Raw genomic sequence first — 57671 nt, 5'->3', positions numbered from 1 at the left:
CGCGATCGAAAAACACGCAGCCGAGTCATTTCAGCTGAGCCCGGGCGATCGCGTCGATGTCTACAACGGCTCCGGTTGGCGCACCGCCGAGATCACCGGGGTGGCCCGCTCGCCCGAGTACTTGTGGCCGGCGCGTAGTCGTCAAGACATCCTGCCCGACCCACATTCCTTCGCCGTACTGTTCGCGCCACCGCGGCTCGCCGCACAGCTCACCGGGCAGCCAGGGCCCAATCAGACCCTGGTCCAGATGGCCGCCGGAGCGACCACGGCCGATCGGGACCGGGTGGCCGGGCTACTGCTGTCCCGCGGCGCCTTGGACGTGCAGACCCGCGACGAGCAACCTTCCAACGCAGCGCTGCACGAAGACCTCAATGGCTTCTCCGAACTCGCGGTGGGATTCCCGGTGCTCTTCCTGACCGCCGCCGCGATCGCCGAGTACGTCGTCGTCACCAGGGTCGTGCAGGCCGAGCCGCGGATCATGGGCGCGATGCTGGCCATGGGCACCCGGCCGGCCACGGTCATCCGGCACTACCTGGGATACGGCGTCGCGGTGGCCACCATGGGCGCGCTGCTCGGCGTCGTTCTCGGTGCGGGCGCCACCTCGCTGGTCACCGGCCTGTACACCGCGGCCATCGGGGTCCCCGACACGGTGGTCCGACACCACGTGTCCACCGCGGTCCTGGGCTTCGCCCTCGGCCTGGCAACCGGCCTGGTCGCCGTGCTGGTGCCGGCCATCACCGCGGCACGCACCGCGCCGGCTGACGCCATGCGCGGCCAACGAGTGCTCGCCACCGCGATGGGGCCACTTACCCGGCTGACCGCGCGGTGGCGGCTGCCCGCGGTGATCCAACTCGCCGTGCGGTCGTTGACCCGCAGCCGCGGGCGCACCGTCGCGACCATGGTGGGCGGGGCGCTGGCGTTGATCCTGGTGTTGGCCTCGGTCGGGATGATGACCAGCATGCGCGCCATGCTCGACGTCCAGTTCGGTGAGATGCAACGGCAGGACGCTTCGGCGCTCGTTGCGCCCAGCGCGGCGGGCCCCGGCGGCTTGGCGAGCCAATTGGCGGCCCTACCCGGGGTGTCGGCGGTCGAACCCAGCACCACCGTCGCGGTGACCGTACGCGCCGGCGGACGCACCTATGCGACGACGCTGACCGGTTTCGTGCCACACAGCTCCATGCACGGATTCCGGGGCACCGACGGGCGCACGCTGGCCCTGTCCGAAAACGGTGTGCTGGCCGGGGCAGCACTGGCCGACAAACTCGACGTGCGGGTCGGCTCCGATCTGATCGTCATCCCCGCGGGGGGATCGCCACAGCATGCCAAGTTGGCCGGCCTGGTCGACGAACCGCTGGGAACGGTGCTCTATGCCACCAACTCGACGGTTGCCGCGATCACCGGCAGCGTGGTCAACGGGTACCTGTTGCGCTTCGGCGCCGATGCCGACCGCGCCGGGTTGCGCGCGGACATCACCTCGCTGCCCGGTGTGCTCGCCTACACCGACACCCACGCACTCGAGAACACGGTCAACCGCTACCTCGGGTTGTTTTGGGCGTTCGTCGGGGTCATGCTGGCGCTGGGCGGGGCACTGGCCTTCGTGGTGATCTACGTAACGATGACGGTGAACATGGCCGAACGCACCACGGAGTTGGCCACCCTACGCGCGGCCGGCGTGTCAACACCGCGGCTCACCGCGACGCTGACCCTGGAGAACCTGCTTGCCACCGCGGCAGCACTTCCCTTCGGGCTGGCCGCGGGCGCGGGGGCGGCGTGGCTGTTCCTGCAGTCCTTCAACAGTGATCTGTTCAACATGCAGCTGGCCCTCGGGTGGTCGACGTTGGCGCTGGCGGCGGTCGCCGTGCTCGCCGCCGCCGCGATTTCGCAGCTACCCGCCATGCGGATGGTGCGCGATGTCGACATCGCGCGCGTGGTGCGCGAACGGGCCCAATAACATCCACCGGGGTCAGCGGGCACGCGCGCAGTGCTCAAGTTGGTGGCAGGTACAGGATTCGAACCTGTGTAGGCGTAAGCCGACGGATTTACAGTCCGCTCCCATTGGCCGCTCGGGCAACCTGCCGCATAGCAGGGTACAACGACCGGGTAGACAGAGCACAAACGGCTCTCCAAAGAAGGGACTTATCGCATGGCCGACTCATCGTTCGACATCGTCAGCAAGGTCGACCACCAGGAAGTCGACAACGCGCTCAACCAGGCCGCCAAGGAGCTGGCCACGCGATTCGACTTCCGCGGCACCGACACCAAGATCGCGTGGAAGGGCGACGAAGCAGTGGAACTGACCTCGTCCACCGAGGAGCGGGTCAAGGCCGCGGTGGACGTCTTCAAGGAAAAGCTCATCCGCCGCGACATCTCGATGAAGGCCTTTGACGCCGGCGAGCCCCAGGCGTCCGGCAAGACCTACAAGGTCACCGGCGACATCAAGCAGGGCATCAGCGGTGACGACGCCAAGAAGATCACCAAGCTCGTCCGCGACGAGGGCCCCAAGGGCGTCAAGACCCAGATCCAGGGCGAGGAGATTCGCGTCACCAGCAAGAAGCGCGACGACCTACAGACCGTCATCGCCATGCTCAAGCAGGCCGACCTGGACGTCGCGCTGCAGTTCGTCAACTACCGATAGAACTCCCTGCGGGCGCCCGAAGCGATCATGGTCGTCCGGGTCGTAGAAGTGCTGGACACGCTGGCCACGTAGGCTATGAAGGTCCGCATTAGGGGGCCCCTATGGCGACTGCCGACGATGAAATCCTCACCGGCCCGCGGCTGATCCTGCGCCCCCTGCGGCCCACCGACGCCGATGTCGTGTTCTTCGAGGTCACCTCGGATGACGAAGTGATGCGCTACCTTTCGTGCAACACGCATTCCGACGTCGAGCAGACCAGGCACTTCATCACCGAGCTGTGCATGGACGACAACAATCGCGGTTGGATCATCAACTGGCGCAGCACCGGCGATCCGGTCGGGTTCTGCACCTGGATCCGGCCGGAGGGCCCCGAGGTTCAACTGGGCATCTCCCTCGGCCGCCGTTGGTGGGGGCAACATGTCACGTCCGAGGCGCTGGACTTGCTCATCGAACAGGCACAGCGGGATCCGAGCGTGCATCGCGTGTGGGCCGCATGCCACGTTGACAACATCGGAGCCGCACGAGCGCTGGAGCGCAACGGTTTGTCCATGCAGGACCGGCTGGAGCGCTACTGCGTGTTCCCCAACCTCGGCGCGGAGCCGCAGGACGCCTTTCGGTTCGCAAGGACGCTCAGATAGCTTCATCGCCGCATCGCAAGCCTTGGCCACCGCGCGAAAGCGGCTTGCCCGCAACAGGTTGCGCGATTCGGCATTACCACGGGCAGCGAAGTCGTAGCTTGGGTACTGCGAATGCCGGGCGCGGGTCCGATGGTTGGACAGATGGGCGATGGGTGACGGTGTCGGGGATGAGTGGGTCGACGGCTCGGTAGCCGCGCGACATGATCGCCATGCGCTGCGCGAGTGGCTGGTTGTCCATGCCGCGACGATCGATGAACTGTTGTCTACCCGTTTCGAGGCGCTGCCCGGCCGGAAGGCCGACACCGATGCCGCCGCGCGCCGACTTGCCGCGTGGTGTCGTTCCAGCGCAAGCCGTGACTGGGCGCAGTTCGAGTCGCGATTGGCTCGCGACGGTTGGGACTTCGCAAGCGTGCTGGCGCGTTTCGCCAATGCCCGGCACACCCGGTCCTTGCCGCTGCCGGCGTGGGTGGCTGACGCGATGTGGTCCCGAGCGTCGTTGTGCGGCTCACCCGGCCGAGCCACCACCACCGGTTCGCCCGAGCCCGAGCCCACGCCCCCCAGCCAATTCGACGCCCTGCTGTTGCCACTGGTCGACGAGGCGCAGGCCCGACTCTGGTCAACCACGGACGCCGCCGCCACGGCGATACTGAGCGATTCGGCACGCGCAGGCATTCGGCGATCGTTGTTGCAACAACTGTCCGACCTGTGCGCGCCGGCGCTGTATGCGCTCTTTGACTCGGTGCGCGAGCTCGCGGCCCCAGACGATGCTCACGCGCAGCCCAGACCGGACTCGGGAGTCGCGCTCTATCAGCGGTTTGTCGCAGAGATGAAAGCGGCGGGCCTGTCCCGGCTGCTGGAAGCCAAACCGGTGCTGTGGCGGCTGATCGCCACGATCACCCGCCAATGGATTGACACCACGCGCGAGCTGATCGAACGTCTGGCCGCCGATCTGCCGTCCATCCGCGCTGGCCTGCTCGCGGGCGCCCCCGAAACGAAGGTGGCCGGAATCGATGGCGGGCTCTCCGATCCACACAATGGCGGCCGCTCGGTACGGATCGTCGTGTTCGAGAACGGCGCGCAGGTGGTCTACAAGCCGAAGGACTTGCGGGTGGATGCCGCCCTGCACGCCCTGGTCGGCAGGCTCAACCGGGCCGCTCCCCCGCTGGCGTTGCGTGCGGTCCGCACGATCGGACGCGAAGGCTACGGCTGGTGCGAGTTCATCGAGCATGCATCGTGCGCGGACGAAGAAGGCCTCGAGTTGTACTTCCGGCGCGCCGGCGCCTGGCTGGCACTGCTGCACTGCCTGGCCGCCACCGACATGCACCACGAAAACTTCATCGCACACGGCGACTACCCGATGCCGCTGGACATCGAGACGATCCTGCAGGCGAGCACGCAGGTCCCCGACGACCGTGATCGGGAAGGCCGTGCCCACCAAGCCGCATGCAACCTCATCGCCGATTCGGTGATGGCGGTGGGCTTGATCCCGTCCTATCGGAGCTCCGGCGTCAACGGGCGTTCCGCGGTCGGTGGGTTGATCGCGAATGACAACACCACGCCGACGATCCGTTGGGAGCACGTCAACACTGACGCGATGCGGCCGAAAAAAGCGGCGCGGCCCGCCACGAGCATGCCGAACCTACCCCACGTCAACGGGCACTACGCCAAGTTCAGCGACTACGTCGACGCCTTCATTGCCGGTTTCGTGGCCTACGCCAAGTTCCTGGTTCGACAAGGCGCCGATGCTGGGGCCGGCGGTTTGTTCCAGGAGTTTGCCGGCTTGCCGGTGCGCAGGGTGTGGCGCCCGACCACCTTCTACACCATGGTGCTGCAGCAGCTCACCGATCATCGCACCATGCATGATGGTGTTGCTTGGTCGACGCAAGCGGACTTCGTTGCCAGACTGGCTGATTGGAACCAAGACAGCGATCCGCATTGGCCGCTCCTACAGGCGGAGAGATCGGCCCTGTTGTCGTTGAACGTCCCCTACTTTTTTATGGCCAGCGACGGTGTCGAAGCCCATGATTTCGCTGGAGTCTCGTTCCGGTGCGCGGGCATGTCAGGCCTGGAACGCGCGTCTGCGCGCGTTCAAGACCTCGATGATCGACAGATCGACTGGCAAGTCACGGTCATCCGGCACAATACGGAAACCTATGCGGGACAAGCGCGGTCACCGGGCACAGCGGGTCCAGCACCGCAGCCGCCCCAGCCCGACGGTGGCGCCTGGCGACCGGCCGAAGCGGACTTTTCCGCCGAGGCCGACAGAATCGCCGGGGAACTGGCTCTTCACGCGATTCGCCGAGATGCGGGCGCCGCCTGGATCGGGTTGGACTGGTCAGGCGATTCGGATGCCGCCCAGCTCGTCTGCCTGGGCGCCGGCCTCTATAACGGCGTGTCCGGCATCGGCCTCTTCTTGGCCGCGCACGCGGCCGGCTCGGGCTGCCAGCGGTCGGCCGAGCTGGCCCGGGCCGGGGTCGCACACGTGTGCACCGAACTGACCGGCCGCAACGCGCCGCGCGTGGCCCGCTCGCTGGGAATCAGCGGCGGCTCCGGTTTGGGGTCGATCGCCTACGCATTGGCGGTCATGGCGAAGTGCCTCGAGGACGACGAATTGCTCGCCCACGCGCATAGGGCGGCGCTGCTGGTCACCGACGATCTGATCGAGACCGACCGGCAACTCGATGTCGTCGGGGGTAGCGCCGGCGCGATCCTTGGGCTGCTCCGGGTCTATCGAGACACCGGCTCCGGCGACGTGCTCGCGCGTGCGATTCGGTGTGGCGAGCACCTGTTGCGCCAACCCCGCGTCGGCCCGCACGGAAGGCGCACCTGGCGCCGACAGGTGCCCGGCTCTTGCGATCTGAACGGCATGGCGCACGGTGCAGCGGGCTATGCGTACGCCCTGGGGTCATTGGCCACAGCAACCGGTCACGAGGAGTTCGCACAATACGCGGCGGAGTGCCTGGCCTTTGAAAACGCCAGCTACGACCGGCAGCGCGGCGGCTGGCCCGCACTGGATGTGGACGGGGGGAAAGGCTGGCCCGCGCAGTGGTGCCACGGCGCACCCGGAATCGGTTTGGGGCGCATCGGCTTGGCACGACGCGGCTGGGCGCAGCCACTGTCGGCCGACATTGCCAACGCCGTGACTTCGGTCCGTCAAGGCTGGGCTGAGCAACAATTGGACACGCTTTGTTGTGGTGCTCTGGGCAGCATCGAATTGCTCAGCGAAGCCGCGACGACGTTGGACCAGCCTGATCTTCAGGGTCTTGCGGCACGCTGCCTGAGCGACATCGTGTCCGCGGCGACCCAACGCGGCGACTATCGATGGAACAGCGGCGATCAAGCATTCAACCCTGGATTGTTTCGCGGAATCGCCGGCATAGGCTATACCGCCCTGCGTCGCATCAACCGGCCCCTGCCCAATGTGCTGCTCTGGGAATAGACACCGGCAACCGGGATTGAGACGGGCCATTCATCAAGGCCCTCAACAAAATTCAGGCGATCGCTACCAGAGCGCCCGAACTCTCAGGAGAGGCGTGCAAAACCCAGGCAGGGAGCGGTCAAAGCTTGATCCACACAAGGCCCCAGGCCGTTCATTCCCGCGGCGGCCTCGATCATGTCGTCGGTGAGGCGGCAGTCGAGGATGCTGTCAACGGCCGGCAGTTCCATGGCAAGAGTGGTCATCATGGTTTCGCATTGTTTCCCGATCTAAACGTTTTTGTCAAGCTCGGTTGCGCAATGCGTCAAACCGCGGCGCCCTGGCCGGATGCCACGCTCGGCGCCGGTTCACCGTCCAACAACCGCCGCAGCACTAGTGCCGAACTGCCCTGGCTCGACCAACCGGTGGGTGTCTACTCTGATGACGCAACCCAGAAACAGGCGAGGTCCACGATGAGCGTGACCCCCCAAAGCCCAACGCACTCCGGTCGAGCGGAGCTTGCTCTACGTCGTCATCGTCGGCGCCGGCATCTCCGGCCTCGGAGCGGCCTACCGGCTGCTCGAGAGCGACCCCGAACTGACCTACACCATCCTGGAACGCCGTGAGCGAATCGGCGGCACCTGGGACCTGTTTCGCTATCCGGGCGTGCGCTCCGACAGCAGCATCTTCACGTTGAGCTTTCCGTTCGAACCATGGACCCGCAGGGAGGGCGTGGCCGACGGCGAGCACATCCGGGAGTACCTGGCCAACACCGCTCACAAGTACGGCATCGACGGCCATATCCAGTTCAACAGCTATGTCCGGGCGGCCGACTGGGATTCGGGCACCGACAGCTGGACGGTCACCTTCGAGCAGGACGGCGTGCAGAGGCAATGCCGCAGCAGGTTCGTGTTCTTCGCCAGCGGCTACTACAACTACGACCAGGGCTACACGCCCGATTTCCCCGGCATCGAGGGGTTCACCGGCACCGTGGTGCACCCACAGCACTAGCCGGCCGACCTGGATTACACCGGCAAGAAGGTCGTGGTGATCGGCAGCGGCGCTACCGCGGTCACGCTGATCCCGTCAATGGCGGAGCAGGCCGCCAAGGTGACCATGCTGCAGCGCTCGCCGACCTACCTCATCTCGTCTTCCAAGTACAGCAAATTCGCTGCCATCGCGCGTAAAGTATTACCCCGCAAAGCATCTCATTTGACGATCCGAACATACAACGCCCTGCTGGAAGCGGTGCTCTGGTTCTTGGCCCGCAAGCTGCCGGGCTTCATCAAATGGCTGCTGCGGCGCATTGCGATCAAGAACCTGCCCGCCGGCTATGACGTCGACACCCACTTCAAGCCGAACTACAACCCGTGGGATCAGCGCCTGTGCCTGATCCCCGATGCCGATCTGTACAACGCCGTGGCCGGCGGGCGCGCCGAAGTGGTCACCGACCACATCGACCATTTCGACGCCACCGGCATCGCACTCGAGTCCGGCCGACATCTTGATGCCGACATCATCGTCACCGCCACCGGCCTGCAGTTGCAGGCACTTGGCGGGGTGCAGATCAGTCTGGACGGCACCGAGATCAACCCCTGTGACCGGTTCGTCTACAAAGCGCACATGCTCGAAGGGGTGCCCAACCTGTTCTGGTGTGTGGGCTACACCAATGCATCGTGGACGCTGCGCGCCGACATGACCGCGCGGGCCACGGCGAAGTTGCTGGCGCACATGGCCGCCAACGGCGATACGCACGCCTACCCGGACCGGGGCAACGAGGCGATGCCGGAAAAACCGTCCTGGGACATTCGGGCCGGCTATGTGTTGCGGTCGCTGCACGCACTGCCCAAATCGGGGACCAAGCGGCCCTGGAACGTGCGGCAAAACTATTTCGCCGACGCCATCGACTACCGGTTCGACCGCATCGACGAGGCCATGGTGTTCGGCCGCGCCGCCGACCGCGCGCCCCTGGCGGGCTGAACACCGGTAGCCGATAGTCGCGGCGGCGTCAGGGCTTCTCGTGCTTTCCGTGCGCGGACGCGTCAATGACGATCGGCTCACCGCAGTTGGGGCAGAACTTTTCGGTGTGATGATGCTGCGCCCCGCAGTTCGCACAGAAGTGGGGTTCACCGGCCGTCAGATGCTCCGCGTCCGCGGGAGCCGCGGCATCGGCCGCGTGCTCACCGGCACCTTCGGCGCCGCCGCCAACCGGTGCCCACCCATCCGGAATCGGCTGAAAGTCGGGCACCGGAGAGGCCGCCGAGCGCTGCCGGCGACTTCTCAACACCGTGAAGGTCACGCCACCGCCGACCGCCAGCACCACGACAAGGCCGATGTACCACATCAGATTCGAGCCACGTAGCACCGAAACGTCGCCGTACTGCTGACGTAGGTTGACAGCGCTGGTGCGCAGATCGACCAACCCGGGAAAATCCGGTGACATCGACAACGCCGTGTCGAATTCTTTGATCGCCGCGCTGTAGTGGCCCGAGTAGTACAGGTCGAGCCCCTTTCGATAGGACAGATCGGCCGGGCCCAGGGTGGGCACGACCCCCTTGGCGGCCAGCAATGCGGCCAGGCCGGCCACCGGCGCGACAAAGTTGAACGGCTGCGATTCGCTGGCCGGGCGGAAGCTGTTCAGCCCGATCACCTTGCCGTTGAGTTCGATGGTCGGCCCGCCGCTCATGCCGTCGGAGATCGGCGCATCGATCTCGTATTCGGGAATGGTCTGGCGAAGTGATTTCTTGCTGACCGTGCCGCTCTTGTAGGTGGGGTCAAGCGAGGGATCGGTGATGTCCTGGGTGCTCTTCGGATATCCCACCGCCAGAATCCGGGTGCCGATGCTGACGTCGGCGTCGGTGGTCAGCTCCGAGGAGGGCATGTTGCGCCGGTCCACCCGCAGCAGCGCGACGTCACCCTTGTCGATCGGCCGGAAGTCCACGACGTCGGCGTTCATCGTCGCGGCCACCTTTGCCCCGCTTCCGTACAACACCGTGATGCTGACTTCTGGCCCCCGCTCGGCGGTTTCACCCTCGACCCTGGCGTTCTTGCGAAGCCACTGCACCGCACCAACCGGATTCAGCGCCTCGGGCGAGTCCGGGAATTGCTTCACGTAGTCGCTCGCCGCATGCTCGAAAATCAGGTCCCTGGCGCTTTGCGGATCAACGCAGTGCCCGGCGGTCGCCAGCCAGCCGTCGGGGTTCACGGTGAACGCGGTGCAACCCCAGCCCGCGGTGAACGGCTTGGTCGGGTTGTCGCCGTAGTGGGAGAGCCGCTGGCCGGTGGGCAGCCGCACCCAGCCATAGGCTCCGATCACGATGTACATGACCGCCGGCCGGATCAGCGCCGCAGCCCTTTCCTCCGGGTTGGCCTGTGGCCGACCGTCATCGGCGTACGCGATGCCCGGCGAGCCGGCCATGAGCAGCGCGGCCACCGCCAGCAGTGCAAATATCCGGCCGCCAACAGGCCCGGACCCAAACCTTGCCGGGCGCGCGCGGCTGACCATGACTCCTCCTGGTAGGCATCCTTTGATCTCCACCATCGGGCCTCGACGGTGTCAGACGGTAGGGACCGAAGTCCCATGCTGGGTGGTCATTGGTTTCGACTTTGGCGACCTGACACTGGCTGCTTCTCAATGTCGAGCCTCGGCAATACGCTGGGTGCCATGGCACCTGCTACGCGCGAACCCAACGTCGTTGTCCTCGGTGGCGGTTCCTGGGGAACCACGGTTGCATCGATCTGCGCACGGCGGGGGCCGACGCTGCAATGGGTGCGTTCGGAAGCGACCGCAAAGGACATCAACGACAACCACCGCAACAGCCGCTACCTCGGAAACGACGTCGTGCTAAGCGAAACGCTGCGCGCGACCACCGACTTCTCCGAGGCCGCCAACTGTGCCGACGTCGTCGTCATGGGCGTGCCCTCGCACGGCTTCCGGGGTGTACTGACCGAGCTGAGCAAGGAATTGCGCCCGTGGGTGCCGGTGGTATCGCTGGTCAAAGGGCTCGAACAGGGCACCAACAAGCGGATGTCGCAGATTATCGAGGAGATCTTGCCCGGCCATCCGGCAGGCATCCTGGCCGGGCCGAACATCGCACGCGAGGTGGCCGAAGGGTACGCGGCCGCCGCGGTGCTGGCCATGCCCGACCAGCATCTGGCCACCCAACTGTCCGCGCTGTTTCGCACCCGACGGTTCCGCGTCTACACCACCGATGACGTCATCGGAGTCGAGATGGCGGGCGCGCTCAAGAACGTGTTCGCCATCGCCGTCGGCATGGGCTACTCGCTGGGCATCGGCGAGAACACCCGCGCCCTGGTCATCGCCCGCTCACTGCGCGAGATGACCAAGCTCGGTGTGGCGATGGGCGGTGACACCGAAACCTTCCCCGGACTGGCCGGCCTGGGTGACCTCATCGTCACCTGCACCAGCCAGCGCAGCCGCAACCGCCACGTTGGTGAACAATTGGGCGCCGGCAAACCCATCGATGAGATCATCGCCTCGATGAACCAGGTCGCCGAGGGGGTCAAGGCGGCCAGCGTCATCATGGAATTCGCCAATGAGTTCGGGCTGCCCATGCCGATCGCCCGCGAGGTCGACGCCGTGATCAATCACGGATCGACCGTCGAACAAGCCTACCACGGGCTGGCCGCCGAAGTACCCGGCCATGAGGTGTACGGGGCCGGGTTCTAGCCCGGTTGGGGTTTCTGCACAGCTGGCAAGCCGGTGCGCCGGGAGATCTGCGTTTGGTATGCGCGCCGCATGTGAGGTTGACCCCGGTTTGGCCGCTTGTATACTGTCGATACGACAGCAGTGCCAACTAACGACGCTCCCGTTTCGTCGGAGGCCCTACGGGTGGGTGACCCGGGTGATACGGAGCTGACTGTCCAACCGTCCCCCGCACTGACCGACGAGGGAATGATTGATGCCGTCCATCAAACGACTTGGCAAGCAAGCCCAAGACGACGGCGCGCCGGTGTCGCGAACTCAGCAACTGCGCTCGGTCCTCCGGTACGACGTGCCCGCGTCGATTGTGGTTTTTCTGATCGCGCTACCGCTATCGGTGGGAATCGCCATCGCTTCGGGCGCACCGGTGCTCTCCGGCCTGATCTCGGCGGTGATCGGGGGGATCGTGGTTGGACTCATCGGCGGAGCACCACTGGCGGTCAGCGGTCCCGCGAATGGGATGATGGTGGTCACGGTCGGCCTCGTCGCCCAATTTGGTTGGCGGGAAACGTGTTTCATCACGGTCGTCGCAGGTGTCCTGCAGCTCGCTTTCGGACTCATCCGCATTGCGCGAGCGGTACTGGCGATCTCGCCTGTCGTCGTACACGCGATGCTGGCCGGCATCGGAATCACGATCGCACTTCAGCAAACGCACGTGTTGCTGGGCGGGGAGTCCCACACCACATCCTGGGAAAACGTTGTTGAGCTACCCGAATAAATCGTCGAGGCGCATAAACCGGGAGTGTTCCTGGGCGTGTTGGTAATCGGCATCATGGTCGCCTGGCGCTGGGCCCCGGCCAAAGTGGCTGCCGTTCCGGGGCCGCTGGTGGCCATCGTGACCGCAACCGTCATCTCGTTGGTGTTCCCGTTCGACCTGACCCGGATCACGCTCACGGGATCGCCCCTGGATGCGTTGCAGCTGCCGGCCCTACCCGATGGCAAGTGGAGCGCTATCGCGATGAGCGTGGTCACCGTCGCTTTCATTGCCAGCGTCGAGAGCCTGCTGGCAGCCGTGTCGATCGACAGAATGCACCCCGGCACACCCACCAACTTCAACCGCGAACTGGCCGGACAAGGTGTGGCAAACATGACATCCGGTATGGTCGGTGGTCTCCCCATCGCCGCCGCAATCGTCCGTAGTTCGGCCAATGTCCAGGCGGGCGCCAAGAGCCGCGCCTCGACAATCATGCACAGTGTGTGGATCCTCGTCTTCACGCTGTTTTTCGCGGGGTTGATCCAACAGATCCCCACCGCCGCACTTGCCGGCATGCTGGTTTTCGTCGGCATCAGGCTGCTGCAGCCTGCCCATATCGAAACCGCCATGCGCAATGGTGATCTGGCCGTCTATGTGGTGACCATCGTCGGCGTCGTGTTCCTCAATCTCATGCAGGGCGTGCTGATCGGACTCGCCTTGGCCATCGCGCTGACCGCGTGGCGGGTGATGTGGTTCAGGATCCACGCCGAGCCCTCGGGCGACGAATGGCACGTGATCGTCGCTGGGACATGCACCTTCCTGTCCGTGCCCCGGCTGACCCACGTACTCGCGTCCATCCCCGCGGGCAAAGCGGTTACCGTGACGATGTCGGTCATCTACCTCGATCATGCCGCGCATCAAGCGATTGCCGACTGGCAGCAGCGACAACTTTCGACTGGCGGGTCGGTTCACATCCACGGTGGCGTCCATACCGGACACCGCGCTCGCCGGGCGATGGACGACCTGGTCGAGAATGCAGGCACTGAGACTCCCGCTTAGCGAAGGATTCGCCGGACCATCGCCGGCCGGCCTGGTTCGCATCACACTTGGACTTGCGCGCCTGGTCACGCCTAACATTTGCATTCGCTATGCAGCGGGCGAACCAGGTTGCCGTCGCTTGGCCCGCTCAATAGCCTCGGATGATCGGACGCATAGCAGACTGACACAATGAAGTTCGGCGGAGTTCGGCCATTCGTATTTGCTAGTGCGCGAACACGTTACGAGTCCGTTACAGCATGTGGGGCGGGATATCGCAACATCCCCCGCTAAGGCCCAACGAGGGGATCGGCCGATGCCACACATCGAACAGCTCGATAAACAAGGTCTTGATCACGCTCAGCACCCGGGCACCCCGGAACCCCCAACAACATCGCGGTTGTCGCGGGTATCGCAGATATCGCGACCCGACCGGGTGCGATCAGTCATCAGGCACGACTTGCCAGCCTCGCTGGTTGTTTTCCTGGTAGCACTGCCGTTGTCATTGGGCATCGCCATTGCCTCGGATGCTCCGGTGCTCGCCGGGTTGATCGCGGCCGTGGTGGGCGGGATCATCGGTGGCGCACTGGGGGGATCTCCGCTGCAGGTCAGCGGGCCCGCCGCCGGCCTGGCGGTCGTGGTCGCCGACCTCATCGCCGAATTCGGATGGGGAATCACTTGTTTCATCACGGCGGTCGCCGGGCTGATGCAGATCCTATTGGGGTTCAGCCGGGTCGCGCGAGCCGCCCTTGCGATCTCGCCAGTGGTGGTGCACGCCATGCTGGCCGGTATCGGGATCACCATCGCGCTGCAACAGACGCACGTGTTGCTCGGTGGCGAATCACATAGCACGGCCTGGGCCAACGTGGTCGAGCTGCCCGCACAGATTGTCGGCGCGCACCGGCCCGGAGTGATCCTGGGGCTGCTGGTCATCGCGATCATGGCCGCTTGGCGCTGGGCTCCGGCCAAGGTGGCTCCCGTTCCCGGCCCGCTGGTCGCCATCGTGGTGGTAACCGTTGTCTCGGTGGTGTTTCCGTTCCATGTGTCCCGCATCACTCTCGAGGGCTCGGTCGTGGATGCACTGCAGCTGCCCGCAATTCCGCTCGGAAACTGGGGCGCCATCGTGATCGGCATCATCACCGTCACGCTCATCACCAACGTCCAGAGCCTGTTGACAGCGGTGGCAACCGACAGAATGCACAGCGGCCCAACCACCGAACTCAACCGTGAATTGATCGGCCAGGGCGCATCCAACGTCGTGTCGGGGGCAATCGGCGGCCTCCCCATCGCCGGTGTCATCGTCCGCAGCGCGGCAAACATCAAGGCGGGTGCCAAAACTCGGGCGTCGACAATCCTGCACGGTTTCTGGGTCCTGCTGTTCGCACTCCCCTTTGCGGGTTTGATCGAACAAATCCCCAGCGCTGCGCTCGCGGGACTGCTGATCGTCATCGGTATTCAGCTACTGCAGCCCGCACACATCGAAACCGCGGTCAAGACCGGCGACTTCGCCATCTACCTGGTGACGATTGTCGCGGTGGTCTTCCTGAATCTGCTGCACGGCGTGATGATCAGGCTGGCCCTGGCCATCGCGATGACGGGGTGGCGAGTGCTGCGGGCCAAGGTCGAAGCACACCAAATCGACGGCGAATGGCGGGTGGTCGTCGAGGGCGCCTGCACCTTCCTGTCCCTACCCCGACTGACCCGGGTGCTGGCCTCGGTGCCTGACAGCGCGACGGTCACTCTTCATATCGCGGTCAACTACCTCGACCACGCCGCGCACCAGGCGATCACCGACTGGCAGCGACGCCATCACGCCACCGGCGGGAAGGTTCGCATCGATGGCGCCCTGCGCAGAGGTCATTTCGCCAACGACGGCACACAGTTGGTCCACGACGAAAAGTCCGAAGCCGCCGCCTGACGGCGGCCGGCCGAACCCCGCTATCCGCGGGCCATTTGCTCCAAACGCCGGATCCGGTCCTCGATCGGCGGATGCGTCGAGAACAGCGATCCGATCCGCTCACCGGCACGGAACGGATTGGCGATCATCAAGTGCGCCTGGCTGGCCAGCTGCGGCTCGGGCGGCAGTGGAGCCAGTTGCACGCCACCGGAGATCTTGCGCAGTGCCGACGCCAACGCCAACGGGTCACCGGTCAAGACCGCACCCGATTCGTCGGCCTGATATTCGCGCGAACGCGACACCGCCATCCGCACCACCGTCGCCGCGATCGGGCCCAGCAACGAAACCAGCAGCAGGGCGAACGGGTTCTGGCCGTCTCGGTTACCACCGAACATGCCGGCCCACATGGCCATGTTGGCCAGCGCGGTGATCACCGACGCCAGCGCTCCGGCGATACAGGAAATCAGGATGTCGCGGTTGTAGACGTGTGACAGCTCGTGGCCCAGCACGGCACGCAATTCCCGCTCGTTGAGCAGCGCCAGGATGCCCGTGGTGCAGCACACCGCGGCGTTGCGCGGGTTGCGCCCGGTGGCGAAGGCGTTGGGTGCGGCGGTGTCACTGATGTACAGCCGCGGCATCGGCTGGTGGGCGCTGGCGGCCAGCTCACGCACTATCCGGTACATGGCCGGAGCCTGCAGCTCCGAAACCGGCTGCGCATGCATGGCCCGCAGGGCCAGCTTGTCGCTGTTGAAGTAGACATAGACGTTCATCCCGACGGCGAACAGCACCGCCAGGATCAGGGCCGTCCTGCCGAACAGCGCACCAAAGAACACGATCATGGCGGACATGCCGACCAGCAGCAGGAAAGTCTTCAGCCTGTTGGCATGCGGATGCCAGGTCATCGGTGTGTGTCCTCCCACGAACACGGCAACTTGGTTATTACAGCTGATTTAACGCCCGAAACGGCCCTCGGGGTTCCGAAACGCCGCGCTCTACCCGTGCCGGTTGACCGTGTAGTCGACCAACGCGGCCAGCGCCTGGCGGCCCGGGACGTCGGACAGCAAATCCAACTCGTGACGTGCCCGAGCGGCATATTGCTCCAGGACCTCTTTGGCCTGGCCCATACCCGGCGACGCCCGCAACAGCGCGAGGGCCTCGAACACCTCGGCATCGTCGCGGATCGGACCCGCCAGCAATGTGCGCAGCCGGGCGCCGTCGGAGCCGGTCTGGCGCAGGGCGTAGAGCATGGGCAGCGTGCGCACCCCCTCACGCAGGTCGGTGCCCGGTAGCTTCCCCGACTGTTCGGTATCGCTGTCGATGTCGATGATGTCGTCGGCGATCTGGAACGCGGTGCCGACGATGCCGCCGAGACGGTTCAGTCGCTCCACTTGTTCGCCGTCGGCGCCAGAAAACATGCCACCGAACCGGCCGGCGGCCCCGATCAGGCAGCCGGTCTTTTCGTGAACCACCTTCAGGTATTGCTCGATCATGTCCACGCCCTCGGGCGCGCCCCGGGTCTCACGCATCTGACCGGTCACCAGCTGGGCGAACGTATCGGCGACGATCCGCACGGCATCCGGCCCCAGCCGCGACACCAACCGCGACGCCGTCGCCAGCAGATAGTCACCGGCCAGGATGGCGACGTTGTTGCCCCAGCGCGCATTGGCGCTGGGCGCTCCGCGACGTACTTGCGCCTCGTCCATCACATCGTCGTGGTAGAGCGTCGCGAGATGAATCATCTCGATGACGGCTCCGGCGATCACGACTTCGTCGGCACCCGGGTTCGGCCCGACCTGAGCCGACAAGACGGTAAACAGTGGACGGAACCGCTTACCACCGGCCAGGAACAGGTGTAGCAGCGAATCGGTCATCACCTCGTCGGCACCGCGCAACTCAGCGTCCATCAGCCGCTCGATGCTGGCGACACCATCTCGCACCGTCGTGGCGAATTCAGCATCGCCGACGTCAACGCCCGCCACCACCGTCGCCGAGGTTCTCATCCGACCAACATACTGGGGAGCGTGGAAACCAGAGTTCCCAGAGCCCTTGGCGCCGACCTGGTGGTCGTGGGCGCCGGACCGGCCGGGTCGGCGGCGGCCGCCTGGGCCGCCCGAGCGGGCCGGGATGTACTTGTCATCGACTCCGCCGGTTTCCCCCGCGACAAGGCCTGCGGCGACGGGCTGACCCCGCGCGCGATCGCCGAGCTGCAGCAGCTGGGCCTCGGCGAATGGCTGGCCGGCCGTATTCAGCACCGGGGTCTGCGCATGAGCGGATTCGGCGGCGAGGTGGAAATCGGCTGGCCCGGCCCGTCTTTTCCGGCGTACAGCAGCGCGGTGGCCCGGCTCGAACTCGACGATCGGATCCGCAAGGTCGCCGAGGAGTCCGGGGCCCGCATGCTGCTCGGCACAAAAGCCGTCGCGGCCCATCATGACTCGTCAAGGCGAGTGGTATCGCTGACGCTGGCCGATCGGACCGAGGTAGCCTGCCGACAATTGATCGTCGCCGACGGCGCACGGTCGTCCCTGGGGCGCAAGCTGGGCCGCCGCTGGCATCAGGAGACCGTCTACGGCGTCGCCGCACGAGGATACCTGACCACTGCCCGCAGCGAGGATCCGTGGCTGACCTCCCATCTGGAACTGCGCTCGCCAGACGGAGCGGTGCTGCCCGGCTACGGCTGGATCTTCCCGCTGGGCAACGGCGAGGTGAACATCGGGGTGGGAGCGCTGTCGACCACCAAACGGCCGGCGGACCTGGCGTTACGACCGCTGATGTCGTACTACACCGACCTGCGCCGGGACGAATGGGGCTTTACCGGCCAGCCCCGTGCGGTCGCCTCGGCGTTGCTGCCCATGGGCGGCGCGGTGTCGGGGGTGGCCGGGCCGAACTGGATGCTCATCGGTGACGCCGCAGCGTGCGTCAACCCACTCAACGGGGAGGGCATCGACTACGGCCTCGAGACCGGGCGGCTTGCCGCCGAACTCCTGGATTCCCCCGACCTGTCGCAGCTGTGGCCGTCGCTACTGCAGGCGCACTACGGTCGTGGGTTCTCGGTCGCACGCAGGCTGGCGCTGCTGCTGACCTACCAACGGTTCCTGCCCACCACCGGACCGGTGGCGATGCGCTCGACGGCACTGATGAAGGTCGCCGTGCGGGTGATGGCCAACCTGGTCACCGAGGAGGACAGCGATTGGGTGGCACGGCTGTGGCGCGGCGGCGGACGGGCATCACGGCTGATCGATCGTCGCCCGCCGTTCCACTGAGGCCCTATATCAATTTCATTGACATGTATCAGGCTCGTTGATATACAAGAGGCATGACTGAATCATTGGATTTGCAATTCGAAACCGCCTATCGCGGCGAATCCGCAGAGTTCGGCGCGGGCATCAGGCCCCCGTGGAGCCTGGGCGAACCCCAGCCCGAACTCGCCACCCTGATCGAGCAGGGCAAGGTCCATGGCGAGGTGCTCGACGCGGGTTGCGGGGAGGCCGCCCTCGCATTGGCGCTGGCAGGACGGGGCCACCCGGTGGTCGGCTTGGACATGTCCCCCACCGCCGTCGAGCTGGCCGGGCGCGAGGCCGCGCGCCGCGGCCTGACCAACGCCAGCTTCGCGGTGGCCGACATCACCGATTTCGCCAGCTATCCGCCGGAGTCGGCGGGGCGGTTCAACACCATCATGGACAGCACGCTGTTTCACTCCATGCCGGTCGAACTCCGCGAGGGTTACCAGCGTTCGATCGTACGGGCGGCCGCCCCGGGCGCGTCCTACTTTGTGCTGGTCTTCGACAAGGCCGCGCTTTCCGGCGACGGCCCGATCAATGGCGTCACCGAAGAAGAGTTGCGTAACGCGGTGTCCAAGCACTGGGTGATCGACGAGATCCGGCCGGCCCGCATTCACGCCAATCTCCCGCCGGAAGTATCCGGGATGCCCGCCTTCGACGCTCGCGACGAACCCGAGGGCCGCAAGTCCGTCGGTGCGTGGTTGCTCTCAGCCCATTTGGGCTGATGGCACACCCCATGCGGTGTATAGTCCAGCTAATGAAGGGTAGAAGGCTGGCCACAATCGCCGCGACTGCGGTAGCTGCCGTCGGACTGGCGGCGCCGGCGCAGGCTGACGACTACGACGCCCCTTTCAACAACACGCTGCACAGCTTCGGGATTTACGGCCCGCAGGACTACAACGCCTGGCTGGCCAAGATCAGCTGCGAGCGAATGGACCGGGGCGTTGACGGCGACGCGTACAAGTCGGCGACTTTCTTGCAGCGCAACCTGCCCCGTGGCACCACCCAGGGCCAGGCGTTTCAGTTCCTGGGCGCGGCGATCGACCACTACTGCCCCGCGCATGTCGGGGTCCTGCAGCGGGTCGGCGCTTAGGTCTATTGGCCGGGTCGTTTAGACCGGCTGGGGCTTGTACCCGGCGTGCAATGCCACGATTCCGCCGGTGAGGTTGCGCCAGCGCACCGCCGACCAGCCGGCCCGCCACATCTGCTGGGCCAACGCCGCCTGGTCCGGCCACGCCCGGATCGACTCGGCCAGGTATACGTAGGCCTCGGGATTGCTGGACACCGCGCGCGCCACCCGCGGCAGCGCCCGCATCAGATACTCCTTGTAGACCGTGGCGAACAACGCACTGACGGGCGTGGAGAATTCACACACCACCAGCCGTCCCCCGGGCCGGGTCACGCGCGCCATCTCGCGCAGTGCGGCGGAGAAATCGACCACGTTGCGCAGCCCGAAGCTGATGGTCACCGCGTCGAAGACATCGTCGGCAAACGGCAGCCGGGTGGCATCACCGGCAACCTTGCACACCTTGCGTTCATGGCCCGCGGCGAGCATCCCAACCGAGAAGTCAGCCGCCACGCACCAGGCCCCGGACTTCGCCAGCTCCACCGTGGATACCGCAGTCCCCGCGGCCAGATCCAGCACCTTGTCACCCGGACCGATGCGCAACGCCGATCGGGTGGCCCGCCGCCAATATCGGTCCTGCCCCAGCGACAGCACGGTGTTGGTCAGGTCGTAACGACGAGCGACGCCGTCGAACATCGACGCGACGTCTCGGGGGTCTTTGTCCAGGGCCGCGCGACTCACCTCGGAGACGCTACCCGACAGCGTCGCGTCAATACTGGCGGTATCGGCGCTGGACGTGCTCCTGGCGGACGCTGATCTGCCGGCGCCTTTCCTCGACGGACACGGTGCGGGTGTCCGCGGGCAGGTGCTGACGCACGCTGGCCAGGGGCACCTTTACGGCGCTGGCCTTGGGCAATTCGGACGGCGGGTCGCAGTACGTCCACCGCAGGGTCAGGAATCCGCCCAGGCGCCCGGCGGTGTCGAGCCAGTTGGGCACGCCGGGGTCGGTGTCGGCGATGACGTAGCGGATCCTCGCGTCGGCATCGGGTTCGGACTGAAATCCGTTGAGACTGCACGCGTGGTTGGCGTAATCCAGGGATTCGCCCCACAGGTTGGACAGATGAAATCCCATGTAGGCCGGCGGTACCGGAACGACGACCTCGACCAGCAGCGCTTCGTCGGCGCGCAGGTCATAGACCCCGCCGCAGTAGACGTTGGTGCTCTGGCCGCCACCCATGGCAAGGTTGGCCAGCGCAGGCTCATTGAGTGAGTTACGGGGCATCAGCGTGAACCCATCGCCGTTCTTGTCACCGTGCGCCTCGAGGACCACGTCGTAAAACTCGTTCCAGAACCGCATCTGGTTCTCGACGATCGTGCCGAGGCGACGCATGTTCTGGGCCACGACGGCGGGATCGGCCGGCTCGGGCTGGGCTCCCTGCTTGCCGATCTGGACGATGTGCAGATCGGGCGACATCTCGTGTTCCCAGTCGTGAAACAGTATGCGGGCGATCAGAAAACGCGCGGTGGCGGTCCCGTCTGGGGTGCGGGTGGCAATGAAGTTGCCGGTGTGCTCGCCGGGCCGGCGCGGGCCCAGCAGGATCTCGAATCGGCCATCCTCGCCGACGGCGAGATCGGCGGTGTCCAGCGCCCCGGTTACCACGCGTCCGCCCGGCATGAGCTCGGCAAGGCCGCCGGTGTCTCCGGCATAGTCGGTGTGTGCCTCAAAGATGAGGTATTGCGGAGGCTTTGGGCCGACGAACCGGCCGGTTACCCGATAACTCTGCGCGCCGTCGATCGGCGCCGACAGGTATAAGGCGTCGGCGTTGTCGATGGTCGCCTTGTCCAGCGGTTGGATGGCACGCCGAAAATACGGGAAGTCGGGATTCTCGCCGAAGGCGCGTTCGATGCCACTGAAAACAAATCCCAGCAGGTATCCGTATCCGTCCGCGAGGCCGGCGGCGGTGACCGGAGGAGCATGCAATTCGGCGGAGTCCACGGCATCGCGCGCCCGGGTCAGCGCGTCGATCATGTCGGTCCAGGCCGCGTGCAGGCTGGCTTGGCTTGTTTCAGCGGACATGCGCGTCTGTTCCTTCTGTTCTTGCCGCTGCCTCTGTGTCCCAGTGGTATTCATCGAACAAGTCGGCCAGCCGGGTGTGAATCTCGCGGGAGTCCAGTCCGAATTCCTCCAAGCTGTAGCGGTGGGTTGATTCGTGCCCGCTGCCCGAGGCGGCCGCCGCGAACGCCTCGGCGGCCGCCGGCCCCATGTCGAGTTCCAACTGCCGGTAGATCCGGCGCATGGTGACCTCCGGTTGGGCGATCAGTTCGCGGTAATCCACCAGGACCGAACGAACCTCGCGATGTCGGGCCAAGACGTCGAGTGGATGCTGGTAGGAATCCAACGATTGCTCGGCCAGCACCCGCAGCGACTTCTCGACCAAGCGCTGATCGCGGCCGCGCAGGCCCCATTCGGTCTGCAACAACTTCAGCAGGCTCGGAATCGTCTCATCCGGATTGCGCAGGGGCACAATAAACCTGGCGTCCGGAAAGGTCTCGATCAGCGCTTCGACCCGACCGCAGAAGGTGGGGTTCTTACTCAAGTGCGTACCGCCACCATTGACCGCGATCTGGCGCCGGACGCACCCCTTGTAGAAGGCCATCGCCCGTCGCCGCTTGCGTTGCGGCCAGCGATCGACATGGTAGAAATCGAGTTCGCCCATGAACGGGAACATCAGGATCCAGAACCCTGAGCACAGTGACCAAGTCAAAAACGCGTCGTCCTCTTCCGGAACGAAGAACCCGGTCTTGTGCATGTCGCCGGTCGGGGCGAAGCGACGCTTTTCGATCTCGTCGAGCCGGTGCCGCAGACGCTTTCCGAATACCGCGGCATCGACCCGAAAAAGCAGGCGCAGCAAGCGTTTCTCCAACAACGACGGAAAGAACAGCTCGTACATCATCGCGTAGCTGAACTGGGGGTCATTGGCCATCAGCCGATGCAGATAGGTGGTGCCGCTGCGGGCGTGCCCGATACAGAACACCGGTGCCACCACTTGGGTGCGGCGCAATGACCCGAACAGGATGGGATCGAGCGCGAAGCACACCGCGTGGATCGCGGCGATGGCCGGCACCGCGACCGCGAACCCGAAGAAGCGCCGCCAACGCGCCGCGGCGGGCGGGTCGCGGCGCAACAGCCGCAGCATCGTGCGGTAGTTGGGCCAGTCGAAATAGAAACCCGTTCCCAGCATGAACACTCCTGCGCGCAAGCCAATTTCGGTGGCCGGATGTCGCGGTCCAGCTATCTATACTTTATTGACTATGTCAAGTAGTTGCCGATACTGTCGCGTTCATGCGGGTCTTCACTACCGGCGGGTGCGCGCTGGCCAGACCGGGGCGAATGTGGCGTCTGCACGCAAGCTGACGGCGGTTGCCGCCATCAGTGCCACCCTCGCCCAAATCGTCCGGCTCAGCATCAGTCGATCGGCGTTCGCCGGTCAGGCATCGGCGGCCAACACCGAGCTGTCGCAGCCTTCCTATGTTCTGCTTCGCGTCCTGATCGACGAGGGCCCATTGCCGTTGAGTCGACTGGCCAGGTTGGCGCACATGGATGCCGGGATGGCCACCCGCCGGGCGCGAGCCCTGGTCGAGGCCGGGCTGGTCACCCGGCACACCGATCCCAACGACGGGCGGGTGTCGGTGATCGAGGCGACGCCGCAGGGCCGGCGTGCCGCGGGGGCACTGCACGAGGTGCGAAGGGATCACTTGGCGCGAGCGCTCTCGGGCTGGTCGGCGGCCGAACTCCACGAGTTCAACCGACTCCTGTCGAAGTTCCTCACCGACATCAAGAAGACGCCGATCGTCGATACCGCAACGCGCTAGGCGCGCCGCCTTCGCCACAACCAGTCTTGGGCCCGCCCGGTCGGTGCGAGCACCTCCGCATAGTGGTCAAGCAACTCGTCACAGATCACCGACCAGCTGCGGCCCAACACGCTGCGCCGGGCCGCCTGCGAATAGCGCTGGCGTTCGTGGACCAGGTGCGCGACCGCGGCCGGCAACTGCGTCTCGAACCCGTCGACGGGAAGCAGCAGGCCGGTCCGTTGTGGGGTAACCAGGTCGCGGGGTCCGCCGGCGTCGGGGGCGATCACCGGCAGCCCCGACGCCAGCGCTTCCTGCACGACCTGACAGAACGTCTCGTGTTCACCGGCGTGCACAAAGACGTCCATGCTGGCGTACGCCGCAGCGAGCTCGTCACCGTACAGGGCGCCGGTGAAAACCGCTGTGGGCATAGCCAATTCGAGTTTGCGCCGGTCGACTCCGGCGCCGACGATCACGAGCGTGACCGCGCCCGATGCCGCCAGCCCAGCGAGCCGTTCGGCATGCTTCTCGGGCGCCAGCCGACCCACGAATCCGACGATCGGCCGCCCGTCCGCCGACCATCGCCGGCGCAGCGACTCGTCTCGCGCCGACGGCGCGAACCTGATCAGATCGACGCCCCGCGCCCATCGGTGCACCCGCGGGAAGCCCTGGTCGAGCAGGGTTTGCATGGTCGAAGTGGACGGCGCCAGGGTGCGGTCGGCAAGGCCATGCAGGTGGCGAAACCAGGCCCAGGCCGCCCGTGAGGTTGCCGCGATGCCGTAGCTGGCCGCGAAGCCCGGCACATCGGTTTGGTACACCGCCACGGTGGGCACGCCAAGACGTCGCGCCGCCCGCAGCGCGCCGTAGCCGAGCAGCGCCGGTGAGGCCAGGTGCACCACGTCAGGTTCGAATCCCCGCAAGACCCGCAGGATTCGCGGGGTTGGCACCCCCAGCGGCAGGGTGGTCACTTTCGGGAACATCCGCGCCGGCGTCCGGTGCACTCGGACGCCGTCATGCAGCCGGTCGGCCCTGGGCTCACCGGGAGGATTGTCGGGCGCGATGACCAAGGCTTCGTGACCGGTCCGGCGCAGATGCTCGAGTACCCGAACCACCGAGTTGCTGACACCATTGACGTTGGGCAAGAACGACTCGGCGACGATCGCAACGCGCACGCCACCACCGTGTCAGCGTCGACTGTCGGCAAGGTTGCCGCCGGGCATACGGGGCGCGAAATCTGCCGGCACGCCCTATGGCGTGGACATCGTGTCCGCCCGCTGGTCCGGCCGTTTGTCCAGCCGCCTATCCAGCAGGGCCAGACCGACGAGCGCAACAGTCGCCACCAACCAGGCCACCACCGCGATGGAGCCGGCGGGGATGATCGCCAGCCCGGCGTTGCGGTGCTGCACGCGCACCAGATTGGGATCCCTCTTGTTGTACTCGACGTAGATGCGCATACCGGTGGCCAGCTCAGACGGGTACAGCACACCTAATTCGGGCCGGTAGGTCACGCGGTCGGGGGTGACGAATTCGATGGTTGAGCGCCGTGGCCCGGCGCTGAGCACCTCGGCCTGTGCGACCCCCATGTTGCGATCGATGGCCAGGTCATTGCGCCACGCGCCGGCCACCAGCAATATCGACTGCAGCGTGACCAACCCGGTGAGGATCAACACCGAGATCCGGATCCAGCGCACCACTGTCCTGGCCGGCGTGTCCGGCATCTCTTCGGTGGTGCCGTGGATCAGGATGCGCAGCAGCTTCTTGGGCGAGGTCATAGCGCGGCCTTGATGGCGGCGTGCAGTTGCCGCAGCGAGGAGCGGTCCGCCTTGACCTCGAGCACCCGCAGGCCGCTGCCCGGCTCGTCCAGCGCGGCCGGCAACTGGTCCACTTCGATCTGCCTGTTCTCCACGTGGTAGGCCCGGCACAGTGCGCCCACGTCGACGTCGTGGGGGGTGCCGAAGATCCGCGACGAGACATCGGAGAACCGCGGATCCCCCTGCTCGAGCAGCTCAAAAATGCCGCCGCCATTGTCGTTGGACACCACGATCGCCAGCTGCCGCGGTGTCGGTTCGGTAGGGCCGATCAACAAGCCGGAGCTGTCGTGGACGAACGTCAAATCACCGATCAGCGCGACGGTGCGCCCGTGATGATCGCGTTCGTAGCCCAGCGCGGCCCCGATGGCCGTGGACACGGTGCCGTCGATACCGGCGACCCCTCGATTGGATCGCACCCGCAGGCCCGCAGTGTCCAGGCCGACCAGGGCCGCATCGCGCACCGGGTTGGACGCGCCCAGCACCAGCTGGTCGCCGGGGCGAAGCGCGCCGGCAACGGCCGCCGCGACGTGCAGGCCGGTGGTCAGCGGGTGCGCGGCAAGCTGCTCGCGTACCGCCGCAACCGCGTGGCGGTTCATCTGCGCGCAGCGGTCCAGCCACGACGGGTTCGGGGTGCCCGTGACGATCGCCCGGGTTCCGGTGGCCTGCGAGTTTCCCGACACATCCGGCCAGCGGGGCCCGGTCGTCAACGCAAAGACCGGCACTTCGGGATCGGCCAGCAAGGCCGATACCGGCCGGTGCAGCGTCGGGCGCCCCAGCATGATCACCTGCCGGGGCCGCAGCAGCGGCAGTGCCAACGGGTGCAAAGGGTTGCCACCGGACGGCGCAGCCGGTGCTGTCGGCTCGGCGATGGTGGGTAGCTGCACCAGGTTGGGGTGCACACCGGCGCCGTGCCCGGCGATGACGACGGTGTCGGCGGACAGGTCGATTTCCAGCGGTTGGTCGAAGGTGACCGGTGGGGTGTAGGTCCACGGCCGGCCCTCCGGGCGTCCCGGCGGGGTCACCGCACCGTGGGGATCCGGGTCGGGCACCAGCGGTTCCCGCAACGGAATGTCAAAGTGCACCGGGCCGGCGTTGGCGGTACGCGACCCCATGGCGGCCGCCAGCACCCGGCACGTGGCCGATCGCCACGACGCGTTGAGGGAGTCCAGGCGTTCGTGCGCATCCTCGGCCAGACCCAGGCTGATCGTGGCACGCACTTGAGTGCCGAAGTAGCCCAGTTGCTCCATGGTCTGGTTGGCCCCGGTGCCCAGCAGTTCGTAGGGCCGGTTCGCCGAGAGCACGATCAGCGGCACCCGGGCGTAATTGGTCTCCACCACCGCCGGGCCGAGATTGGCCACCGCGGTACCGGAGGTCATCGCCACACACGCCGGCGCACCCGCCCCGACGGCCAGCCCGATGGCCAAGAAGCCGGCGGTGCGTTCGTCGATGCGAACGTGCAGCCGAATGCGACCGGACCGGTCGGCGTCCTGCAACGCGAAGGCCAGCGGCGCGTTGCGCGAGCCGGGGCACAGCACCACATCGCGAACCCCACCGCGGATCAACTCGTCAACGACAACGCGGGCCTGTGTCGTCGAAGGGTTCACCAGTACAGGGTGTCACAGCCGAACGCTGCGCCGGCTATCGAGCCGCACCGGCTACCGCGGCGCTCAGCCCCTGGTGCCGGCAAAGAATTTCAGCGCGGCCGTGTTGACGGCTTCGGGGCGTTCGAAGAACCCGAGATGCCCGGCGTCGGGTATCTGCAGATAGCGACCGTTCGGCAGGCTGTCGGCGACCTCGCGCCCCAGGTACGGCGGGGTGACGATGTCGTCGGAAAAGCCGATTACCAGCACCGGCGCGGCGATGTTGCGGTAGGCGGGCAACCGGTTGGTCAGCGGCGCGGCGTCGAGTTGGCAGCGCAAGCCCGGGGTCTGCTTGATCGGCCACATGGAGAACATCGCGAGCCAGTCGCCAACGGCCGCATCGTCATTGAGCGTCTTGCGGGAAAAGTTCTCCAGCAGGCGATCTTTCACATCGTAGGTCGACGGCATCCTGGCGCCGGAGTCGTACAACTCCGCCTCGGCGTCGTGGAAGAACTTGCGGGCACGGTCCAGGCGGCCGCGGGTGGCCATCAATACGGCGGAGTTGACCAGCTCGGGACGCACCACCATCAGCTCCTGGGCGATGAATGAGCCCATCGACACCGCGACGATGCGCACCGGGCCGATGCCCAGGGATTCGATCAACGCTGCGGTGTCGTTGACCATCGTCTGCGTGGTAAAGCCCTCGGCGTTCTCGGTAGCACCGATGCCACGGTTGTCGAAGGTGATGCATCGGTATCCCGCCGCCAGGAACGCCGGAACTTGGTGGGGCTGCCAGGTGCGTCCGGCACCGCCGCGACCGGCGATAAAAAGGACCGGCTCACCGGTCCCTTTGTCGTCGTAAGCGAGGTTAATCACCCGATCGACGGTACAGCAGCGGGTAGCAGGCCTTGATCCGGTCGATCCACCACTGCCGCCGATCCGGCGCGGCGCCCAACGCCCGCAGCCGGGCCGGGTCCGGCGCCACCCGCTGCGGGGCCAGCGCGCCGTCGACCGGGATGGCGGGCTCGGCCACGTCCTCGACGAAAAGCCCGCCCGTGCCCAATCCGCAGGCGTGCTGCAGTTGCGGTAGGGCCGCGGCGGCGCTCAACCCGGCCGCTATTCCGACGGCCGAGTCCAGCGCGCTGGAGATCACCACCGGGATGCCGATTTGCGCGGCGATGTCCAGCAGCGCCCAGACCCCGCCCAGTGGGGCGACCTTGAGCACCGCGACATCAGCAGCCCCCGCGCGCACCACCGCCAGCGGGTCCTCGGCCTTGCGGATGGCCTCATCGGCGGCGATGGGCACTTCGATGCGCCGGCGCAGCTCGGCGAGTTCACCGACGGTGGCGCAGGGTTGTTCGAGGTACTCGAGCGGGCCGTCGGCCGTCAGGGCAACGGCGGCCTGCGCCGCTTGGTCGACGCTCCAGCCACCGTTGGCGTCCACCCGAACGGTCGGGACCAGAGCGCGCACGGCGTTGACCCGCTCGACATCGCTGGCGAGCGTCTGTCCGGGCTCGGCGACCTTCACCTTGGCGGTGCGGGCGCCGGGGAACCGGGCCAAAAGCTCGGGGACTTGGGCGGGGGGCACCGCCGGCACCGTCGCGTTGATGGGGATGCGCCCGCGTCGCACCGGTGGCGGCTGGCCGTAGGCGGCGTCGATGGCCGATGCCAGCCACGCGGCCGCTTCCGGGGGCTGGTATTCGAGGAACGCCCCGAATTCGCCCCACCCCGAGGGCCCCTCGATCAATGCCACTTCCCGGGTGGTGATGCCGCGAAAACGAACCCGCATCGGTAGGGCCACGACCTGCAGTCGGTCCAGTAGATCCGGCAGGGTGGCCGGCCCGGGTATCACTTCCGATAGACCTGGCGGCCCGCCAGGAAGGTGGCTCGCACCTCCAAGTCGGCGATCTCCTCCGGCGGCACCGTCCGCGGATCCGCCGAGAGCACCACCATGTCCGCGTACTTGCCGACTTCCAGCGAGCCGATGATGTCGTCGGCGAACATCTGCCAGGCGGCATCGATGGTCTGCGCCCGGATCGCCTGCTCCACCGTCAAACGCTCCTCGGGAGCCAGCACCCTGCCGCTGGGTGCGACCCGGGTGGCGGCCACGCTGATGTTGCGCAGCGGCTCCTCGGGTGTCACCGGCGGGTCGTTGTGCAAGGAGATGCGCATGCCGGTGGCCACCGCGGAACCCGCGGGCATCCACCGCGACCCCCGTTCGGGGCCGAACAGCCCATCGACGATGACGTCACCCCAGTAGTGGATCTGGTCGACGAAAATGCTGCAGGTGACGCCGAGGTCGGCGGCCCGGCGGAGTTGTTCGGGCCGGATGGCACCGACATGCTCTAGCCGCAATCGGTGGTCCGGACGCGGGTTGCTCCGCAGCGCCTCTTCATAGACATCCAGGATGGTGTCGACCCCGGCGTCGCCCTGCACGTGGCAGGCGATCGGCCAACCGAGGGGAAAGTAGGCACCCACGATTTCGGCCAGCTGTTCGCGGGTGTAGTTGGCGCATCCGCAGGAACCAGGTGTCACACCGATGGTGCGGGTGGCGGCGGTGTCCAGGTAGGGAAAGCTCAGATCGATGTTGCCGATCCAGGGCGAGCCATCCACCCAGATCTTGATACCCACCTGCCGGAGCATGTCGTCGCCGTCTCCCGGCGAGGCCTCGGTGGACAGCTGCGCGTTGGAAATCTCGTAAGTGCGCAGCCGGACCGTCAACTCATCGCGGAGCTGCTCGACCAGCGGCCGAAACCCTGGATCGAACGCCATCTCCGAACACGTGGTCAGCCCGGCCCGGTTGAGCCGGGCGCACTCGGCGCGCAGCATCGCCGGATAGTTGCTGGGATCGGTCACACCGGCCAGCAGCGGCAGCACCGCACCGGTTTCCTCGGCGGTGCCGTCGAGTTCGCCGTTGGCGTCGCGGCCGTATTTCGCTCCCTTGGGATCGGGGGTGTCGCGAGTCAGGCCGTTGAGCCAGGCAGCGTGCGTATTGAAGTAGGCCTTGTGACCCGAGTTGTGGATGATCACCAGCGGCCCGTTCGGCGCGATGTCGTCGAGCCAGGCCAGCGTCGGTTCCGGCAGCCCCGGCTGCAGCAACGGATCCCAGCCGATCAGGTAGGCACCGGCCGACCCGCGCTCACCGGCTTCGCGGCAGATCTCGGCCACCACGCGTTCGGAGTCGCGGACGGTGACCGGCCGGATATCGACGATCCGGCCCGAGAGCACAATCGCTTCCATCAGCGGATGGCCGTGTGCCTCGACGAACCCCGGCATGAGACAACCCGAACCCAAGTCGATGGTGCGGGTGCCCTCCCCGATCAGGCCCGCGACCTCGGATCGGTCCCCGACGGCGACGATCCTGCCGTCAGTGACGGCGATCGCCTCGGCGGTGGGCCTGGTGTCGTCGACGGTGAGCACGGTTCCGGTAATGACGACATCTGCATCGGCCATGAACAGCGATCCTAGTGATTCGGGCCCGGAAAAGGTCAGGCCCGAGGGCGCAGCTGAGCAGAATTGCAACACGTTCTAGTCTGGCCATATGAGTGACGATCTGTTGCGCAATCCAACTCACAACGGCCACCTGCTGGTGGGCGCGCTCAAGCGACACAAGAACCGGCCGGTGCTGTTCCTGGGCGACACCACGCTCACCGGTGGACAGCTGGCCGAGCGGATCAGCCAGTACATCCAGGCGTTCGAGGCACTGGGCGCCGGCACCGGGGTCACCGTCGGCCTGTTGTCACTCAACCGCCCCGAGGTGCTGATGATCCTCGGCGCCAGCCAGGCTCGCGGCTATCGCCGTACCGCGCTGCATCCGCTGGGTTCGCTCGACGATCACGCCTACGTGCTCTCCGACGCGGGGGCCAGCGCGCTGATCATCGACCCCAACCCGATGTTCGTCGAGCGGGCGCTGGGACTGCTGGAAAAGGTGGACTCGCTCGAGCAGGTCCTGACCATCGGACCGGTACCCGAAGCCCTCGAGGACCGAGCGGTCGACCTGTCCGCGGAAGCGGCCAAATACCAGCCGAAGCCGCTGGTCGTCGCCGACCTGCCGCCGAACCACATCGGCGGCCTGACCTACACCGGCGGCACCACCGGCAAGCCCAAGGGAGTGATTGGCACTGCCGGCAACATCACCGCCATGACCTCGATCCAGCTCGCCGAATGGGAATGGCCCGAGCACCCGTGGTTCCTGATGTGCACACCTCTGTCGCATGCCGGGGCCGCTTTTTTCACCCCCACCGTTGTCAAGGGCGGCGAGATGATCGTGCTGGCCAAGTTCGACCCGGGTGAAGTGTTGAGGGTCATCGAAGAACAGCGCATCACCGCAACCATGCTGGTGCCGTCGATGCTGTACGCGTTGATGGACCACCCGGATTCACACACCCGCGATCTGTCCTCGCTGGAGACCGTCTACTACGGCGCTTCGGCCATCAACCCGGTGCGGCTGGCCGAGGCGATCGACCGGTTCGGCCCCATCTTTGCGCAGTACTACGGGCAATCCGAGGCGCCAATGGTGATCACCTACCTGCCCAAGGCCGATCACGACGAGAAGCGGCTGACCTCCTGTGGACGCCCGACGCTGTTCGCCCGGGTGGCATTGCTGGGTGAGGACGGCAAGCCGGTACCGCAGGGTGAGCCGGGTGAGATCTGTGTCAGCGGGCCGCTACTGGCCGGCGGTTACTGGAACAAACCGGACGACACCGCGCAGACTTTCCGAGACGGCTGGCTGCACACCGGCGACATGGCCCGCGAAGACGAGGACGGCTTCTATTTCATCGTCGACCGGGTCAAGGACATGATCGTCACCGGCGGCTTCAATGTGTTTCCCCGTGAGGTCGAGGACGTCGTGGCCGAGCACTCGGCGGTCGCGCAGGTCTGCGTGGTCGGGGCACCGGATGAGAAGTGGGGCGAGGCCGTCACCGCGGTGGTGGTGTTGCGTGCCGACGCGGCCCGCGATGACGCCGCGATCGAGACCATGACCGCCGAGATCCAGGCCGCGGTCAAGCAGCGCAAGGGCTCGGTGCAATCGCCCAAGCAGGTGGTGGTCGTCGACTCGTTGCCATTGACCGGGCTGGGCAAGCCGGACAAGAAGGCCGTCCGGGCACGGTTCTGGGAGGGCGCCGGCCGCGCTGTGGGCTGAATGGCCGGCTCGGACCGATTCGGGCCTGGCTACTGTGGCTTGCATGAGAGAGCGAATCAAGCCGCCGTGGTGGTCGACGCCGTGGCACTGACGGTGCCGGTGTAGGCCGATGGGTCGCGCGTTACTGCTGGCGGCGATGCTGCTGGCGGCCAGCCCGATCGGGTTGTCCGCACCGCGGGCGGTGGCCGCACCGGGATGCCCGCCGGGCGGCACCCCCGCCCCGGCCGACGTGAACGAACGGCGGGTCGGTGACCTGGACGGCGACGGTCGGCCGGATACGTTGTGGGTCGGGGATTTTCAAAGCGGAACCGGAGACACCATCCGAATCGTTGGCATCACCACCGCCGGCGGTGCCAGCACCGATGTCCACATCGCCTCGGCCAGCCCGATCCCCCTGCGCGCGTTGGCCATCGATGCGCAGGAAAACGGCAGTCACCAGGTGATCGTCAGCGACGGCCGGGCCGCGCACCTGTATGTGTACGCCGCCTGCCGGCTACAAGCCGCCGTCGACAGCCGGGGCCACCCTTTCCTTTTCGATCTGCAGAATCTGCGCGGCCACGGCACCGGTGTCGGCTGCAGCAACATGGGCGACGGTCGCCGGCTGGTCGGACTGCAGGCACTGCCGGACCCGGACACGGTGCGGCGCACCGAGGTCGATCTGGACGGGACGCTGGCCACCATCGGACCCTCGGACACGCTGACGGCCGACTCCGCTAGAGACTCGATAGTCACATCGGCACAGACGATCAGCTGCGGCAACCTCACGATTGACCAGGATGGAGTGCAAGAGCCTTGAGCGACAACCCCTTTGATGCTGGCGTGTGGAGACTCGTCAACGGTTTCGACGAGCTGACCGACATCACCTATCACCGCTACGTCCAAGACGCCACCGTCCGGGTGGCGTTCAATCGTCCCGAAGTGCGCAACGCGTTCCGGCCGCACACCGTCGACGAGCTATATCGCGTGCTGGACCACGCGCGAATGTCTCCCGACGTCGGCGTGGTGCTGTTGACCGGCAACGGGCCGTCCCCCAAAGACGGTGGCTGGGCCTTCTGCTCCGGTGGGGACCAACGCATCCGGGAACGCAGTGGCTATCAGTACGCAAGCGGAGACACCGCAGACACCGTTGACATCGCGCGGGCGGGCCGGCTGCACATCCTCGAGGTGCAACGGCTGATCAGGTTCATGCCCAAGGTCGTTATCTGTCTGGTCAACGGCTGGGCGGCCGGCGGCGGGCACAGCCTGCACGTGGTCTGCGACCTCACCCTGGCCAGCCGCCAGCATGCCCGTTTCAAGCAGACCGACGCCGACGTGGGCAGCTTCGACGGCGGCTACGGCAGCGCGTATCTGGCCCGCCAGGTCGGCCAGAAATTCGCCCGGGAGATCTTCTTTCTGGGCCGGCCGTACACGGCGGAGCAGATGCATCACATGGGCGCGGTGAACGAGGTCGTCGACCATGCCGAGCTGGAGCGGGTGGGGCTGCAATGGGCGGCGGACATCAACGCGAAGTCGCCGCAGGCGCAACGAATGCTGAAGTACGCGTTCAACCTGCTCGATGACGGGCTGGTGGGTCAGCAGCTGTTCGCCGGGGAGGCCACCCGGCTGGCATACATGACCGACGAGGCCGTGGAGGGCCGCGACGCCTTCCTGGAAAAGCGCGCACCGGATTGGAGCGGCTTTCCACGGTATTTCTAGTGCCCGCCGCGGCGCATAGGTCTTCGTCCTAGACTCCCCACCCGTGAGCAAGAGCCCGTTGCGCCGGTTGACCGAGCAGATCACGCTGGCCGGCATGCGGCCGCCGATCGCACCACAACTGCTGGTCAACCGGCCACCGATCAAACCGGTTGCCCTCGACGGCAAGCGCGTCATGATCACCGGCGCCTCCTCGGGTATCGGCAAAGCCGCCGCCGAGCAGTTCGCCCGCCAGGGCGCCACCGTGATCGCCGTCGCCCGCCGCAAGGACTTGCTGGACGCGGTGGCCGACCGCATCACCACCTCGGGTGGGGTGGCGATGTCGGCGCCCTGCGACATCTCCGACCTCGACGCCGTCGACGCATTGGTCGCCGACGTCGAAAACCGTCTAGGCGGGGTCGACATCCTGATCAACAACGCCGGCCGCTCCATCCGCCGGCCGCTGGCCGAATCGCTGCAGCGCTGGCACGACGTGGAGCGGACCATGGTGCTCAACTATTACGGCCCGCTGCGGCTGATCCGCGGGCTGGCACCGGGGATGCTCGAACGCGGCGACGGGCACATCATCAACGTCACGACCTGGGGCGTGCTGTCGGAGGCCTCGCCGCTGTTCTCGGTATACAACGCGTCCAAGGCCGCACTGTCGGCGGTCAGCCGGACGATCGAAACGGAGTGGGGCCGCGGGGGCGTCCATTCCACCACGCTCTACTACCCGCTGGTGGCCACACCGATGATCGCGCCGACCAAGGCCTACTCCGGGATGCCCGCACTGACCCCACAGGAGGCCGCGGAGTGGATGATCACCGCCGCGCGCACCCGTCCGGTGCGGATCGCGCCCAGGATCGCCCTGATGGCCAAGGCGCTGAACACCCTGGGCCCCCGGTGGGTCAATACACTTATGCAACAGCGTGACGACCAGCTCAACGATCGCTGACTGACTCGGGAGTTCGCCATGGCTGACATCTGGACCACGATCGCGGCCGAGCGCGGCGCACTCGCCGACGACCTGGCCACGCTGCCGGCAGATCGATGGGAAACCCCGTCGCTGTGCGCCGGGTGGGGGGTGCGCGACGTGGTGGCGCACCTCTGCGCGACCGCATCGCTGAATCCGGCCCGGTTCTTTCTCGGGATGGCAGCCGCCGGATTCAGCTTCGACAGGTTCACCAACGGACAACTGGCCAAGCACCTCGGCCCCGATCCGGCCGCCACCCTCGACGAATTCCGCGGCCTGCAGCACGCGACGTCGGCGCCACCGGGCCCCAAGGTGTCGTGGCTGGGCGAGATCGTGTTGCATGGCGCCGACATCCGGCAGCCGCTGGGCATCCCGCATACCTACTCGCCGGGGGCGCTTCGCCAGACCATCGACTTCTAGCGGGGCTCCAACCTGCTCAGCGGCGCCAAGAAGCGAATTTCAGGACTCCAGCTATGCGCCACCGATGACGATTGGCGACACGGCCAGGGCGAGCGCGTCGAGGGACCACTGTTGTCGCTGCTGCTCGCCATGACCGGGCGGGCCGCGGGCTGCGTCGATCTCACCGGCCCGGGAGCCCAACTCCTGCGCAGCAGGTGCTCCGGAACGTGATAGACACGACAGCATGGAGATTCTGGCCAGCCGGATGCTGCTCCGGCCGGTGGATTATCAGGCCTCACTAACCTTCTACCGCGATCAGATCGGTCTGGCGATCGCACGCGAATACCCCTCCGGAACAGTCTTTTTCGCCGGGCAGTCGCTGCTCGAGCTGGCCGGGTACGGCGAGCCGGAGCACGGTCTGGGACCATTTCCCGGTGCGTTGTGGCTGCAGGTGCGTGACATCGCGGCAACCCAGGCCGAGTTGGAGAGCCGCCAGGTGCCGATCGCCCGTGAGGCGCGTCGCGAGCCATGGGGTCTGCGTGAGATGCACGTCACAGATCCGGATGGAATCACGCTGATTTTTGTGGAGATACCCGGCGACCACCCGTTGCGCAGGGACACCCGAAGTGAACGACAACGAACGCAAGGTTAACTGCTAGGTAACATCTGGCGACGAGTCGCAGCCCACCTGGGTTTCACACATTTCCCCGTTCGACAATGGATTACCCCGACCCGCAGAATCAGGCACTGTGAACATCGATTTGTTCCTCTTGATCATCGTCGTTATCACGGCGTTGGCATTCGACTTCACCAACGGCTTTCACGACACCGGCAACGCCATGGCGACCTCCATCGCCAGCGGCGCCCTGGCGCCCAGAACAGCCGTCATACTTTCGGCCGCGTTAAACCTGCTAGGCGCCTTTTTGTCCACCGCTGTCGCGGCGACCATCGCCAAAGGTCTGATCGATGCAAACCTGGTGACCTTGGAGTTGGTATTCGCCGGCCTGGTCGGTGGCATCGTGTGGAACCTGCTGACCTGGCTGCTGGGCATCCCCTCGAGCTCGTCGCACGCGTTGATCGGGGGCATCGTCGGAGCGACGATCGCCGCCGTCGGCGGCCGCGGCGTCATCTGGAGCGGGGTGGTGTCCAAGGTCATCGCGCCCGCGGTGGTGGCCGCGCTGCTGGCCACCCTGGTCGGGGCGATCGGCACCTGGCTGGTTTACCGGATCACCGCGACCGTCTCGGAGAAGGACACCGAGCGCGGGTTCCGTCGCGGTCAGATCGGCTCCGCGTCCCTGGTCTCCCTGGCGCACGGCACCAACGACGCGCAGAAGACGATGGGCGTGATTTTCCTGGCCCTGATATCCTACGGCGCGGTCAGCACCTCTGCCACCATGCCTCCGTTGTGGGTGATTGTGTCCTGCGCCTTGGCGATGGCGGGCGGCACCTACCTCGGTGGCTGGCGCATCATCCGGACGCTGGGCAAGGGCCTGGTCGAAATCAAGCCGCCCCAGGGCATGGCCGCCGAGGCGTCATCGGCGGCGGTCATCCTGTTGTCGGCGCACTTCGGCTACGCGCTGTCAACCACCCAGGTCGCCACCGGGTCGGTGCTGGGCAGTGGCGTCGGCAAGCCCGGCGCCGAGGTCCGCTGGGGCGTGGCCACCCGGATGGTGGCAGCGTGGGTGATCACGCTTCCGCTGGCCGGCCTGGTCGGAGCGATCACCTACTGGCTGGTCCACATGATCGGCGGGTACCCCGGCGCCATCATCGGTTTCGCCCTGCTGTGTCTGGTCGCCGCCACCATCTGGCTCCGCTCGCGCAAGGCGCGGGTCGACCACACCAACGTGAACGCGGAGTGGGAAGGCAGCCTCACTGCCGGGCTGGACGGGGCGCCGGGACCGACCGCGCCATCGCCGTCGGATCGGCAGCGACCGCCGCCGCCACCACCACCGCCGAGTCCTCACTCCAACGGTCACACGCCGAGATATGGCGGTGACGACGCGCTCACGGCTGGTAACCCCTCATGAATCACTGGTTCAACTACGAGGCCACCAGCAAGATCCTGATTTTCAGCGTGCTGGCCGGGGCCGGGCTACCCGCACTGTTTGCAGTCGGTGTACGGCTGCAGGCCGACAGCGGCCAGATCACCGGCACACATGCCCCGCTGCGGCGTACCGTGCTGACCGCTCTCGGTTGGATGATCTTTGCGATCATCCTGGCTGTGGTGGTCATCGGCGTGCTCTATATCGCCCGCGACTTCATTGCACATCACATCGGTTGGCACATCCTGGGGGCGAAAACCAAGTAACGTCAAGGGGGGCCTTGACACAGTGTTTGTCCACTGACTCAACGGGAAGTTCTGGCGGCGTGAATCGATTTCTTACCTCGATCGTGTCGTGGCTGCGTGCGGGCTATCCCGACGGAGTTCCACCGACCGACTCCTTTGCGTTACTTGCACTACTTTGCCGGCGGCTGTCCAACGAGGACGTCACAACCGTCGCCACCGAACTGATGCGACGCGGTGAGTTCGACCAGATCGACATCGGGGTGGCGATCACCCAGATCACCGACGATTTGCCGTCTCCGGAGGACATCGAGCGAGTCCGGGCCCGGCTGGCCGCCACGGGCTGGCCATTGGACGACGCCCGCGAGGACCGCGCATAACCGTCCTGCGGGCGCTGACCGTCCCCGACGGCAGCGCGGTCCCGGTGCTGTTGCCCGCCCTGGAGCGGATTCTTGCCGGCCGGGCTCCGGCAACGGTCGCGGTGGGGTCAAGACCTGACCCCACGGTGGTGAGCGCGTTGCGGGTCGGCGACCAGATCGATGACGATGTGGCGCTGGTCGTCACGACGTCGGGAACCACCGGGGCGCCCAAGGGGGCGCTCCTGACCGCGGCCGCGTTGATCGCCAGCGCGTCGGCGACCCATCACCGCCTCGGCGGAGCCGGCAACTGGCTACTGGCCGTGCCCGCGATTCACATCGCCGGCCTGCAGGTCCTGGTGCGCAGCGCGCTCGCCGGTACCGTCCCGGTCGAACTCGATGTGTCCGCCGGGTTCGACATCACCGAACTGCCCCGCGCTGTCGACAAGTTGGGTTCCGGCCGGCGATACACCTCGCTGGTCGCCGCTCAGCTGGCCAAGGTGCTGGGCGACCCCGCCGCCACCGCCGCCCTGGCCGAACTGGACGCGGTGCTGATCGGGGGTGGACCGGCTCCGCGTCCGGTGCTCGACGCCGCTGCCGCCGCCGGCATCCGGATCGTTCGCACCTACGGGATGAGCGAAACCTGCGGAGGCTGCGTGTACGACGGTGTTGCCCTCGACGGCGTGCAACTGCGCGTGGCCGCGGACGGCCGCATCATGATCGGCGGCGCAACGCTGGCCAAGGGGTACCGCAACCCGGTACAACCCGACCCGTTCGCCGAGCCCGGCTGGTTTCGTACCGACGACCTCGGGGCGCTCGATGATTCGGGCGTGCTCAGCGTGCTGGGCCGCGCCGACGACGCGATCAGCACGGGCGGGCTCACCGTGCTGCCGCAGCTGGTGGAATCCGCGCTGGCCACCCACGCCGCTGTGAGCGACTGCGCGGTGTTCGGACTCGACGATGACCGGCTGGGTCAGCGGGTCGCCGCGGCGATCGTGGTCCGCGCCCACTGCCCCACCCCAACGCTGGATCAACTTCGGGCACACGTCGCCGGCACGCTGGCCATCACCGCCGCACCCCGAGAACTGCACGTCGTCGACGAGCTGCCGCGGCGCGGCATCGGCAAGATCGATCGGCGGGCGTTGGTGCGTCGATTCGCCGCCGCAACCGACCAATAGGCTGAGCGATCGTGAGGATCGCCCGCCGGGAAACAGCAGCCGTCACCGTGGGTGTCGTCCTGGTTGCCGCCGCGTTCGTGCTGCCGCGGTTGGACTTGGGCGTCAAACCACGCCGTGACATCGGCCTGGAGCGCTTCGCGTCGCGAGCCGGCGCGGCACCGATCTTCGGTTACTGGGACATCCACGCCAGTTGGGGCACCATTGCCGCGATCCTGCTGGCGCTGGCCGTCCTGGTTTGGGGTCCGCGGGTGGCACGAAAGCTCTCCTGGCGGGTGCTACCGCTGGCCACCTGGGCGACCGCGTGCGGATGGGCTTTTTCGCTGGCCATGATCGACGGGTTTGAGCGCGGTTTCGCCGGCCGGCTGACCACCAAGGACGAGTACCTCTCGGAGGTCGGCGGCGTCACCGACATCCCCGTCATGCTGCGCACGTTCGCCAGCCGGATTGTTGACTACCAGCCGAACTCCTGGACCACCCATGTTTCCGGACATCCGCCGGGCGCGCTATTGACGTTCGTCTGGCTGGATCGGATCGGTCTGGGCGGCGGCGCCTGGGCCGGATTTCTGTGCCTGCTGGTCGGCTCCAGCGCGGCGGCGGCGATGGTGATCGCCGTGGGCGCATTGGCCGGCAAGCACGTCGCGCGCCGGGCCGCACCGTTTGTGGCGATCGCGCCGACGGCGATCTGGATCGCGGTCTCGGCCGACGGATACTTCGCCGGGGTCACGGCGTGGGGTATCACGCTGCTGGCCATTGCGGTGCACGGCGGATCCCGGTTCAGGGCGCTGTGGGCCGCCGGAGCGGGTCTGGTGCTGGGCTGGGCCATCTTCCTCAGCTATGGCCTGGCGCTGATGGGACTGCCCGCCTTGGCGGTGCTGGCGTCCGCGAACCACTGGCGCACCGCCCTGAAGGCGTTGTGGCCGGCCGTGTTGGCGGCGTTGGGGGTGGCGCTGGCCTTCGCCGTCGCGGGGTTCTGGTGGTTCGACGGGTACACGCTGGTGCAGCAGCGCTACTGGCAGGGCATCGCCCATGACCGGCCGTTTCAGTATTGGTCCTGGGCCAATCTCGCGTGCGTGGTCTGCGCCATCGGATTGGGCAGCGTCGCCGGGATCAGCCGGGTGGTCGATGCCGCCGCGATCCGCCGCCGCTCCGGTTTGCACCTGCTGCTGCTGGGCATGGTGGCCGCCATCCTCGTTGCCGATTTGAGCATGCTCAGCAAGGCCGAGACCGAGCGAATCTGGCTGCCGTTCACCGTTTGGCTGACCACCGCCCCGGCGTTGCTCAGGCCCCGGTCCGATCGGCTGTGGCTGGCGGTCAACGCGGCCGGGGCGTTGGCGGTGAACAGCATCATCTTCACCAACTGGTAGGGGTCGCTCGCCGATCGATTCGTGGGCGAGCTCAGATTCCGGCTAGGCGGGTGACGCGTGCGAAACGGCTGTCCGGACCGCAGGCGCCACGCACCACCGCGACGTCGGCAACGACGTCGACGTCAGCCAGTGGCTGCACGGTAGCCACGTCAATGCCGCCCTCACGCAGGGCCTTCAACGCGAGCTCACCGGTGTTGGGCTGGGACATGGGCACACCGCGCAAGCATTCGGCCGCGGCCGGGGTGTGCACCCCCAGCACCCACCAACCACCGTCGACGGCAAACCCGAGGACCGCCGAAGTCTCGAGCAGCCGGCGCGCGCACTCGGCGAGCAGGGCGGCGCTGATCTGTGGGGTGTCCATGCCTACCTGCAGCACCGGGTATCCGTCGGCCGCATCGGCGTGCGCATTGGCGAGGCGGTCGGCGAAGTCGTCACCGCGCTGGCCGATCACGGTGAACGATTCGAGCCGTCGGCGAATCTCGGCGCCGCGGGCCGCATTCGCCAAATCGCCGGTGAGCGCCACCACGCGGCTGGCCGCTGGCGTGGCGGCCACCGCATCCAGCGTGTCCAGCAGCGCGGCCGCGGCGATGTCGGCGGCGGTCTGATCACCGACAGTCGCGGCGAGGCGGGTCTTTGCGAGGCCGGGCTCCGGAGCCTTGGCGACCACCAGCAGGGTCACCGGTACGTGGCTCACGAGATGACCTTCCAGAAGTCCAGGATCGCGATCATGCTGCCCCGCAACGAACCGCTGACCTTGGACTTCCCGCCGGTACGGGGACCGTAGGAGACGTCGAACTCCGCCACGCGCCAGCCCGCCGCCGCGGCGCGCACCAGCAGTTCCAACGGATAGCCGGACCGCCGGTCGACCACCCCCAGGGCGAGCAGGGCATCCCGGCGCGCCACCCGCATCGGCGCGATGTCATGCACCGGCAGCCCGTGGCGGGTACGCAGCCGCCAGCTCATCACCACCGTGCCGATGCGGGCGACCCACGGCCAGTGCAGGCCGGGTATCGGACACCGGCGACCGGTCACCAGGTCCGCGCCCCGGTCGAGTTCGGCGACCAACCGGGGAAGGTCGGCGGGATCCATCGAGCCGTCCGCGTCGATCACCGCCACAATCGGGGTCTTCGCCGCCACCACGCCCGCGTGCACCGCCGCGCCGTAGCCCGGCTGCGACTCGGCGACCACCTCCGCGCCATGCCGGGCAGCCACCGCGGCGGTGTCGTCGGTGCTGTTGTTGTCGACCACCAACGCTCGGTAGGAACCCGGGATGGCGGCCAGCACCCCGGGTAGCGACTCTGCCTCGTTGAGGCAGGGCAAGACCACTGTCACCGTTTCGCCTGGCATGCCCCGACCTTAGGGGTTGATCAGCGCCGCTAGGAGCCCCCACCTGAGGAGTGCCCGCCCGAGGAACTACCACCGGAGGACGAGCCCCTACCGGAGGACGAGCCACCACCAGAAGACGAACCCCCACCAGACGACGAACCCCCACCAGAGGACGAGCCACCACCAGAGGACGAGCCACCACCAGAAGACGAACCCCCACCAGACGACGAACCCCCACCAGAAGACGAGCCACCACCAGAGGACGAGCCACCACCAGAAGACGAACCCCCACCAGAGGACGAGCCACCACCAGAAGACGAACCCCCACCAGAGGACGAGCCCCCACCGGAGGAGCCACCACTGCTGCCCCCGGACGGCGGCTCGGGAGCCTGCTGCGTGGGCTGCGGCGCGATGGTCGGCTGCGGGGCGACGGTCTGCTGCGTCGGCAGCGGGGCGACCGTCTCCTGGGTCGGCTGCGGGACCACGGTCTGCTGCGTCGTCGGCGCGACGGTCGTCGGGGCGACGGTCGTCGGGTTAACCGTCGTCGGGGCGACCGTTGTCGGCGTGATCGGCGCGGTCGTCGTCGGGGTGATCACCGTCGACGGCACCGCGGTGGTCGGCGTGGTCGGGGTCACCGTCGACGGCGCGGTGGTGGTCGGGGTGGTCGGGGTCAGAGTCGACGGCGCGGTAGTAGTCGGAGTGGTCGGGGTCACCGTCGACGGCGCGGTGGTAGTCGGCGTGGTCGGAGTCACCGTCACGGTCGACGGGGTAGGCATCCCCGGCGACCAATTCGGCCAGGGCGGAATGATGATCGGGATCGGCAGCGGGATCGGAGCGGGCACCACACCCGGGGCCGGCGCAACCGGCCTCGGCACCGTCGGTGTCGCCTGCCTGGGAACTACGCCCTGCACGGTCGGAATCGTGCCGCCCTGGAACCCGGCGGTGGGCGCGTCTGGCGGTGGCGGCGGGACCGGCGCCTGCTGTTGAGTCGGCAACAGCGGCATGAACTTGCCCGGCTGCGCGTTTTGATGCCCCTCGACCGGCTCTGACGCCGCGGTCGGCCGAATCGCGACCGCCACCGCAACCGCCAGCGACGCGAACCCGATCACAGCGAACGCCACCACAGCGTTGCTGATCAGCAAAGACCGTGAACTGAGCCGCGTACCCGCCGGCGCTTCGTCTTCGTAGTCATCGGCAAATTCGTCATCGTCGGGGCCATAGTCGCCGTACTCATCCGCGCCCGTGACCGGCAGCAACTCGTTCTCGCCGGCTTGCGAATAGGCCAGCTGTTCGTCCTCGTCCTGGCCCGACGCCGTCGCGGCCAGCTCCGGGGGCAGATAGGTGGTTGCTTCGCCGGCATCGCCGCCCAAGACCTGCTGAGCCATCGTCGAACCTGCCCCGGCGGCAGCCATCGCCGCGCCGCGGGCTAGCGCGAACGTCGGGTCCTCGGGAACCTCCACACGCATGGTCGAGGCGTCACGAAACTGGTCGGCAATCACCGTGGTGTGCTCCGAAGAGCCCACCAGCAGCACCTCACCGGGCGCACCGCCCTGGTCATCGAGGTGGGTCATCAGCGTGTCGAAAGTGGACGTCGCGTCGCCTTCAACCGGCGCGGCGGCCAGCATCGTCGGCGGCGCGTCCCCTCCCCCCAGCACCGACAGGCTGGCGGTCTCCTCGCCGACCAGCAACACGGCGGAGCCGGCGTGCGCCGGGCCGAGCAGCGCGGTGACGGCCTCGGACTCCGACAGCACGGCGACATCGAGGACGCCGGAATCGTCGAGCGCCCGGCGCAGGTCCTCAGCCCTGTCCTGATCCGACCAGCACAACCGAGTGGCGACCAGGTGGTGTCCCTCGTCGGCCAGCAACTGGTTCGTGCCGACTATGGTTTCGGTCAGCACCGCGACAGGGCCTTCGGCCAGATCTACCGAGGATTGGTCGATCACGGCACTGCCTTCGGCGGCCGCCCCGACGAGCGCCAAGCGTGCGATCGGACCTGCGATCGCAACCCCCAACACGACGTCCATTTGCGGTTCTCCTTCGGCTGGCCACCCCGCAACCAGCAATGTCCGGCATCATTACACTGCGATACCGTCGGCTGTATTCGTCATTCGAGCGACAAGGTTGCCCCTGAGCGCAGGGTAACCGGATTCCCGAACGGTTAGGGAACGCTCACCACGGAACCCGTCCGCGGATCACTCGATCTCAGCCACTGCCGCGTCGTCCGAATGGAGAATATGTTCGCAATCGAACAACGCAGCGGGTCCGTCAGGGGGTTCCCCCACCGCCGGACCAAGCCGGAGCAATACGTAACCTACCTCGATCCCTGGGGGACACCGTGAGTCTGGGCAGCGACGACACCCCTACCGGCCCCATTGCGGGTGCGCAACCGCAACAAGGGCAGTCCGGACAGTTGACACTCGACCTGGCACACCGGCGAAACATGGTCCGGGACCTGACCGGCGGAGCACTGCTGGTACTGGCGGTGTTCTTCCCGTGGAACCTCTACTTCGGCTTTCGCATCCCGGGCAGCAGCAACTACGTGCTGGCGGTGCTGCTGGCGGTGACGCTGCTGTCCCTGATCGCTATCGCGGTGCCCTATGTGGGGCCCTGGCGGCTGTCTGGCACCCGATTTGCTCCCACCGCGACCAACCGGCTGCGTCTCGGGCTCAACATCCCCTATCTGCTGCTGCTGTTGGCGTTCGTCGTCTACGACATCTTCCAGACGATCCGATCCGGTGGCACCGTCAACGTGCCCGGCGGTGTCGGGCCGGGCGGCTGGCTGGGAATCGCCGGCGCGATGCTGTGCGCACAGCCGGTGAGCACCGGGCAGCCCGGCGACAACGAGAACTACGACAACTGGCTGTTCACCGCCCGAATTCTGGGCTACGCATCGATGTTCGGTGCGGCGCTCAGCTCCGGCTTCAACCTGGCCTGGCGGGTGCGGTACGCGCTGCAACCGACGAACTCGGCATCGGGCTTCGGCAGGCAGAACATCGCGGTGATCGACACGGCGCTGGTCTACGGAGTGGTCGCGCTCGTCGCGGTCCTCGTCGCATCCCGGTGGCTGCTCAAGGGCACCAGGGAATACCAGCTGCCCACCATCGCGCTCGGCGCTTCGGCCATGGTCGCGGGAATCATCGTGTGGGTCCTTCCCGTCGGCCGCGAGATCGACGCATTTCACGGCATCGCGCAGAACACGTCGACGGCCGGGGTCGGATACGAGGGCTACCTGGTCTGGGCGGCGGGCGCAGCGATCTTTGCGCCAATGGCGCTGGTGCGCTCCCACACTCATCCGATCGGTAGGGACATTTGGCGGGCAGCGGCCCGAAACGGGCTGCTGCTCATCGCCGTATGGTGCCTGGGGTCGGTGGTGATGAGGCTCACCGATCTGAGCACCGCGGTGATGTTGAACTTCCCCTACTCGCGATACGACACCATGACTTTGGCCGCGTTCGATCTGGTTACCGCGGCGCTGGCGTTCTGGCTTCGGATCAACCTGGTCAATCAGGCACTACCGGCCCGACTGATCTCGTCGCTATGCGGATTTCTGCTCACCCTGACCGTTTCTCGCGTCATCGTGGGCGTAGTGCTCGCCCCCCGGTTCGCGGCGTCACCGGACGCGCGACCCAACCCGGTCTACGGAAACAATCTCGCCCAGCAGATCACCAGCACCTTCGACGTGACCCTGTGCGGCCTGGCGCTGGGCATCGTCGTTGCGGTCATCATCAGCGGGCGACGCTCAGCAACGCAGACCAAACAACCGGGGCGCCCGCGGCGGCGCCAGCGCCGTACCGGCCAACCCGGGCCGGCCCGCGGCGGGGCCGCCGTCCCATCGGAGGCCGAGACAACCCAATTTCGCAGCCCGGCCGCGCTCGATGCCCACGACGACGCGCCCACCACCGTTTTGTCCGGGCCGGGTCGGGCGCCGCGGATCTTCCGCTCCGGGGAATCCACCGGACCCCTGCCGCCAAAGATCTACCGGCGACCCGACGACCCGTCCTAAACGGCCGCTAACGAAGCGGCGCGAACGCGAAGCCGCGCAAACCCTCGAGTGGCTCCACGGCGGCACGGAAACCCAGCACCTCGGCGGCTCGCGACGGATCGGCCACGATGTGTCGCACGTCGCCGCTGCGGTACTGCCCGGTGATGACCGGCGACAGTGCGTCGCCGCGCGCCTGGCACAGCGCGCTGGCCACCTGCAGGATCGAGATGGGGCGCCCGGAACAGACGTTCGCCGCCACAAAGCCGTGTCGATCCACCTCACCCAGCTGCGCCGCGGCCAGGTTCGCGGCGGCGATATCGTCGACGTGCACGAAGTCACGCATCTGACCGCCGTCCTCGAAGACCTTCGGTGGTTCGCCCTTTTCCAGCGACGAACGAAATATCGCCGCCACCCCCGAATAGGGGGTGTCGCGCGGCATCCCGGGGCCGTAGACGTTGTGATAGCGCAGCGCCACCACCGAACCCCCGGTCGACTCCGACCACGCCAGCGCGTAGTGCTCTTGTGCCGTCTTGCTGGCCGCATAGAGGCTGCGCGGCCGCAGCTCGGCCTCCTCACCCACCAGCCGCCACCTGACCGGCTCCGCACACAGTGGGCAGCGGTGCTCAAACACGCCGGCATCAAGATCGCTGTGCCGCCGTGGCAACGGGTCGATCCGGCCGTGCTCGGGACAGTCGTAACGTCCCTGTCCGTACACCACCATCGAGGATGCGAGGACCAGACGACGTACGCCGGCGGCGAACATCTGTGCCAGCAATACCGTGGTGGCCAGGTCGTTGTGGCCACCGTATGCGGGCGCGTCGGCCGCATCGACCCCCGCGCCCACCGTCGCCGCCTGATGACACACCAGGTCCACACCGGCCAGCAAGGGTGCCATCGCATCGGCATCCCGGACATCGACCCGATGACACCCGGGCGGTAACACCGGATTCGGTCCGTGGGCGGCGGGCAACAATACGTCGACGCCGACAACCTCGTGGCCCGCGGCGCTGAGTGCGGCGCCGACCCGGGATCCGATGAAACCGGCCGCGCCGGTCAGCAGCACCTTCATGGCAACTCGAACGGCAGCGTGACACCGGCGTGCATCAGACAGTGCGTGCACGCGCGTTCGGCGGCCACCCGCCCGATCCCGGCACGGACCAGCTTTTTGAGCATCTCGATGTTCTCCCCGAATTCGGCGAAGACGTCGGCGGCCTTGACACCCTCACCGACCGCAACGCCGGCATCCACGTCAGTCACCAAAGCGACTGCCGCGTAGCACAGTTCAAGTTCACGGGCGAGCATCGCCTCCGGGTAGCCGGTCATATTGACCAGGCTGAACCCGGCCCCGGCAAACCATCGGCTTTCCGCGCGGGTGGAAAACCGGGGGCCCTGGATCACCACCATGGTGGCGCCGTCGACCACGTCGGGCAGGTCGGTGACCGCGCTGCGCAGCGTCGGGCAGTAGGGATCGGCGAAGGCGGCATGCACACCGCCGGAGTCGAAGTACGTGTCGGCCCGCCCGCGGGTTCGATCGACCAGCTGGTCAGGCACGACGACCGTGCCCGGCCCGAGCCGAGGGTTCAGGCTGCCGACGGCGCATGGGGCGAACACTCGCCGCGCACCGAGCGCTCGCAGCGCCCACATGTTGGCCCGGTACGGCACGGTGTGCGCCGAGTACTGGTGGCTTGCTCCGTGGCGGGGCAGAAACGCGACTTCGTGCTCCCCCACCGCGCCGATCGTGATCGGGGCGCTGGGCCGGCCGTACGGGGTGTCTGGATTGACGGTTCGTACATCGGACTCAAAGAAGCTATAGAAGCCGCTACCGCCGATCACTGCGAGCATCGGCTCATTGTTGTGCATGCCCCCATGCGATCGTCAGCGCGGGCCGCGGCAGGATGCCATGGTGGCCAATATTGCGCAGTGGATCTCCGGTGCGCGTCCCCGTACCCTGCCCAACGCCGTGGCCCCGGTGGTCGCCGGCACCGGCGCCGCAGCCTGGCTGCACGCCGCCGTGTGGTGGAAAGCCCTGTTGGCACTGGTTGTCGCGGTCGCATTGACCGTTGGCGTCAACTACGCCAACGACTACTCCGACGGCATTCGCGGCACCGACGACGACCGGACCGGGCCGATGCGGTTGGTCGGCTCGCGACTGGCGACCCCGCGGTCGGTGCTGATCGCGGCCATTGTGAGCCTGATGATCGGCGCGGCCGCCGGTCTGGCCCTGGCGTTGGCCAGCGCACCGTGGCTGATTGCGGTCGGCGCCGGCTGTATCGCCGGAGCCTGGCTCTACACCGGCGGTTCCAGGCCCTACGGATATTCGGGCCTCGGCGAGGTCGCGGTGTTCGTGTTTTTCGGCCTGGTAGCCGTGCTGGGCACCCAATACACGCAAGCGCTGCGGGTTGATTGGGTGGGGCTGGCGCTGGCGGTGGCCACGGGCGCGCTGTCGTCAGCGGTACTGGTCGCCAACAACCTGCGCGACATTCCCACCGATGCGCAGTCACACAAGATCACCCTGGCTATGCGGCTGGGCGACGCGCGTACCCGCGTGCTGTACCAGGCGCTGCTGGTCACCGCCGCGGTGCTGACCCTGGCGCTGACGTTGGCGACGCCGTGGTGCGCCGTGGGCCTGCTGGCGACACCGGTGGCCCTGCGTGCCGCGGCCCCGGTGCGAGCGGGCCGCGGCGGTGCCGCGCTGATCCCGGTGCTTCGCGATACCGGGCTGGCGATGATGGTGTGGGCGATCGCAATGTCGGCGGCGCTAGCGTTGGCCGCGTGACCGTGCTGCAGCGGCTTCGACTGCGCGCCGACGGCGGGTGTTTTGGGCGAGTCGCCGCCATGGGAGCACACTGTGCATAACACCAACCGAGGACGGGTATGACGGAGATCGCCACCACCAGTGGGATTAGCAGCGTCGGATTGCTCAGTGTGGGGGCCTACCGGCCCACGCGTGTGGTCACCAACGACGAAATTTGCGAGAACATCGACTCTTCCGATGAATGGATCTACTCCCGTACCGGAATCAAAACGCGCCGGTTCGCCGCTCCCGAGGAGTCGGCGGCTTCGATGGCCATTGAGGCGAGCCGGGAGGCGATTGCCAAAGCCGCGCTCACCGGGTCTGACATCGACGGTGTGATCGTCGCTACCAGCACGCACTTTCTGCAGACACCCGCCTGCGCCCCGATCGTCGCGGCAGCGTTGGGCTGCCAGAACGTTCCCGCATTCGACATCTCGGCGGGCTGTTCGGGCTTCGGGCATGCGCTCGGCATTGCGGCCGACATGATCCGGGGCGGCAGCGCCGCCACGATACTGGTGATCGGCACCGAGAAACTGTCCCCCACGGTGGACATGACCGACCGGAGCAACTGCTTCATCTTCGCCGACGGCGCCGCCTCGGTGCTGGTGGGTCACAGCCCGATTCAAGGGATTGGCCCCACGGTGTGGGGTAGTGACGGCGAACAGGCCGCCGCCATCCGGCAGGACATCGACTGGATCAGCCACGCCGAGAACCCGGCCGGTCCGCGCCCGTTCCTGCGCATGGAGGGCACCGCGGTTTTTCGCTGGGCAGCGTTCGAGATGGGCAAGGTCGGACAACAGGCGATGGACGCGGCCGGGGTCAAACCCGACGAGATCGACGTGTTCATCCCGCACCAGGCCAACAGCCGCATCAACGAGCTGCTGACCAAGAACCTGCAGCTGCGCCCGGATGCGGTTATCGCCAATGACATCGAGCACACCGGAAATACCTCGGCGGCTTCCATACCGTTGGCAATGGCCGAGCTACTGGCCACCGGTGCGGCCAAGCCGGGCGATCTGGCGCTGCTGATCGGCTACGGCGCCGGGTTGAGCTATGCGGCGCAAGTGGTGCGCATGCCCAACAGCTAGGGGCGAATTAGCCTGCGCCGGTTTCGGAGCCCGCGCCCTCGTCCGGCGCCGCCTCACCACGCAGTCGGGCGCGTAACTTCTCTCGCTCGGCGCGCCGGCGGGCACCGGCCGTCGCGAGCGCGGCGGTGGCGCGCCGGCGCAGCGGAGCGAACACCCAGATGCCCAACGGCATCGCGATGATCAGACCGAATAATGCCGCCACCACGAGCGGAAATTGGGCCAACCCGGCCAGTCGAGCCACCCCATAGATGGCCGCGCTGACCACCACCGCCAGCAGCAACCGCGCGACGGCGTAGACGGCTACGTCGACGACACCGCGGGTGGTCAAGATCTGCGGACGGCCAGTGCTATTGCCGCCATCGGGTGCTTCTGACACAGCCCGAGCCTACGGCGCGGGTATATTCGCTCAAAGGAGGTGTCGAGTGCTTTACCTGTTCGTCGTCCTGGTATTGGGGACGTTGATCTACATCGGCTGGCGTGCGGCACGGTCGCAGGCGAGCCGACCGAAGACGCACGTCATCGGGCCCGACGACGATCCGGAGTTCCTGCGAAAGTTGGGGCAAGGGGGGCAGTAGCCTGGTCAGCCGAAGCTCGGGCTGGATCGTCGCTGGTCCGGACCGAATCCCTCGGCAACCACCGCCGCCAGTTCGGCGAGGGCCTCACGGGTCTCCCGCTTCATCCGGTCCAGGACGATTTCGGCGCCCTCCTCGAGATGTGGGTCGAACGGCACCAGCCGCACGGCACGGCAACGCCGCGCGAAATGATCGATCACCTTTTGCATGTCGACCTTGCTCGAGCGGGGCCGAACGGCGTTGATCACCGCGATCGAGTTGCGCACCAACTCCTCGTAGCCGTGCGCCTCGAGCCAGTCCAACGTCGCCGAGGCGCTCCGGGCCCCATCGATGGAACCCGAGCTCACCACGATCAAGATGTCGGACTTGGCCAATATCGCCGACATCGCCGAGTGCAGCAGTCCCGTGCCGCAGTCGGTGAGCACCAAGCCGTAGAACCGTTCCAAAATGTCCAGGGTGCGGGTGTAGTCGTCGGCGCTGAACGCTTCGGATGCGGCCGGATCGGTGTCCGACGCGAGGACCTCGAACCCGTTCTTGGCCTGCGATGTGTAGCAACGCACGTCGCTATAGCGCTCGATGCCTTCGGCGTCCCGGATCAGATGGCGCACCGTGGCCGGGGTCTCCAGCGGTACCTTCTGACTCAACGTGCCGCGGTCGGGGTTGGCGTCCACCGCCACCACACGGTCACCGCGAACCGAGGCGAAGGTGGAACCCAACGTCGCGGTGATGGTGGTCTTGCCGACACCACCCTTGAGCGAAACCAGCGCAATTCGGTAGCAGCCGCGCATGGGCCGGTTGATCTGGGCAACCAGGTTGTTGTAGCGGGTGGCCCGCGGGCTCTCCCCCAGGTTGACCAACTGACCAGAGAGCACATAGACCAGCCGGCGCCAGCCTTCGGTCGGCGGAGACTTGACCGGCCGCAGCAGCATGCTGGTGGACAACTCCGGATACGGGGTTTGCGGCACCGATTCGGGACGGTATTGGGGCTCGGCGGGGGGGCTCGGGCGGACCGTTGTAGTAGGCGCCGTACGCGGTCGGGTCCACCCGCGGGAGACCGGCGACCGGTCCGGTATCCGGTCCGGATTCCCACTGCGCGACGTCGGGGGCCTCTGCGCCCTCCGCGCGTGCGGCCGACCGGCGCTCGGTGCGAAATCCGGCGAAGGCCCGGGTCGGGGCGTCGCTGCCGCCCGCTACCGGCGGTTCACCCAGCTGAGGCGGCTGGTGTGGCACCGGCGGCAGCTGAATGGTCGGATGATCCTTGCCGCCTTCGCCCTGGTAGGCATTGGACGCCCCCACGCCCGCGCTCGGATGGTCTGACACGTCCACTCCCCCTTGCTTGCCGTCGCGGGTCGGTTGGGCTCGAACGTCTAGCCCACGCCCGCGTAGGAATGCAGGCCGACCGTCACCAGGTTAACGAAGAACAGGTTGAAGACCATCGCTACAAATCCGGCGACATTGATCCAGGCCGCTTTGCGATCCCGCCAGCCTGCCGTCGACCTGGCGTGCAGGTAGGCCGCGTACACCACCCAGGCGACGAACGACACCGTCTCCTTGGGGTCCCAGCCCCAGTACCGGCCCCAGGCCTGTTCGGCCCAGATGGCACCGAAGATCACCCCGAACCCGAACACTGGGAAAGCGAAGATCGTGGTTCGGTAGGCGATCCGGTCCAGGGTCTGGGCGTCGGGGAGTCGTTGCACCAGGCGGCCCAGCGTGCTCTCGGCGGGTTGACTGTCCGGCGCGCCGAGTCTCGAGGTGCGCAGCAAAAACAGGATGCTGGAGATCCCGGCGACCAGGAAAACCCCGGAGCCCAGGCTGACCACCGACACGTGGATCGGCAGCCAGTAGGACTGCAGCGCGGGCATCACCGGGGCGGCATTCGTATAGAGCCAGCGCCCGGACACCGTGAGCAGGATGAGCACCGGCAGCAGCAGGAAGACCCACAGTGATCGGTATTGCGGACGGCGCAACACAACCGCGCCGGCGATCAGGCCGGACATGCAGGTCAAGTTGATGAACTCGTACATGTTGCCCCAGGGCACCCGCATGGTGGCCAGGCCGCGCAACACGATGCAGGCCAGCAACAGCCCGATGCCCAGGTAGACCACGGCCAGTCCGGCCCGCCCGACGCGCTCGTCCAACGGCCGCCGTGGGCCGTCCAGCACGATTCCGGGCGTCGTGGCGTCGCTGGCAACCGATCCGGCCAGCACCAGTTCTCGTTCGTCGACTTTGCGGCCGCGGACGTAGGCCAGTTCGAAGGCGAGCAGCAGCAGCGCGACCACCAGCGCGACCACCGCTGAGGTGAATGCCCAGTCCGAATACCTGGCCAGGTCGATGTTGATGTTCGCGGTGTTCATGTGACGTCCACCTGGGAGCTCCTTATGGCGGCCGCTGCGGCCGAATCGGGCGTGCCGGACTCGCCGAGCCCGGCCAACAATCTCTCGGTCAGCCGCTCGAACTCGTCACCCCATCCGGAGTTATCGGTGCGCGCCAGGCCGCCCAGCTCGACGTTCACCGTACCTGGCGCGTCGTTTTCCGGCGTAAGTCGAGCCCACACCCGGCGGCGGCGAACCAGCAGCGACACCACCAGGCCGGCCATCATCGTGATGGCGAAGACCAGCACCCAGGTTTGACCGGGGTCATGGGATACCTGCAGGTTGACGAACGGCACCGCGCCGTCGAAGCGGACGATGGTGCCCGCGGCCGGACCCGCATCGATGCGGACCTGCTGGCCGACGCGCAGGTTGACTCGCCTTTCCTTCACCAGCCTGCCCTGCTCGATGAGCCGGGGATCGAGACTGAACAGCGACTGTGGCCGTCCGGTGTCCAGCCCGGTGTCGCCGCGGTAGACGTCGATGGCCACCGCGGGGGCATTCAGCGCCGGGAATCGTGACGACAGCAACGTCCCATCGAGCTGTTCGGTCGGGGCAAGCAGACCCTGGATGGCGATTTCGTGCTGCCGACGCTCGGCGGCGGTGGGATAGCTGCCCGCCGGTGGATCGATGCGCGCCACCCCCGAGGAGAGCAGCGTCTGCGGGTTGTCGGGCCGCCATTGCACGGTCGACGTGCGGGTCTGTCCGTCCGGGAACGTCACCGTGAAGGTGGGGGCGTAGCCGTGGCCCTGCAGGTACACCCGGTCACCGCCGGCCCGCAGCGGGTGGTTGACCGCCAGTCGGTAGGGCCGCCAGGTGTTTGCGCTCAGGTCATTGCCGGTTTGATAGGCGATATCCGCGGCGAACGAGGTGGCTTGCCCGGAAGCCAGGTAGTGGGCCGCGAAATCGTTGACCCTGATGCAGATCGGGTGCAGCGACGTGCCGTCGACGGTATTGCCGGCGCGGAACGAGTCGAAGGCGGCCGGGGATGCCGAGCAGAAACCCGGTCCGCCGTCGGCGATCACGATCACGTTGCCCTCGTAGCCGAACAGCTTGCCGACGGCGACGGCGACCAGCAGACCCAGCAGGGAGAAGTGGAAGACCAGGTTGCCAAATTCGCGCAGGTAACCCTTTTCGGCGGACACCTCGACGGTGGTGCCGGAGCGGCGGATGGCGGTGCGCCAGCCCCGTAACCGGCCGACGATGGTGGCGGCCAGCAGCTCGGGCTCCCCCGCGACCCGGGAGCCGGCGTGTTTGGGCAGCCGCGCCAGGTTGCGCGGTGCGGCCACCGGGGTGGCTCGCAGGCTACGCGCGTGCTCAATCATCCGCGGGGTCAGACAGCCGACCAGGGAGACGAACAGCAACACGTAGATGGCGGTGAACCAGAAGCTGGAGAACACGTCGAAGGCCTGCAGCTTGTTCAACCACGGGCCGATCAGCGGATGGGCTTTGAGGTAGTCGTCGACCTTGCCGGCGTTGAGGCTGCGCTGCGGCACCAGCGCCCCGGGTATTGCGCCCAATGCGAGCAGGAACAACAGCACCAGCGCGGTGCCCATCGAGGTCAGGGACCGCCAGGTGTTGCGTGCCTTCTGGCCGAGCAGACGCAGAATCGCACCAAAACGTGCCGTTTTGGGTGATTCTGCGTCTGCTCGCGCGCTCAAATCGGCAACCTCACGTCGGACACGAAGGCGTCGCGCAGCCAGGAGACCACGTCGTTCCACACCCCGGTGACCAGCGCCAGGCCGACGACGATCAACAGCACGCCGCCGAAGATCTGGATGGCCCTGGTGTGGCGGCGCAGCCAGCCCAGGCCCGCGACCGCCCCCGCCGAACCGAACGCCAGCAGCACAAACGGAATGCCCAACCCCAGGCAGTAGGCGATCACCAGCACGATTCCGCGGGCCACGCTGGCGCCATCGGTCGCGGAAGCAACCGTGATCACCCCGGTCAGCGTCGGCCCCAGACAAGGCGTCCACCCCAGCGCGAACACCGCGCCGAGCAGCGGCGCTCCCGCCACCGTCGTCACCTGACGCGGACTGAACCGCGCCTGGCGCTGCAGCGCGGGGATCAGTCCCACGAACACCAGTCCCATGATGATGGTCAGCACGCCACCGGCGCGCTGCAGCACCAGCTGGTTGCTGATCAGGGTGGTGGTCATGCCCAACACCGCAACGGTGCCCAGCACGAAAACGGTGGTGAACCCGGCCACGAACAGCAAGGCCGAGCCGGCCACCCGCCACCGGACCCCGGCGGGCGCCTTGACCCCGACCCCGGCTGCCCGACCATCGCCGGACCCATCCACACCGACCACCGCGGCCAGATACGACAGGTAACCCGGCACCAGCGGCACCACGCACGGGGAAGCGAACGAAACCAGTCCGGCCAGCACACACAATCCGAGGGCCACCAGCAGCGGGCCCGCGGCGGCAACCTCAGCGAACCCGGTCATTGCGGTCCGGGCGGCGTCGAACCCGCCGCCGGTTCTTGGGCCAACCGTTGCACCACCGGCTGCAGATCCTCGGCCAGCAGTTCACGCAGGAAGACCGCCGCGACCCGGTGCTGGCGGTCCAGCACCAAGGTGGACGGGATGACGGTGGTAGGGTACTTGCCGCCGAAGGCGATAAGCGTGCGCATGGCCGGATCGTAGATCGACGGGAACGTCACATGACGGTCGCGGACGAAGTCCTGGGCCGCGGCCCGGCTGTTGTCGCGCACGTCGATGCCCAGGAAGGACACCCCGGCGGCCCGGGTCTCGTCATAGACCTGCTGCAGCTGGGTGATCTCGGCCCGGCACGGCCCACACCATTGGCCCCACACGTTGACCACCACGACCCGACCGGCGAAATCGTCGAGGGAGAGCGTGCGATCCGGGTCGATCAGGTCCGGCCCCGACAGCGGCCCGGGGTGGCCTCGACTGGCCGGCGGGTCGTAGAAGATGTCGGTCTTGCCGCCGGGGGAAACGAATTCGAATGTGCCGCCCTGCACCACCGCGTCCCGGCCGGAACAACCGGTCAGCAGTGCCGCCAGCACCGCCGCGGCAATCACCAGCCGGCGCATCGTCAAGCGCCTGCCGGCTCGGAGTACACCACGTCGACCAGCCGGTCACCGTCATAAACCAGGGAGGTCACCGATGCCAGCGAACAGTCTCGGCACCTCGGGTCATGCCACAGCCGCCTACCGGTCAGATGCAACCGCAGCGTCCAGACCGGCAGCTGGTGGCTGACGCAGACCGCCTCGTGCCCGGCGGCGCGAGCGCGCACCTTGTCCACCGCGGTCGCCATCCGCTGCGCGATCTCGAGGTAGGGCTCGCCCCAGGACGGGGTGAACGGGTTGCGCAGCTGCCACCACACCCGCGGGTCACGCCAGGCGCCGTCCCCGGGGCCGACACGGCGGCCCTCGAAAAAGTTCGCCGATTCGATCAGGTCGGGATCGGTGTCGATCGCCAGTTCGTGCGCGGCGGCTATCGGCGCGGCGGTCTCCTGCGCACGCTGCAGTGGAGATGCGACAACGGCGACAACATCGCGGTCAGCCAGGTATTCGGCCACCGCGGCCGCCTGTGCCGCGCCGGTCTCGGACAGGCGGTATCCAGGCAGCCGACCGTAGAGAACCCCGGTGGGGTTGTGCACCTCGCCATGGCGCACGACGTGGACTCGAGTCTGTTCAGCCATCAGGGTCTGCTCTCCGGGGTGGCGTTGGCGGCCGCCCGCGCTGCGGTGGGCAACGCGTCAGCGATCCGCTCGAACGCGGTGTCATCAAGGGCGGCCGAGACGAACCACGCCTCGAATGCACTGCACGGCGGGTAGACGCCCGCATCCAGCAGGGCATGAAAGAACGGAGCGAAACGCCACGTCTGACTATTGCGCGCGGCGGCGAAATCGGTGACCGGCGTCTCGCTGAAGAACACGCTGAGCATGTTACCCGCGCGCGGAATCTGATGCGCCACACCGGCATCCGTCAACGCCCCGGCCAGCAGCCGGGCCAGCCGATCGGCGTTGGCATCCAGTGCGGCATAGACACCGTCATCGGCCGCGCGCAGGGTCGCCAGTCCGGCCGCCATCGCCACCGGATTGCCCGACAAGGTGCCGGCTTGGTAAACGGGCCCCAATGGCGCCAAGCGCTCCATGACCTCGGCCCGTCCGCCGAATGCGGCCGCGGGCAGCCCGCCGCTCATCACCTTGCCGAAGGTGAACAGGTCGGCGTCGACCGGATCGATTCCATACCAACCGCTGCGGCTGACCCGGAATCCGGTCATCACCTCGTCGACGATCAGCAGCGCACCGTGTTCGGCGGTGACCGCACGCAACGCCGCGTTATAGCCGCGCCCGGGTGGGACCACCCCCATGTTGCCCGGGCTGGCCTCGGTGATCACCGCGGCGATCTGTTCCCCGTGCTGTGCGAACGTCTGCCGCACGGCCTCGAGGTCGTTGTAGGGCAACACGATGGTGTCGGCCGCCGCGGCGCCGGTGACCCCCGGCGACGACGGCAGGCCCAGGGTGGCCACGCCCGAACCCGCGTCGGCCAGCAGCGCGTCCACATGCCCGTGGTAGCAGCCGGAGAACTTGATGATCTTGGACCTGCCGGTGAACCCACGCGCCAGCCGCACGGCGCTCATGGTGGCCTCGGTACCGGAGTTGACCAGGCGCAGCCGCTCGACTGGTGCCACCCGCCCGATCATTTCGGCGGCCAGCTCGGTCTCAGTGGGCGTCGGCGCCCCGAACGACAATCCGTTGGCGGCGGCCCGGGAAACCGCCTCGACCACGGCGGGGTGCGCATGACCGAGAATCATCGGGCCCCACGAGCACACCAGGTCTGCGTAGCGATTCCCATCCGCGTCGGTAAGCCAACAGCCGTGCGCTTCGGTGATGAACCGCGGGGTGCCGCCGACGGCGGTAAACGCCCGCACCGGGGAGTTCACCCCACCCGGGATAACCGCGCACGCGTCGGTAAACAGCTGCGCCGACCTGCGCACGCTGGTGACCGCCTGGTCAGTGCCGCCCATGGCAACCAGTGTCCCAGCCTCGCCGACCGGTTCAACTACAGGGTGTAAGACTTGCCGCTGCCTCGTGAGCTCGCTACCCGCGCTCGGCCGCGCCCGCCAGGTCCGGTGGCTGCCTGGTCAAGCCGCGGGTGAGCCACAGCAGATAGAGAAAGCCGATGGCGGCCCAGGACAATCCGACGATCAACGCGTCGGATGCCAGGTGGGCAAGCAGGTAGATATCGACGGCGGCGCCGATCACCGGGAGCACCAGATAGCGCCATCGGGGCAACCCGGCCCCGCACTCCCGCACGAAGTACACCACCACCGACACGTTGACCAGCGTGAAGGCCGTGAACGCACCGAAGTTGATGAATGACGTCGACGTTGCGACGCTGAGCAGGATCGCGGCCATGCCCACCGCGCCAGTCAGCATGATGTTGAACATCGGGGTGTGAAACTTCGCGGAGACCACGCCGAACACCCGCCTGGGCAGGACGCCGTCGCGACCCATCGCATAGAGCAGGCGCGAGACCGCCGCCTGCGCGGCAAGCCCGGAGGTGAATTGGCCGATGA

The 57671-nt window shown here is 67.1% G+C and carries 51 protein-coding genes, 1 tRNA gene and 3 pseudogenes (2 of these 55 only partly in view); 27 read left to right on the top strand and 28 right to left on the bottom strand.

Annotation, left to right across the window (positions count from 1 at the left end):
* Nucleotides 1–1951, top strand: partial view of an ABC transporter permease gene (locus MPSD_RS05240; protein WP_086084903.1) — the 3' portion only. Its footprint begins 437 nt before the window's first position; only the last 1951 of its 2388 coding nucleotides appear in the window; the start codon falls outside the window, past its left edge; it ends in the stop codon at nt 1949–1951.
* A gap of 40 nt (nt 1952–1991) precedes the next feature.
* Here MPSD_RS05240 and MPSD_RS05235 read toward each other — a convergent pair.
* A tRNA-Tyr gene (locus tag MPSD_RS05235) sits at nt 1992–2077 on the bottom strand.
* 66 nt (nt 2078–2143) lie between these two features.
* Here MPSD_RS05235 and MPSD_RS05230 point away from each other — a divergent pair.
* The 3 genes from MPSD_RS05230 to MPSD_RS05220 all read left to right on the top strand — a co-directional run bounded on the left by MPSD_RS05230 (nt 2144) and on the right by MPSD_RS05220 (nt 6712).
* Nucleotides 2144–2635: a YajQ family cyclic di-GMP-binding protein gene (locus MPSD_RS05230; RefSeq protein ID WP_011738960.1), complete on the top strand. Its 492-nt coding sequence runs from the start codon at nt 2144–2146 to the stop codon at nt 2633–2635.
* Nucleotides 2636–2736: 101 nt separating this feature from the next.
* Nucleotides 2737–3273, top strand: a complete 537-nt coding sequence (locus MPSD_RS05225) for a GNAT family N-acetyltransferase (protein WP_015354533.1) — start codon at nt 2737–2739, stop codon at nt 3271–3273.
* A gap of 148 nt (nt 3274–3421) precedes the next feature.
* Nucleotides 3422–6712: a type 2 lanthipeptide synthetase LanM family protein gene (locus MPSD_RS05220; RefSeq protein ID WP_020788647.1), complete on the top strand. Its 3291-nt coding sequence runs from the start codon at nt 3422–3424 to the stop codon at nt 6710–6712.
* A gap of 83 nt (nt 6713–6795) precedes the next feature.
* Here MPSD_RS05220 and MPSD_RS28020 read toward each other — a convergent pair whose 3' ends face one another.
* Nucleotides 6796–6954, bottom strand: coding sequence for a hypothetical protein (locus tag MPSD_RS28020; RefSeq protein WP_162143252.1), 159 nt, complete (start codon nt 6952–6954; stop codon nt 6796–6798).
* 207 nt (nt 6955–7161) lie between these two features.
* Here MPSD_RS28020 and MPSD_RS05215 point away from each other — a divergent pair.
* Nucleotides 7162–8668 (top strand): annotated as a pseudogene (locus MPSD_RS05215) (flavin-containing monooxygenase).
* Between the two features lie 28 nt (nt 8669–8696).
* On the opposite strand, the gene MPSD_RS05210 reads toward MPSD_RS05215, so the two are convergent.
* Entirely contained in the window at nt 8697–10121 is a 1425-nt protein-coding gene (locus MPSD_RS05210) for a trypsin-like peptidase domain-containing protein (RefSeq protein WP_232022756.1), read from the bottom strand.
* Between the two features lie 231 nt (nt 10122–10352).
* Here MPSD_RS05210 and MPSD_RS05205 point away from each other — a divergent pair, with 231 nt between their 5' ends.
* From MPSD_RS05205 to MPSD_RS05195, 3 genes and pseudogenes are all read left to right on the top strand, one after another.
* Nucleotides 10353–11378: an NAD(P)H-dependent glycerol-3-phosphate dehydrogenase gene (locus tag MPSD_RS05205; RefSeq protein ID WP_012392837.1), complete on the top strand. Its 1026-nt coding sequence runs from the start codon at nt 10353–10355 to the stop codon at nt 11376–11378.
* 232 nt (nt 11379–11610) lie between these two features.
* A pseudogene (locus tag MPSD_RS05200) lies at nt 11611–13164 on the top strand (SulP family inorganic anion transporter).
* A gap of 292 nt (nt 13165–13456) precedes the next feature.
* Nucleotides 13457–15058 carry a SulP family inorganic anion transporter gene (locus tag MPSD_RS05195; protein WP_086084901.1) on the top strand — a complete coding sequence of 534 codons (1602 nt, stop codon included), beginning with the start codon at nt 13457–13459 and terminating at the stop codon, nt 15056–15058.
* A gap of 20 nt (nt 15059–15078) precedes the next feature.
* Here MPSD_RS05195 and htpX read toward each other — a convergent pair whose 3' ends face one another.
* The gene (gene htpX, locus MPSD_RS05190) at nt 15079–15939 is read right to left on the bottom strand and encodes a zinc metalloprotease HtpX (protein ID WP_020788655.1); all 861 of its coding nucleotides are present in this window, start codon (nt 15937–15939) and stop codon (nt 15079–15081) included.
* A 90-nt stretch (nt 15940–16029) separates the two neighbouring features.
* A complete protein-coding gene (grcC1, locus tag MPSD_RS05185; RefSeq protein ID WP_086084900.1) occupies nt 16030–17037 on the bottom strand; it encodes a nonaprenyl/(2E,6E)-farnesyl/geranylgeranyl diphosphat synthase in 1008 nt (335 codons plus the stop codon).
* A gap of 21 nt (nt 17038–17058) precedes the next feature.
* On the opposite strand from grcC1, the gene menJ reads away from it, so the two are divergent.
* From menJ to MPSD_RS05170, 3 genes are read left to right on the top strand one after another with little or no spacing between them, the layout of a single operon-like run.
* Nucleotides 17059–18297: a menaquinone reductase gene (gene menJ, locus MPSD_RS05180; protein ID WP_012392833.1), complete on the top strand. Its 1239-nt coding sequence runs from the start codon at nt 17059–17061 to the stop codon at nt 18295–18297.
* A 53-nt stretch (nt 18298–18350) separates the two neighbouring features.
* Nucleotides 18351–19040: a class I SAM-dependent methyltransferase gene (locus MPSD_RS05175; protein WP_020788657.1), complete on the top strand. Its 690-nt coding sequence runs from the start codon at nt 18351–18353 to the stop codon at nt 19038–19040.
* Nucleotides 19041–19072: 32 nt separating this feature from the next.
* Nucleotides 19073–19408 (top strand): DUF732 domain-containing protein, encoded by a 336-nt coding sequence (locus tag MPSD_RS05170; protein ID WP_011738950.1) that lies wholly within the window; start codon nt 19073–19075, stop codon nt 19406–19408.
* A gap of 18 nt (nt 19409–19426) precedes the next feature.
* On the opposite strand, the gene MPSD_RS05165 is transcribed toward MPSD_RS05170, so the two are convergent.
* Genes MPSD_RS05165 through MPSD_RS05155 form a run of 3 tightly spaced genes read right to left on the bottom strand, consistent with a single transcriptional unit; the run spans nt 19427 to nt 22623 of the window.
* The gene (locus tag MPSD_RS05165; RefSeq protein ID WP_020788658.1) at nt 19427–20122 is read right to left on the bottom strand and encodes a demethylmenaquinone methyltransferase; all 696 of its coding nucleotides are present in this window, start codon (nt 20120–20122) and stop codon (nt 19427–19429) included.
* A 28-nt stretch (nt 20123–20150) separates the two neighbouring features.
* Entirely contained in the window at nt 20151–21458 is a 1308-nt protein-coding gene (locus MPSD_RS05160) for a hypothetical protein (RefSeq protein ID WP_012392830.1), read from the bottom strand.
* Nucleotides 21448–22623 carry a sulfotransferase family protein gene (locus tag MPSD_RS05155; protein ID WP_036427514.1) on the bottom strand — a complete coding sequence of 392 codons (1176 nt, stop codon included), beginning with the start codon at nt 22621–22623 and terminating at the stop codon, nt 21448–21450. The genes MPSD_RS05160 and MPSD_RS05155 overlap by 11 nt, the downstream gene beginning before the upstream one ends.
* Nucleotides 22624–22774: 151 nt before the next feature.
* Here MPSD_RS05155 and MPSD_RS05150 point away from each other — a divergent pair, with 151 nt between their 5' ends.
* Entirely contained in the window at nt 22775–23254 is a 480-nt protein-coding gene (locus MPSD_RS05150; protein ID WP_117421216.1) for a MarR family winged helix-turn-helix transcriptional regulator, read from the top strand.
* Here the strand turns inward: MPSD_RS05150 and MPSD_RS05145 are convergent.
* The 6 genes from MPSD_RS05145 to MPSD_RS05120 form a co-directional block, all read right to left on the bottom strand.
* The gene (locus MPSD_RS05145; protein ID WP_020788662.1) at nt 23251–24402 is read right to left on the bottom strand and encodes a glycosyltransferase family 4 protein; all 1152 of its coding nucleotides are present in this window, start codon (nt 24400–24402) and stop codon (nt 23251–23253) included. The two genes, MPSD_RS05150 and MPSD_RS05145, sit on opposite strands and share 4 nt — an antisense overlap.
* Before the next feature lie 75 nt (nt 24403–24477).
* Nucleotides 24478–25002, bottom strand: coding sequence for a DUF3592 domain-containing protein (locus tag MPSD_RS05140; RefSeq protein ID WP_012392826.1), 525 nt, complete (start codon nt 25000–25002; stop codon nt 24478–24480).
* Entirely contained in the window at nt 24999–26645 is a 1647-nt protein-coding gene (menD, locus tag MPSD_RS05135; protein ID WP_020788663.1) for a 2-succinyl-5-enolpyruvyl-6-hydroxy-3-cyclohexene-1-carboxylic-acid synthase, read from the bottom strand. Before menD ends, MPSD_RS05140 begins: the two co-directional genes overlap by 4 nt.
* A 63-nt stretch (nt 26646–26708) precedes the next feature.
* Complete coding sequence (locus tag MPSD_RS05130) at nt 26709–27497, bottom strand: alpha/beta fold hydrolase (protein WP_012392824.1); 789 nt, start codon at nt 27495–27497, stop codon at nt 26709–26711.
* Nucleotides 27490–28410, bottom strand: coding sequence for an o-succinylbenzoate synthase (locus tag MPSD_RS05125; protein WP_232022863.1), 921 nt, complete (start codon nt 28408–28410; stop codon nt 27490–27492). The genes MPSD_RS05130 and MPSD_RS05125 overlap by 8 nt, the downstream gene beginning before the upstream one ends.
* 59 nt (nt 28411–28469) lie before the next feature.
* Complete coding sequence (locus tag MPSD_RS05120) at nt 28470–30074, bottom strand: amidohydrolase (protein ID WP_012392822.1); 1605 nt, start codon at nt 30072–30074, stop codon at nt 28470–28472.
* Nucleotides 30075–30162: 88 nt separating this feature from the next.
* On the opposite strand from MPSD_RS05120, the gene fadD8 reads away from it, so the two are divergent.
* From fadD8 to MPSD_RS05065, 11 genes are all read left to right on the top strand, one after another.
* Nucleotides 30163–31764 (top strand): fatty-acid--CoA ligase FadD8, encoded by a 1602-nt coding sequence (fadD8, locus tag MPSD_RS05115; protein ID WP_015354515.1) that lies wholly within the window; start codon nt 30163–30165, stop codon nt 31762–31764.
* Between the two features lie 109 nt (nt 31765–31873).
* Nucleotides 31874–32560 carry a hypothetical protein gene (locus tag MPSD_RS05110; protein ID WP_020788665.1) on the top strand — a complete coding sequence of 229 codons (687 nt, stop codon included), beginning with the start codon at nt 31874–31876 and terminating at the stop codon, nt 32558–32560.
* Entirely contained in the window at nt 32557–33459 is a 903-nt protein-coding gene (locus MPSD_RS05105; protein ID WP_086084899.1) for a 1,4-dihydroxy-2-naphthoyl-CoA synthase, read from the top strand. The genes MPSD_RS05110 and MPSD_RS05105 overlap by 4 nt, the downstream gene beginning before the upstream one ends.
* A gap of 43 nt (nt 33460–33502) precedes the next feature.
* On the top strand, nt 33503–34390 hold the full coding sequence (locus MPSD_RS05100) for an SDR family oxidoreductase (protein ID WP_020788666.1): 888 nt from the start codon (nt 33503–33505) through the stop codon (nt 34388–34390).
* An 18-nt stretch (nt 34391–34408) separates the two neighbouring features.
* The gene (locus MPSD_RS05095; protein WP_020788667.1) at nt 34409–34828 is read left to right on the top strand and encodes a maleylpyruvate isomerase family mycothiol-dependent enzyme; all 420 of its coding nucleotides are present in this window, start codon (nt 34409–34411) and stop codon (nt 34826–34828) included.
* Nucleotides 34829–35051: 223 nt separating this feature from the next.
* Nucleotides 35052–35459: a VOC family protein gene (locus MPSD_RS05090; protein ID WP_015354511.1), complete on the top strand. Its 408-nt coding sequence runs from the start codon at nt 35052–35054 to the stop codon at nt 35457–35459.
* Between the two features lie 97 nt (nt 35460–35556).
* Entirely contained in the window at nt 35557–36834 is a 1278-nt protein-coding gene (locus MPSD_RS05085) for an inorganic phosphate transporter (protein WP_020788668.1), read from the top strand.
* Nucleotides 36831–37115: a hypothetical protein gene (locus MPSD_RS05080; protein WP_011738933.1), complete on the top strand. Its 285-nt coding sequence runs from the start codon at nt 36831–36833 to the stop codon at nt 37113–37115. Before MPSD_RS05085 ends, MPSD_RS05080 begins: the two co-directional genes overlap by 4 nt.
* Before the next feature lie 59 nt (nt 37116–37174).
* A complete protein-coding gene (locus tag MPSD_RS05075; protein WP_011738932.1) occupies nt 37175–37471 on the top strand; it encodes a DUF3349 domain-containing protein in 297 nt (98 codons plus the stop codon).
* Between the two features lie 68 nt (nt 37472–37539).
* Complete coding sequence (gene menE, locus MPSD_RS05070; protein WP_231991533.1) at nt 37540–38625, top strand: o-succinylbenzoate--CoA ligase; 1086 nt, start codon at nt 37540–37542, stop codon at nt 38623–38625.
* An 11-nt stretch (nt 38626–38636) separates the two neighbouring features.
* Nucleotides 38637–39989 (top strand): hypothetical protein, encoded by a 1353-nt coding sequence (locus MPSD_RS05065; RefSeq protein WP_015354508.1) that lies wholly within the window; start codon nt 38637–38639, stop codon nt 39987–39989.
* A 31-nt stretch (nt 39990–40020) separates the two neighbouring features.
* On the opposite strand, the gene MPSD_RS05060 is transcribed toward MPSD_RS05065, so the two are convergent.
* Genes MPSD_RS05060 through MPSD_RS05050 form a run of 3 tightly spaced genes read right to left on the bottom strand, consistent with a single transcriptional unit; the run spans nt 40021 to nt 43339 of the window.
* Entirely contained in the window at nt 40021–40683 is a 663-nt protein-coding gene (locus MPSD_RS05060) for a TIGR04282 family arsenosugar biosynthesis glycosyltransferase (protein WP_086084898.1), read from the bottom strand.
* Nucleotides 40680–41336, bottom strand: a complete 657-nt coding sequence (locus tag MPSD_RS05055) for a glycosyltransferase family 2 protein (RefSeq protein WP_036426924.1) — start codon at nt 41334–41336, stop codon at nt 40680–40682. The genes MPSD_RS05060 and MPSD_RS05055 overlap by 4 nt, the downstream gene beginning before the upstream one ends.
* 29 nt (nt 41337–41365) lie before the next feature.
* Nucleotides 41366–43339, bottom strand: coding sequence for a DUF7159 family protein (locus tag MPSD_RS05050; RefSeq protein ID WP_119571705.1), 1974 nt, complete (start codon nt 43337–43339; stop codon nt 41366–41368).
* A gap of 311 nt (nt 43340–43650) precedes the next feature.
* Between MPSD_RS05050 and MPSD_RS05045 the strand changes: the two genes are divergently transcribed.
* Nucleotides 43651–45318 carry a DUF7937 domain-containing protein gene (locus tag MPSD_RS05045; protein WP_015354505.1) on the top strand — a complete coding sequence of 556 codons (1668 nt, stop codon included), beginning with the start codon at nt 43651–43653 and terminating at the stop codon, nt 45316–45318.
* 7 nt (nt 45319–45325) lie between these two features.
* Here MPSD_RS05045 and MPSD_RS05040 read toward each other — a convergent pair whose 3' ends face one another.
* Nucleotides 45326–46366, bottom strand: a complete 1041-nt coding sequence (locus MPSD_RS05040) for an NAD-dependent epimerase/dehydratase family protein (RefSeq protein WP_086084897.1) — start codon at nt 46364–46366, stop codon at nt 45326–45328.
* Complete coding sequence (locus MPSD_RS05035) at nt 46363–47139, bottom strand: S-methyl-5'-thioadenosine phosphorylase (RefSeq protein ID WP_232022862.1); 777 nt, start codon at nt 47137–47139, stop codon at nt 46363–46365. Before MPSD_RS05035 ends, MPSD_RS05040 begins: the two co-directional genes overlap by 4 nt.
* 61 nt (nt 47140–47200) lie before the next feature.
* On the opposite strand from MPSD_RS05035, the gene MPSD_RS05030 reads away from it, so the two are divergent.
* Both MPSD_RS05030 and MPSD_RS05025 read left to right on the top strand, forming a co-directional pair.
* Nucleotides 47201–48073, top strand: a complete 873-nt coding sequence (locus tag MPSD_RS05030; protein WP_020788675.1) for a 1,4-dihydroxy-2-naphthoate polyprenyltransferase — start codon at nt 47201–47203, stop codon at nt 48071–48073.
* A gap of 98 nt (nt 48074–48171) precedes the next feature.
* Entirely contained in the window at nt 48172–49179 is a 1008-nt protein-coding gene (locus tag MPSD_RS05025) for a beta-ketoacyl-ACP synthase III (RefSeq protein WP_012392807.1), read from the top strand.
* A 7-nt stretch (nt 49180–49186) separates the two neighbouring features.
* Here the strand turns inward: MPSD_RS05025 and MPSD_RS05020 are convergent, their stop codons facing one another.
* Entirely contained in the window at nt 49187–49555 is a 369-nt protein-coding gene (locus tag MPSD_RS05020; RefSeq protein ID WP_020788678.1) for a DUF4229 domain-containing protein, read from the bottom strand.
* A gap of 46 nt (nt 49556–49601) precedes the next feature.
* On the opposite strand from MPSD_RS05020, the gene MPSD_RS05015 reads away from it, so the two are divergent.
* Nucleotides 49602–49754 (top strand): hypothetical protein, encoded by a 153-nt coding sequence (locus MPSD_RS05015; protein ID WP_086084896.1) that lies wholly within the window; start codon nt 49602–49604, stop codon nt 49752–49754.
* 5 nt (nt 49755–49759) lie between these two features.
* Here the strand turns inward: MPSD_RS05015 and MPSD_RS05010 are convergent.
* The 8 genes and pseudogenes from MPSD_RS05010 to MPSD_RS04975 form a co-directional block, all read right to left on the bottom strand.
* Nucleotides 49760–51077: pseudogene (locus MPSD_RS05010) on the bottom strand (MinD/ParA family ATP-binding protein).
* Between the two features lie 41 nt (nt 51078–51118).
* Complete coding sequence (ccsB, locus tag MPSD_RS05005; RefSeq protein WP_020788681.1) at nt 51119–52105, bottom strand: c-type cytochrome biogenesis protein CcsB; 987 nt, start codon at nt 52103–52105, stop codon at nt 51119–51121.
* A complete protein-coding gene (locus MPSD_RS05000) occupies nt 52102–53676 on the bottom strand; it encodes a cytochrome c biogenesis protein ResB (RefSeq protein WP_036427516.1) in 1575 nt (524 codons plus the stop codon). Before MPSD_RS05000 ends, ccsB begins: the two co-directional genes overlap by 4 nt.
* 101 nt (nt 53677–53777) lie before the next feature.
* Nucleotides 53778–54569, bottom strand: coding sequence for a cytochrome c biogenesis CcdA family protein (locus MPSD_RS04995; RefSeq protein WP_015354499.1), 792 nt, complete (start codon nt 54567–54569; stop codon nt 53778–53780).
* On the bottom strand, nt 54566–55177 hold the full coding sequence (locus MPSD_RS04990) for a TlpA disulfide reductase family protein (protein WP_015354498.1): 612 nt from the start codon (nt 55175–55177) through the stop codon (nt 54566–54568). Before MPSD_RS04990 ends, MPSD_RS04995 begins: the two co-directional genes overlap by 4 nt.
* A gap of 2 nt (nt 55178–55179) precedes the next feature.
* On the bottom strand, nt 55180–55788 hold the full coding sequence (locus MPSD_RS04985) for a histidine phosphatase family protein (RefSeq protein WP_020788683.1): 609 nt from the start codon (nt 55786–55788) through the stop codon (nt 55180–55182).
* Nucleotides 55788–57119, bottom strand: a complete 1332-nt coding sequence (gene hemL, locus MPSD_RS04980; RefSeq protein ID WP_086084895.1) for a glutamate-1-semialdehyde 2,1-aminomutase — start codon at nt 57117–57119, stop codon at nt 55788–55790. Before hemL ends, MPSD_RS04985 begins: the two co-directional genes overlap by 1 nt.
* Nucleotides 57120–57192: 73 nt before the next feature.
* On the bottom strand, nt 57193–57671 hold the 3' portion of the coding sequence (locus tag MPSD_RS04975; protein ID WP_264000815.1) for an APC family permease. Its footprint extends 391 nt past the window's final position; only the last 479 of its 870 coding nucleotides appear in the window; its start codon lies beyond the right edge, outside the window; its stop codon occupies nt 57193–57195.

Origin of the sequence: Mycobacterium pseudoshottsii JCM 15466 (assembly GCF_003584745.1) — a bacterium.
GTDB lineage: Bacteria > Actinomycetota > Actinomycetes > Mycobacteriales > Mycobacteriaceae > Mycobacterium > Mycobacterium marinum.
This window is presented reverse-complemented; position numbering and strand designations above follow the sequence as displayed.

Bases quoted from the DNA above. Each gene is read 5' to 3' on its own strand.
- MPSD_RS04995 (WP_015354499.1), bottom strand. From the start codon at position 54,569: ATGACCGGGTTCGCTGAGGTTGCCGCCGCGGGCCCGCTGCTGGTGGCC.
- MPSD_RS05035 (WP_232022862.1), bottom strand. From the start codon at position 47,139: ATGCTCGCAGTGATCGGCGGTAGCGGCTTCTATAGCTTCTTTGAGTCC.
- MPSD_RS05225 (WP_015354533.1), top strand. From the start codon at position 2,737: ATGGCGACTGCCGACGATGAAATCCTCACCGGCCCGCGGCTGATCCTG.
- MPSD_RS05160 (WP_012392830.1), bottom strand. From the start codon at position 21,458: ATGTCCGCTGAAACAAGCCAAGCCAGCCTGCACGCGGCCTGGACCGAC.
- MPSD_RS05220 (WP_020788647.1), top strand. From the start codon at position 3,422: ATGGGTGACGGTGTCGGGGATGAGTGGGTCGACGGCTCGGTAGCCGCG.
- grcC1 (WP_086084900.1), bottom strand. From the start codon at position 17,037: ATGAGAACCTCGGCGACGGTGGTGGCGGGCGTTGACGTCGGCGATGCT.
- MPSD_RS28020 (WP_162143252.1), bottom strand. From the start codon at position 6,954: ATGACCACTCTTGCCATGGAACTGCCGGCCGTTGACAGCATCCTCGAC.
- hemL (WP_086084895.1), bottom strand. From the start codon at position 57,119: ATGGGCGGCACTGACCAGGCGGTCACCAGCGTGCGCAGGTCGGCGCAG.
- MPSD_RS05170 (WP_011738950.1), top strand. From the start codon at position 19,073: ATGAAGGGTAGAAGGCTGGCCACAATCGCCGCGACTGCGGTAGCTGCC.
- MPSD_RS05025 (WP_012392807.1), top strand. From the start codon at position 48,172: ATGACGGAGATCGCCACCACCAGTGGGATTAGCAGCGTCGGATTGCTC.
- MPSD_RS05055 (WP_036426924.1), bottom strand. From the start codon at position 41,336: ATGCCAGGCGAAACGGTGACAGTGGTCTTGCCCTGCCTCAACGAGGCA.
- MPSD_RS05050 (WP_119571705.1), bottom strand. From the start codon at position 43,339: ATGGACGTCGTGTTGGGGGTTGCGATCGCAGGTCCGATCGCACGCTTG.
- MPSD_RS04990 (WP_015354498.1), bottom strand. From the start codon at position 55,177: ATGCGCCGGCTGGTGATTGCCGCGGCGGTGCTGGCGGCACTGCTGACC.
- MPSD_RS05230 (WP_011738960.1), top strand. From the start codon at position 2,144: ATGGCCGACTCATCGTTCGACATCGTCAGCAAGGTCGACCACCAGGAA.
- MPSD_RS05175 (WP_020788657.1), top strand. From the start codon at position 18,351: ATGACTGAATCATTGGATTTGCAATTCGAAACCGCCTATCGCGGCGAA.
- MPSD_RS05120 (WP_012392822.1), bottom strand. From the start codon at position 30,074: ATGGCCGATGCAGATGTCGTCATTACCGGAACCGTGCTCACCGTCGAC.
- MPSD_RS05080 (WP_011738933.1), top strand. From the start codon at position 36,831: ATGAATCACTGGTTCAACTACGAGGCCACCAGCAAGATCCTGATTTTC.
- MPSD_RS04985 (WP_020788683.1), bottom strand. From the start codon at position 55,788: ATGGCTGAACAGACTCGAGTCCACGTCGTGCGCCATGGCGAGGTGCAC.
- MPSD_RS05195 (WP_086084901.1), top strand. From the start codon at position 13,457: ATGCCACACATCGAACAGCTCGATAAACAAGGTCTTGATCACGCTCAG.
- MPSD_RS05155 (WP_036427514.1), bottom strand. From the start codon at position 22,623: ATGCTGGGAACGGGTTTCTATTTCGACTGGCCCAACTACCGCACGATG.
- ccsB (WP_020788681.1), bottom strand. From the start codon at position 52,105: ATGAACACCGCGAACATCAACATCGACCTGGCCAGGTATTCGGACTGG.
- MPSD_RS05205 (WP_012392837.1), top strand. From the start codon at position 10,353: ATGGCACCTGCTACGCGCGAACCCAACGTCGTTGTCCTCGGTGGCGGT.
- MPSD_RS05110 (WP_020788665.1), top strand. From the start codon at position 31,874: ATGGGTCGCGCGTTACTGCTGGCGGCGATGCTGCTGGCGGCCAGCCCG.
- MPSD_RS05095 (WP_020788667.1), top strand. From the start codon at position 34,409: ATGGCTGACATCTGGACCACGATCGCGGCCGAGCGCGGCGCACTCGCC.
- htpX (WP_020788655.1), bottom strand. From the start codon at position 15,939: ATGACCTGGCATCCGCATGCCAACAGGCTGAAGACTTTCCTGCTGCTG.
- MPSD_RS05125 (WP_232022863.1), bottom strand. From the start codon at position 28,410: ATGCGGGTTCGTTTTCGCGGCATCACCACCCGGGAAGTGGCATTGATC.
- MPSD_RS05140 (WP_012392826.1), bottom strand. From the start codon at position 25,002: ATGACCTCGCCCAAGAAGCTGCTGCGCATCCTGATCCACGGCACCACC.
- fadD8 (WP_015354515.1), top strand. From the start codon at position 30,163: ATGAGTGACGATCTGTTGCGCAATCCAACTCACAACGGCCACCTGCTG.
- MPSD_RS05090 (WP_015354511.1), top strand. From the start codon at position 35,052: ATGGAGATTCTGGCCAGCCGGATGCTGCTCCGGCCGGTGGATTATCAG.
- MPSD_RS05040 (WP_086084897.1), bottom strand. From the start codon at position 46,366: ATGAAGGTGCTGCTGACCGGCGCGGCCGGTTTCATCGGATCCCGGGTC.
- MPSD_RS05000 (WP_036427516.1), bottom strand. From the start codon at position 53,676: ATGGGCACCGCGCTGGTGCTGTTGTTCCTGCTCGCATTGGGCGCAATA.